At 66.4% G+C, this 56500-nt stretch carries 54 protein-coding genes and 1 tRNA gene (2 of these 55 only partly in view); 23 read left to right on the plus strand and 32 right to left on the minus strand.

Translation table 11 applies throughout. The features are described from left to right. The 9 genes from BLA15945_RS21160 to BLA15945_RS21200 form a co-directional block, all read left to right on the plus strand. Positions 1–6, plus strand: partial view of a TlpA family protein disulfide reductase gene (locus BLA15945_RS21160; RefSeq protein ID WP_059236246.1) — the end only. 546 nt of this gene lie to the left of the window's left edge; only the last 6 of its 552 coding nucleotides appear in the window; its start codon lies beyond the left edge, outside the window; the stop codon is at positions 4–6. 194 nt (positions 7–200) lie between these two features. Continuing rightward, the gene (gene aroQ / locus BLA15945_RS21165) at positions 201–653 is read left to right on the plus strand and encodes a type II 3-dehydroquinate dehydratase (protein ID WP_011350880.1); all 453 of its coding nucleotides are present in this window, start codon (positions 201–203) and stop codon (positions 651–653) included. Positions 654–719: 66 nt separating this feature from the next. Further along, complete coding sequence (gene accB / locus BLA15945_RS21170) at positions 720–1193, plus strand: acetyl-CoA carboxylase biotin carboxyl carrier protein (protein WP_046544894.1); 474 nt, start codon at positions 720–722, stop codon at positions 1191–1193. Between the two features lie 85 nt (positions 1194–1278). Continuing rightward, a complete protein-coding gene (gene accC / locus BLA15945_RS21175; protein WP_059236250.1) occupies positions 1279–2646 on the plus strand; it encodes an acetyl-CoA carboxylase biotin carboxylase subunit in 1368 nt (455 codons plus the stop codon). 2 nt (positions 2647–2648) lie between these two features. Further along, positions 2649–3551, plus strand: a complete 903-nt coding sequence (gene prmA, locus BLA15945_RS21180; RefSeq protein ID WP_059236252.1) for a 50S ribosomal protein L11 methyltransferase — start codon at positions 2649–2651, stop codon at positions 3549–3551. A 45-nt stretch (positions 3552–3596) separates the two neighbouring features. After that, on the plus strand, positions 3597–4961 hold the full coding sequence (locus BLA15945_RS21185; protein ID WP_174993290.1) for a zinc-ribbon and DUF3426 domain-containing protein: 1365 nt from the start codon (positions 3597–3599) through the stop codon (positions 4959–4961). A 74-nt stretch (positions 4962–5035) separates the two neighbouring features. Further along, on the plus strand, positions 5036–5539 hold the full coding sequence (tpx, locus tag BLA15945_RS21190; protein ID WP_174993291.1) for a thiol peroxidase: 504 nt from the start codon (positions 5036–5038) through the stop codon (positions 5537–5539). A gap of 85 nt (positions 5540–5624) precedes the next feature. Beyond that, on the plus strand, positions 5625–6563 hold the full coding sequence (locus BLA15945_RS21195) for a carbohydrate kinase family protein (RefSeq protein ID WP_059236259.1): 939 nt from the start codon (positions 5625–5627) through the stop codon (positions 6561–6563). Positions 6564–6582: 19 nt separating this feature from the next. Then, complete coding sequence (locus BLA15945_RS21200; protein ID WP_006476977.1) at positions 6583–7056, plus strand: outer membrane lipoprotein; 474 nt, start codon at positions 6583–6585, stop codon at positions 7054–7056. 219 nt (positions 7057–7275) lie between these two features. Here BLA15945_RS21200 and BLA15945_RS21205 read toward each other — a convergent pair whose 3' ends face one another. The 7 genes from BLA15945_RS21205 to BLA15945_RS21235 all read right to left on the minus strand — a co-directional run bounded on the left by BLA15945_RS21205 (position 7276) and on the right by BLA15945_RS21235 (position 15245). Then, positions 7276–7962 carry a histone H1-like DNA-binding protein gene (locus BLA15945_RS21205; protein ID WP_059236261.1) on the minus strand — a complete coding sequence of 229 codons (687 nt, stop codon included), beginning with the start codon at positions 7960–7962 and terminating at the stop codon, positions 7276–7278. 28 nt (positions 7963–7990) lie between these two features. Continuing rightward, positions 7991–8317: a hypothetical protein gene (locus BLA15945_RS21210; protein ID WP_081051883.1), complete on the minus strand. Its 327-nt coding sequence runs from the start codon at positions 8315–8317 to the stop codon at positions 7991–7993. An 83-nt stretch (positions 8318–8400) separates the two neighbouring features. Beyond that, positions 8401–9612: a ribonucleotide-diphosphate reductase subunit beta gene (locus BLA15945_RS21215; RefSeq protein ID WP_059236263.1), complete on the minus strand. Its 1212-nt coding sequence runs from the start codon at positions 9610–9612 to the stop codon at positions 8401–8403. Positions 9613–9977: 365 nt separating this feature from the next. Next, positions 9978–12971, minus strand: coding sequence for a ribonucleoside-diphosphate reductase subunit alpha (locus BLA15945_RS21220; protein ID WP_059236265.1), 2994 nt, complete (start codon positions 12969–12971; stop codon positions 9978–9980). 462 nt (positions 12972–13433) lie between these two features. Then, positions 13434–14024 (minus strand): 1,6-anhydro-N-acetylmuramyl-L-alanine amidase AmpD, encoded by a 591-nt coding sequence (gene ampD, locus BLA15945_RS21225; protein WP_174993292.1) that lies wholly within the window; start codon positions 14022–14024, stop codon positions 13434–13436. Beyond that, positions 14021–14338, minus strand: a complete 318-nt coding sequence (locus BLA15945_RS21230) for a PP0621 family protein (RefSeq protein WP_059236269.1) — start codon at positions 14336–14338, stop codon at positions 14021–14023. Before BLA15945_RS21230 ends, ampD begins: the two co-directional genes overlap by 4 nt. A gap of 13 nt (positions 14339–14351) precedes the next feature. Continuing rightward, entirely contained in the window at positions 14352–15245 is an 894-nt protein-coding gene (locus tag BLA15945_RS21235; protein ID WP_059236271.1) for a cytochrome C assembly family protein, read from the minus strand. A gap of 89 nt (positions 15246–15334) precedes the next feature. Between BLA15945_RS21235 and ffh the strand changes: the two genes are divergently transcribed. After that, entirely contained in the window at positions 15335–16702 is a 1368-nt protein-coding gene (gene ffh / locus BLA15945_RS21240) for a signal recognition particle protein (protein ID WP_034186376.1), read from the plus strand. 94 nt (positions 16703–16796) lie between these two features. Continuing rightward, positions 16797–17348, plus strand: coding sequence for a hypoxanthine-guanine phosphoribosyltransferase (locus BLA15945_RS21245; RefSeq protein WP_059236272.1), 552 nt, complete (start codon positions 16797–16799; stop codon positions 17346–17348). Between the two features lie 81 nt (positions 17349–17429). On the opposite strand, the gene BLA15945_RS21250 is transcribed toward BLA15945_RS21245, so the two are convergent. Both BLA15945_RS21250 and BLA15945_RS21255 read right to left on the minus strand, forming a co-directional pair. Then, on the minus strand, positions 17430–18032 hold the full coding sequence (locus BLA15945_RS21250; RefSeq protein ID WP_059236275.1) for a MarC family protein: 603 nt from the start codon (positions 18030–18032) through the stop codon (positions 17430–17432). Positions 18033–18053: 21 nt separating this feature from the next. Then, complete coding sequence (locus tag BLA15945_RS21255; RefSeq protein WP_174993293.1) at positions 18054–19790, minus strand: proline--tRNA ligase; 1737 nt, start codon at positions 19788–19790, stop codon at positions 18054–18056. Positions 19791–20008: 218 nt separating this feature from the next. On the opposite strand from BLA15945_RS21255, the gene BLA15945_RS21260 reads away from it, so the two are divergent. Beyond that, positions 20009–20656: an RNA pyrophosphohydrolase gene (locus tag BLA15945_RS21260; protein WP_059236279.1), complete on the plus strand. Its 648-nt coding sequence runs from the start codon at positions 20009–20011 to the stop codon at positions 20654–20656. A gap of 13 nt (positions 20657–20669) precedes the next feature. After that, positions 20670–21278 carry a CNP1-like family protein gene (locus tag BLA15945_RS21265; RefSeq protein WP_059236281.1) on the plus strand — a complete coding sequence of 203 codons (609 nt, stop codon included), beginning with the start codon at positions 20670–20672 and terminating at the stop codon, positions 21276–21278. A gap of 106 nt (positions 21279–21384) precedes the next feature. Here BLA15945_RS21265 and proB read toward each other — a convergent pair whose 3' ends face one another. The 4 genes from proB to rplU all read right to left on the minus strand — a co-directional run bounded on the left by proB (position 21385) and on the right by rplU (position 24493). Then, positions 21385–22503, minus strand: a complete 1119-nt coding sequence (gene proB / locus BLA15945_RS21270) for a glutamate 5-kinase (protein WP_059236283.1) — start codon at positions 22501–22503, stop codon at positions 21385–21387. Between the two features lie 90 nt (positions 22504–22593). After that, a complete protein-coding gene (obgE, locus tag BLA15945_RS21275; RefSeq protein WP_174993294.1) occupies positions 22594–23706 on the minus strand; it encodes a GTPase ObgE in 1113 nt (370 codons plus the stop codon). 187 nt (positions 23707–23893) lie between these two features. After that, positions 23894–24157 carry a 50S ribosomal protein L27 gene (rpmA, locus tag BLA15945_RS21280; protein WP_006476999.1) on the minus strand — a complete coding sequence of 88 codons (264 nt, stop codon included), beginning with the start codon at positions 24155–24157 and terminating at the stop codon, positions 23894–23896. 24 nt (positions 24158–24181) lie between these two features. Further along, positions 24182–24493 (minus strand): 50S ribosomal protein L21, encoded by a 312-nt coding sequence (rplU, locus tag BLA15945_RS21285; RefSeq protein WP_006025184.1) that lies wholly within the window; start codon positions 24491–24493, stop codon positions 24182–24184. Positions 24494–24702: 209 nt separating this feature from the next. Between rplU and BLA15945_RS21290 the strand changes: the two genes are divergently transcribed. The 9 genes from BLA15945_RS21290 (at position 24703) to BLA15945_RS21330 (ending at position 32617) form a co-directional block, all read left to right on the plus strand. Continuing rightward, positions 24703–25698 carry a polyprenyl synthetase family protein gene (locus BLA15945_RS21290; protein WP_059236288.1) on the plus strand — a complete coding sequence of 332 codons (996 nt, stop codon included), beginning with the start codon at positions 24703–24705 and terminating at the stop codon, positions 25696–25698. A gap of 180 nt (positions 25699–25878) precedes the next feature. Then, positions 25879–25955, plus strand: a tRNA-Pro gene (locus BLA15945_RS21295). A 143-nt stretch (positions 25956–26098) separates the two neighbouring features. Next, positions 26099–27391, plus strand: a complete 1293-nt coding sequence (locus BLA15945_RS21300; protein ID WP_059236290.1) for an HlyC/CorC family transporter — start codon at positions 26099–26101, stop codon at positions 27389–27391. Between the two features lie 82 nt (positions 27392–27473). Further along, positions 27474–28751: a GspE/PulE family protein gene (locus tag BLA15945_RS21305; RefSeq protein ID WP_174993295.1), complete on the plus strand. Its 1278-nt coding sequence runs from the start codon at positions 27474–27476 to the stop codon at positions 28749–28751. A 2-nt stretch (positions 28752–28753) separates the two neighbouring features. After that, positions 28754–29959, plus strand: a complete 1206-nt coding sequence (locus BLA15945_RS21310; protein ID WP_059236294.1) for a type II secretion system F family protein — start codon at positions 28754–28756, stop codon at positions 29957–29959. A 45-nt stretch (positions 29960–30004) separates the two neighbouring features. Then, positions 30005–30916, plus strand: a complete 912-nt coding sequence (locus BLA15945_RS21315; RefSeq protein ID WP_059236297.1) for a prepilin peptidase — start codon at positions 30005–30007, stop codon at positions 30914–30916. 1 nt (position 30917) lies between these two features. After that, positions 30918–31526 (plus strand): dephospho-CoA kinase, encoded by a 609-nt coding sequence (gene coaE / locus BLA15945_RS21320; RefSeq protein ID WP_059236299.1) that lies wholly within the window; start codon positions 30918–30920, stop codon positions 31524–31526. Positions 31527–31635: 109 nt separating this feature from the next. Beyond that, on the plus strand, positions 31636–32391 hold the full coding sequence (gene zapD, locus BLA15945_RS21325) for a cell division protein ZapD (RefSeq protein ID WP_027783465.1): 756 nt from the start codon (positions 31636–31638) through the stop codon (positions 32389–32391). Between the two features lie 25 nt (positions 32392–32416). Then, a complete protein-coding gene (locus BLA15945_RS21330; protein ID WP_059236301.1) occupies positions 32417–32617 on the plus strand; it encodes a DNA gyrase inhibitor YacG in 201 nt (66 codons plus the stop codon). A gap of 67 nt (positions 32618–32684) precedes the next feature. On the opposite strand, the gene BLA15945_RS21335 is transcribed toward BLA15945_RS21330, so the two are convergent. From BLA15945_RS21335 to secA, 4 genes are all read right to left on the minus strand, one after another. Further along, positions 32685–33128, minus strand: coding sequence for an NUDIX domain-containing protein (locus tag BLA15945_RS21335; protein ID WP_059236304.1), 444 nt, complete (start codon positions 33126–33128; stop codon positions 32685–32687). Continuing rightward, entirely contained in the window at positions 33125–33994 is an 870-nt protein-coding gene (locus tag BLA15945_RS21340; protein WP_059236306.1) for an ATP-binding protein, read from the minus strand. Before BLA15945_RS21340 ends, BLA15945_RS21335 begins: the two co-directional genes overlap by 4 nt. Positions 33995–34013: 19 nt before the next feature. Then, positions 34014–35255 carry a bifunctional glutamate N-acetyltransferase/amino-acid acetyltransferase ArgJ gene (argJ, locus tag BLA15945_RS21345; protein ID WP_174993296.1) on the minus strand — a complete coding sequence of 414 codons (1242 nt, stop codon included), beginning with the start codon at positions 35253–35255 and terminating at the stop codon, positions 34014–34016. A gap of 144 nt (positions 35256–35399) precedes the next feature. Beyond that, positions 35400–38201: a preprotein translocase subunit SecA gene (gene secA / locus BLA15945_RS21350; RefSeq protein ID WP_059236308.1), complete on the minus strand. Its 2802-nt coding sequence runs from the start codon at positions 38199–38201 to the stop codon at positions 35400–35402. Positions 38202–38457: 256 nt separating this feature from the next. On the opposite strand from secA, the gene BLA15945_RS21355 reads away from it, so the two are divergent. Next, positions 38458–38934, plus strand: a complete 477-nt coding sequence (locus BLA15945_RS21355; RefSeq protein ID WP_059236310.1) for a DUF721 domain-containing protein — start codon at positions 38458–38460, stop codon at positions 38932–38934. An 82-nt stretch (positions 38935–39016) separates the two neighbouring features. Here the strand turns inward: BLA15945_RS21355 and lpxC are convergent, their stop codons facing one another. The 15 genes from lpxC to ftsL all read right to left on the minus strand — a co-directional run. Beyond that, entirely contained in the window at positions 39017–39934 is a 918-nt protein-coding gene (lpxC, locus tag BLA15945_RS21360) for a UDP-3-O-acyl-N-acetylglucosamine deacetylase (protein WP_006487145.1), read from the minus strand. Positions 39935–40174: 240 nt separating this feature from the next. Further along, the gene (locus tag BLA15945_RS21365; RefSeq protein WP_059236314.1) at positions 40175–40681 is read right to left on the minus strand and encodes a peroxiredoxin; all 507 of its coding nucleotides are present in this window, start codon (positions 40679–40681) and stop codon (positions 40175–40177) included. Positions 40682–40869: 188 nt separating this feature from the next. Next, positions 40870–42066 (minus strand): cell division protein FtsZ, encoded by a 1197-nt coding sequence (gene ftsZ, locus BLA15945_RS21370; RefSeq protein ID WP_021159911.1) that lies wholly within the window; start codon positions 42064–42066, stop codon positions 40870–40872. 112 nt (positions 42067–42178) lie between these two features. After that, positions 42179–43411 carry a cell division protein FtsA gene (gene ftsA / locus BLA15945_RS21375; protein ID WP_006487138.1) on the minus strand — a complete coding sequence of 411 codons (1233 nt, stop codon included), beginning with the start codon at positions 43409–43411 and terminating at the stop codon, positions 42179–42181. A gap of 26 nt (positions 43412–43437) precedes the next feature. Continuing rightward, positions 43438–44190, minus strand: a complete 753-nt coding sequence (locus BLA15945_RS21380; protein WP_006477014.1) for a cell division protein FtsQ/DivIB — start codon at positions 44188–44190, stop codon at positions 43438–43440. Between the two features lie 19 nt (positions 44191–44209). Then, a complete protein-coding gene (locus tag BLA15945_RS21385; RefSeq protein WP_059236317.1) occupies positions 44210–45151 on the minus strand; it encodes a D-alanine--D-alanine ligase in 942 nt (313 codons plus the stop codon). Between the two features lies 1 nt (position 45152). Next, positions 45153–46550, minus strand: coding sequence for a UDP-N-acetylmuramate--L-alanine ligase (gene murC / locus BLA15945_RS21390; RefSeq protein WP_174993297.1), 1398 nt, complete (start codon positions 46548–46550; stop codon positions 45153–45155). After that, positions 46547–47650 carry an undecaprenyldiphospho-muramoylpentapeptide beta-N-acetylglucosaminyltransferase gene (murG, locus tag BLA15945_RS21395; protein WP_174993298.1) on the minus strand — a complete coding sequence of 368 codons (1104 nt, stop codon included), beginning with the start codon at positions 47648–47650 and terminating at the stop codon, positions 46547–46549. The genes murC and murG overlap by 4 nt, the downstream gene beginning before the upstream one ends. Further along, complete coding sequence (gene ftsW, locus BLA15945_RS21400) at positions 47647–48930, minus strand: putative lipid II flippase FtsW (RefSeq protein WP_059236324.1); 1284 nt, start codon at positions 48928–48930, stop codon at positions 47647–47649. Before ftsW ends, murG begins: the two co-directional genes overlap by 4 nt. Next, the gene (gene murD / locus BLA15945_RS21405; protein ID WP_174993299.1) at positions 48927–50438 is read right to left on the minus strand and encodes a UDP-N-acetylmuramoyl-L-alanine--D-glutamate ligase; all 1512 of its coding nucleotides are present in this window, start codon (positions 50436–50438) and stop codon (positions 48927–48929) included. Before murD ends, ftsW begins: the two co-directional genes overlap by 4 nt. Positions 50439–50466: 28 nt before the next feature. Then, positions 50467–51636 (minus strand): phospho-N-acetylmuramoyl-pentapeptide-transferase, encoded by a 1170-nt coding sequence (gene mraY / locus BLA15945_RS21410; RefSeq protein ID WP_006477019.1) that lies wholly within the window; start codon positions 51634–51636, stop codon positions 50467–50469. Between the two features lie 16 nt (positions 51637–51652). Then, the gene (locus tag BLA15945_RS21415) at positions 51653–53059 is read right to left on the minus strand and encodes a UDP-N-acetylmuramoyl-tripeptide--D-alanyl-D-alanine ligase (RefSeq protein WP_174993300.1); all 1407 of its coding nucleotides are present in this window, start codon (positions 53057–53059) and stop codon (positions 51653–51655) included. Next, positions 53056–54594 (minus strand): UDP-N-acetylmuramoyl-L-alanyl-D-glutamate--2,6-diaminopimelate ligase, encoded by a 1539-nt coding sequence (locus BLA15945_RS21420; RefSeq protein ID WP_174993301.1) that lies wholly within the window; start codon positions 54592–54594, stop codon positions 53056–53058. The genes BLA15945_RS21415 and BLA15945_RS21420 overlap by 4 nt, the downstream gene beginning before the upstream one ends. Next, positions 54591–56438, minus strand: coding sequence for a peptidoglycan D,D-transpeptidase FtsI family protein (locus tag BLA15945_RS21425; RefSeq protein ID WP_059236334.1), 1848 nt, complete (start codon positions 56436–56438; stop codon positions 54591–54593). Before BLA15945_RS21425 ends, BLA15945_RS21420 begins: the two co-directional genes overlap by 4 nt. Then, positions 56435–56500, minus strand: partial view of a cell division protein FtsL gene (gene ftsL, locus BLA15945_RS21430; protein ID WP_059236336.1) — the final stretch only. The gene runs 276 nt beyond the window's last position; the window shows 66 of its 342 coding nt (coding positions 277–342); its start codon lies off the right edge, out of view; the stop codon is at positions 56435–56437. The genes BLA15945_RS21425 and ftsL overlap by 4 nt, the downstream gene beginning before the upstream one ends.

The following is a 56500-nucleotide window of genomic DNA, read 5'->3' on the forward strand; positions in this document are numbered from 1 at the left end:
CTGTAACCGGCCCGAACGGCGGCCCGCACGTTGGCGGCGATTTGCGGGTCGATCACCGCAATTTCGCGTGAATTCGCCGATACTTTGCCGGCGCGCCGGTAATTCTTGCAGATTCGCCGCCGCTGGCCGTTCGGCAAAACTAGACAAATTTCTCTAAATAGCGCTAAAGTTCGCGCAATTCCGCAGAAATAGAAGCGACCATGACACGATTGCTGGTGCTGCACGGCCCCAACCTGAACCTTCTCGGCACCCGGGAACCGGAGGTGTACGGCCGCGTCACGCTCGCGCAGATCGATCAGGCGCTTGCCGCGCGCGCCCGGGAAGCCGGCGCCGAACTGTCGTCGTTCCAGAGCAACCATGAAGGCGCACTGGTCGACCGCATCCAGGCGGCGCGGGAGGAACAGACCGATTTCATCCTGATCAATCCGGCCGCATATACGCACACGAGCGTTGCGATCCGGGACGCGATCGCCGGCGTTGGCATCCCGTTCGTCGAGGTTCACTTGTCGAACGTGCATCGCCGCGAAGCGTTCAGGCACCACTCCTACTTTTCCGACCAGGCCGAAGGCGTGATCTGCGGGCTCGGCTGGAAAGGTTATCTGTACGCGCTCGAGTACGCGCTGGACAAGCTGCAAGGCACGTCGCGCGGCTGATTTCGCGATCTAGATTCAGCGCCGGCCCCTAACCGGCGCTTTCACGTATTGAAAGGGGAATTCCCGATGGATCTTCGTAAGCTGAAAACTCTGATCGACCTCGTTTCCGAATCCGGCATCTCCGAGCTGGAAGTGACGGAAGGCGAAGGCAAGGTGCGCATCGTCAAGAACGCACCGCCGGTCTACGTGCAGCCGACGGCTGGGTATGCCCCGCAAGTCAGCGCGCCCGCTCCGTCGGCCGCGCTGCCGACCGAAGGCGCTGCCGCGCCGGCCGCGGGCGGCGCTGCCGCACCGGCCGTCCCGCAGGGCCACGTCGTGACGTCGCCGATGGTCGGCACGTTCTATCGCGCGCCGTCGCCGGGCGCGGACCCGTTCGTCCAGGTGGGCGACACGGTCAAGGAAGGCCAGACGATCTGCATCATCGAAGCGATGAAGCTGCTCAACGAGATCGAGTCGGACAAGGCCGGCGTGATCAAGGAAATCCTCGTCGAGAACGGCCAGGCCGTCGAATACGGCCAGCCGCTTTTCGTGATCGGCTAAGCCCGCCGCGCGGCCCTGTCGGCCGCGCGCCGCCGATGCTCGCCAGGCGCCGTTCGCGCGCCCCTCGAAGAGACGAATACTCGCTATGTTTGAAAAAATTCTCATTGCCAACCGCGGTGAAATCGCGCTGCGCATCCAGCGCGCGTGCCGCGAACTCGGCGTCAAGACGGTGGTCGTCTACTCGGAAGCCGACAAGGAAGCCAAGTACGTGCGCCTCGCAGACGAAGCCGTCTGTATCGGCCCGGCCCCGTCGAACCTGAGCTACCTGAACATGCCGGCGCTGATCAGCGCCGCGGAAGTCACCGATGCCGAGGCGATCCACCCCGGCTACGGCTTCCTGTCGGAGAACGCCGATTTCGCGGAACGCGTCGAGCAGTCCGGCTTCACGTTCATCGGCCCGCGCCCGGAAACGATCCGGATGATGGGCGACAAGGTCACCGCGAAGCAGACGATGATCAAGACCGGCGTGCCGTGCGTGCCGGGTTCGGAAGGCGCGTTGCCGGACGATCCGAAGGAGATCGTCAAGATTGCGCGCGCGATCGGCTATCCGGTCATCATCAAGGCGGCGGGCGGCGGTGGCGGGCGCGGGATGCGCGTCGTGCACACCGAGGCTGCGCTCGTCAACGCGGTCAACATGACCCGCGAGGAAGCCGGCCGTGCGTTCGGCAACCCGCAGGTGTACATGGAGAAGTTCCTCGAGAACCCGCGTCACATCGAAATCCAGGTGCTGTCGGACGCGTACAAGAACGCGATCTGGCTGGGCGAGCGCGACTGCTCGATGCAGCGCCGCCACCAGAAGGTGATCGAGGAAGCGCCGGCGCCCGGCATTCCGCGCCGCCTGATCGACCGCATCGGCGACCGCTGCGCCGACGCGTGCAAGAAGATGGGCTACCTCGGTGCGGGCACGTTCGAATTCCTGTACGAGAACAACGAGTTCTACTTCATCGAGATGAACACGCGCGTGCAGGTCGAGCATCCGGTATCGGAGCTGATCACGGGCGTCGACATCGTGCAGGAACAGATCCGCATCGCGGCCGGCGAGAAGCTCACGCTGCGCCAGCGCGACATCCAGTTCCGCGGACATGCGATCGAATGCCGGATCAACGCGGAAGATCCGTTCAAGTTCACGCCGTCGCCGGGCCGGATCACGTCGTGGCATACGCCGGGCGGCCCCGGCGTGCGCGTCGATTCGCACGCCTACAATGGCTATTTCGTGCCGCCGAACTATGATTCGATGATCGGCAAGCTGATCACCTACGGCGCGACGCGCGAGCAGGCGATCCGCCGGATGCGCATCGCACTGTCGGAAATGGTCGTCGAAGGCATCCAGACCAACATCCCGCTGCACCGCGAGCTGATGATCGACTCGAAGTTCGTCGAAGGCGGCACCAGCATCCATTACCTCGAAAACCGGCTCGCGCAGAAGCAGCAGGTCGCACCGGAAGAAGCGTAAGCATGAGCTATCGCGAACTCGTCGTCGAGCTGGCCCGCGAGCATGCGGAGGCCCTGTCCGACGCGCTGCTCGATCTCGGCGCGCTGTCGGTGTCCGTCGAGGACGCCGACGCCGACACGCCCGACGAACAGCCGCTCTTCGGCGAGCCGGGCCTCGTGCCCGACCGTACCGCGTGGCAGCACTCGCGTGTGGTCGCGCTGCTGTCGGCCGACCATGAGCCGGCCGTGCTGCTCGCGGCCGCCGCGAACGAGATCGGTATCGCCGACACGCCGAAGTTCGTCGTCCGCGAAGTCGAGGAACAGGACTGGGTGCGGCTCACGCAGTCGCAGTTCGAGCCGATCCCGATCGGCGAGCGGATCTGGGTCGTGCCGTCGTGGCACGATGCGCCCGATCCCGGCGCGCTCGTCCTCGAACTGGATCCGGGCCTCGCATTCGGCACCGGCAGCCACCCCACGACGCGTCTGTGCATGGAGTGGCTCGAACAGTCGGTGAAGCCCGGCCAGTCGGTGCTCGACTACGGCTGCGGCTCCGGCATTCTCGCGATCCTCGCGAAGAAATGCGGGGCGAACCCCGTGATCGGCATCGACATCGATCCGCAGGCGGTGGAATCGGCGCGGCAGAACAGCGAGCGCAACCGTGCGGAAGTCACGTACGGGCTGCCCGATGCATGCCCGGACGGCGAATTCGACATCGTCGTCGCGAACATCCTGTCGAACCCGCTGAAGCTGATGGCGTCGATGCTCGCGTCGAAGGTCAAACCGGGCGGGCGCATCGCGCTGTCGGGCGTGCTCGCGCGCCAGGCGGACGAAGTCGCGGCCGTCTACGCGCGCTACGTCGACATCTCGGTCTGGCGCGAACACGAAGGTTGGGTATGCCTCGCCGGAACCCGGCGGGAAAGCCATTAGAATAGCGCTGTCCTTCACTCTGGCCAGCAGGCCGCCCGGCTCGACATGCTTCTTGCGACGCGCTGCCCTCATTGCGAAACCGTCTTCCGGCTGCAGCAGGAACAGCTCTCGCTGCATCAGGGGCTCGTGCGCTGCGGGCATTGCCACGAAGTCTTCAATGCAGCCGAGTCGCTCGTTCCCGAGCACGCGCAGCAGCCCGAACCGGCCCTGACCGGGACGGCTGCCGCGACGGACGGCCACGACGCACACCATCAGGCACCGCCAGCGCGGCTGTTCGCCGCCGACGCACCGGCCGGGTCGCCGTCCGACTCCGATTACAAGCCGGAAGGCTGGGACATGTGGGCGCCGTGGCTCGACGCCGGCGTCGATCCGTCGCTGCAGCACAGCGTCGAGACCGTGCGCACCGAGCCGCTGGTACCGCTCGCGCTCCCGTCAGTGGAAGCCGGCGTCGTTCACCTGTCCGGTACGCCCGCGTCGTTCGCGTCCTCCCCGGCCGAGCTGGAGCCGTCGGCTGCCGTCGCGCATGCGGACGAACCGCCTGCGCCGCCAACGCAGCACGAAGCACACGAATCACTCGAAACCGAAGAAGCATCGCCCGCGCCGGTCGAGCGCGACCCGCGCGAGCCCCGCTTCGTCGCCCACATTCCGTCGGAATCGGAAGCAACGCCCGATGCCGCCGAACCCGTCGGCCGCGCGCACTTCGCCGTGCCGGACGACGAAAGCGCACCGCGCGAACCGCGTTTCGCTTTCACGCCGGCACCGGCCGTCGCCGAAGCTGAAAGCGGATCCGAACCCGATGCCTTCGTCCGGCACGACAAGACGCCGGCCGCGGCAGCAACCGAACCGGCCGCACCGTTCCCTGCCGCCCTGACCGACGACGACCGCCCGCACTTCGCCGTCACGCGCGAGACGCGCGCGCCGCAGCCGCGCGGGATGCTCGACGGCTTTTTCGGCGGCCTCGTCGTCGCCGTGCTGGCCGTGCTGCTGGTCGCGCAACTCGCGTGGTGGCAACGCGAAGCGCTGATGATCGGCTGGCCCGTCACGCAAGGCTGGTTCCGGCAGGCCTGCGCGCCGCTCGGCTGCACGGTCGCGCCGCCGCGCGCGATCGACGGGCTGCGGCTCGACGCAACCGACCTGCGCCAGCTCGACGGCCCGCGCGAGCTCGAACTGAAGGTCCCGCTGACGAACCGCTACCGCGTCCCGCTCGCGTACCCGTCGCTCGAACTCACGCTGCTCGACGATACCAATCACGTCACCGTGCGCCGCGTGCTCGCGCCGCGCGACTACGTGCGCCCGGGCACGCCGATCGACGCCGGGCTGCCGCCCGGCACGACGCAGACGATGGTCGTCCGCCTCGAAACGAACGGCACGCCCGCCTCGAATTTCCGCGTCCAGATCTTCTATCCGTGACGCGCCGCGGCGCGCGCATGCGCGCCCGTCTCAACCCGCGCGCCTCCATTGGCGCGCTATTTCGGAGCACGAACATGAGCAAAGTTACGCTGGGTGGCAACCCGATCGATCTCGCCGGCACGTTCCCGGCCGTCGGCGCCCAAGCCGCCGATTTCAAGCTGGTCGGCAAGGACCTCGCCGACCTGTCGCTCGCCAGCTTCGCCGGCAAGCGCAAGGTGCTGAACATCGTGCCGAGCCTCGACACGCCGACCTGCGCGACGTCGACCCGCAAGTTCAACGAAGCCGCGTCGGCGCTCGACAACACGGTCGTGGTCGTCGTGTCCGCCGACCTGCCGTTCGCCGCCACGCGCTTCTGCACGACCGAAGGCCTCGAGAACGTCGTGACGGCTTCGACGTTCCGCGCTGGCCGCGCGTTCGCGAACGCGTACGGCGTCGACGTGACGAGCGGCCCGCTGAACGGCCTGACCGCACGTGCAGTCGTCGTGCTCGACGCGCAGGACAAGGTGATCCACGCGGAACTCGTCGGCGAAATCAAGGACGAGCCGAACTACGATGCAGCGCTCGCCGCACTGAAGTAAGCTTTCTACCGCTTTCCCCTGCCGCGCCGCGCCCTTCGCGCGGCGTTGTCGCGCAGGGCCCCTCATTTCTACAGGAACGCACACCTTGGCTACGCTGATTTGCGGCTCGATCGCCTACGACTCCATCATGACCTTCGAAGGGCGGTTCCGCGAGCACATCCTGCCCGACCAGGTGCACCTCATCAACCTGAGCTTCCTCGTGCCGACGATGCGCCGCGAATTCGGCGGCTGCGCGGGCAACATCGCGTACGCGCTGCACCTGCTCGGCGGCGATGCGCGCATGATGGGGACGATGGGCGCGCTCGACGCGCAGCCGTATCTCGACCGGCTCGACCAGCTCGGCCTGCGCCGCGACCACGTTCGTGTACTGCCCGATACGTACACCGCGCAGGCGATGATCACGACCGATCTCGACAACAACCAGATCGCGGCGTTCCACCCGGGCGCGATGATGCAGTCGCACCTGAACCACGCGGGCGACGCACCGGACATCAAGCTGGCGATCGTCGGCCCGGACGGCTTCGACGGGATGGTGCAGCACGTGGAAGAGCTCGCCAAGGCCGGTGTGCCGTTCGTGTTCGACCCGGGCCAGGGTCTGCCGCTGTTCGACGGTGCGACGCTGCGCCGCAGCATTGAACTTGCGACCTATGTGGCGGTCAACGACTACGAGGCCAAGCTGGTGAGCGACAAGACGGGATGGTCCGAAGATGAAATCGCCAGCCGGGTCGACGCCCTCGTCATCACGCGTGGCGAGCACGGCGCGACCATCCGCCACAAGCAGGGCACGGAACAGATTCCGGTCGTACCGGCCGAGCGCATCTCCGATCCGACCGGCTGTGGCGATGCCTTCCGCGGCGGCCTGCTGTACGGCATCGAGCATGGCCTCGACTGGGCGACCACGGGGCGCCTCGCGAGCCTGATGGGCTCGATCAAGATCGCCCACCAGGGGCCTCAGACTTACGTACTGACGCGCGCCGAAATCGACGCACGCTTCGAGACTGCATTCGGTTACAGTCTCAAATGAATATTGTGGGAGAGCAAAGATGTTGACGAAAAAAACCCTCACGCTCGCGGCCATGCTGACGGCCACGCTGACGCTCGCCGGCTGCTTCACGGCACCCGGCTCGGCCGATGTCTATAGCGTCGGCCAGGCGCAGCGCGAACAGACGGTCCGCATGGGCACGGTCGAAAGCGTCCGTGCGGTGCGTATCCAGTCCGACGGCGGCGGCAGCGCGATCGGCACGCTCGGCGGCGGCGCACTCGGCGCTGTCGCAGGCAGCGCAATCGGCGGCGGCAAGGGCTCGATCCTGACGGCGATCGCCGGCGGCCTCGTCGGCGCGGTCGCGGGTAACGCGGTCGGCGAAAACCTCAGCACGGCGAACGGTGTCGAAATCACCGTGCGTCTCGACAACGGCGACCTGCGCTCGATCACGCAGGCAGCCAGCGGTGAAGCGTTCCGCGCCGGCGAGCGTGTGCGGCTGCTGTCGAGCGGCGGCGTCACGCGCGTCACGCACTAACCGGTATCCTCAGCACGCGGCGCAAGCCGCGGTCGAACGCATGTGCGAAGCTGCACATGCGTTTTTTTTCGTCCGTACTCGCGTCGTCGCGTTCGGCTTCGAGGGCGAATACGGACGAAAAAAATCCCGCCACCTGAGCCAGATGGCGGGACTGATTGAGTAGCGCTACTCAACCCACGGACACCACGTGAGTGTCCGGGTGGTGCTGGTCAGCCGCGATTACGGACGGCTGCCGGTCGGGAACGGCCATGCCGCTGCCGGGTTGAGCGCGGTCTTCACGCCCGATGCCGGCGCAACCGATGCGGTCGACGCGGTCGTTGCCGGCGCAGCCTTCTTCACGACGGCCTTCTTCGGAGCAGCAGCCTTCTTCGGTGCAGCGGCCTTCTTCGCCGGAGCAGCAGCCGCCTTCGCAGGGGCAGCCTTCTTCGCAGGGGCGGCCTTCTTAGCAGGCGCAGCCTTCTTCGCAGCGGCCTTCTTGGCAGGCGCAGCCTTCTTCGCTGCAGCCTTCTTGGCAGGCGCGGCCTTCTTCGCTGCAGCCTTCTTCGCCGGTGCTGCCTTCTTCGCAGCAACCTTCTTCACGGCGACTTTCTTCGCTGCAACCTTCTTCGCCGCGGCCTTCTTAGCCGGTGCTGCCTTCTTCGCAGCAACCTTCTTCACGGCGACTTTCTTCGCTGCGACCTTCTTGGCTGCAACCTTCTTCACCGCGACCTTCTTCGCAGCAACCTTCTTTGCAGCAGCCTTCTTCGCCGGTGCTGCCTTCTTCGCAGCAACCTTCTTCACGGCGACCTTCTTCGCTGCGACCTTCTTCACTGCAGCGGCCTTCTTCGCCGGAGCAGCAGCCTTCTTCGCAACGGTCTTCTTGGCAGCAACCTTCTTAGCAGCCGGTTTCTTCTTGGCAAGTGCCATGTTGTTCTCCTTCAGGTTCAGATGAGAGTCAGTTCAAACTACACCCTTCGTCAAAACCCGCTTCCCGCGGACGCTGTTCAGGACGTGCGCTTCGAAGCGGGCTATTCATCGGCGTACGCGGATACCACGCGCTTACGCTAATGAATACGGTATGGCGCGCGTGACCACTCGGCCTCGCGCGCCAAATCAAGTCGGTAGCCGGCGCACCTCGCGCCGCTACCCCTAATCGCTTGATCAAGCGGACTACCACACGGCCGTCCGCTTTATCCGGAGGGAAGTTTGCCCATCCCACTGAAGGGTTCGCAAAGTGCCTGTCGTATCGTTGGGCCGTTAAGGCACCGGGCATGCTTTGCATCAGGCGTTCTTGCTCCTAAACCTTGGGCCGGGGCCGAGAGGCCACCGGCTGCTCACATCATGTGACGGATTCGCTGCTGCGGGTTATTCCCAGGACAGCGCGCCCCCCGTCTGATACTCGATCACACGCGTCTCGAAGAAGTTGCGTTCCTTCTTCAGGTCGATCATCTCGCTCATCCACGGGAACGGGTTTTCCTCGTTCGGGTACAGCGGATCGAGGCCGATCTGCTGGCAACGGCGGTTGCTGATGAAGCGCAGATAGCTCTTGAACATCGACGCGTTCAAACCCAGCACGCCGCGCGGCATCGTGTCTTCGGCGTAGCGGTATTCGAGTTCGACAGCCTGCTTGAACAGCTCGCGGATCTCGGCGCGGAATTCCGCGGTCCAGAGATGCGGATTCTCGAGCTTGATCTGGTTGATCAGGTCGATGCCGAAGTTGCAGTGCATCGACTCGTCGCGCAGGATGTACTGATATTGCTCTGCAGCACCCGTCATCTTGTTCTGGCGGCCGAGTGCGAGGATCTGCGTGAACCCGACATAGAAGAACAGGCCTTCCATGATGCAGGCGAACACGATCAGCGACTTCAGCAGCTTCTGATCCGCGTCGAGCGTGCCGGTCTTGAAGGCCGGATCCGTCAGCGTGTGGATGAACGGGATCAGGAATTCGTCCTTCGCGCGGATCGACGAGACCTCGTGATACGCGTTGAAGATCTCGCCTTCATCGAGACCGAGCGATTCGACAATGTATTGGTACGCGTGCGTGTGGATCGCTTCCTCGAACGCCTGGCGCAGCAGGAACTGCCGGCACTCGGGCGCCGTGATGTGGCGGTACGTGCCGAGCACGATGTTGTTCGCCGCGAGCGAATCGGCCGTCACGAAGAAGCCGAGGTTGCGCTTCACGATGCGGCGCTCGTCCTCGGTCAGACCGTTCGGGTCCTTCCACAGTGCGATGTCGCGGGACATGTTGATTTCCTGCGGCATCCAGTGGTTCGCGCAACCGGCCAGATACTTTTCCCACGCCCACTTGTACTTGAACGGCACCAGCTGATTCACGTCAGTCTGGCCGTTGATGATGCGCTTGTCGGCGACATTGACCCGCGCTTCCGAACCGCCGGCGGGAACAGCCGATGCTTGCGGCGGCACCGCAAGATCGCCTTCGAAAATGTCACGGACCTGATGGGCGGCAGGCGCAGCAGCCTGCATTCCGACAGCCATCCCGGCGGAGGTGCGCATCGCGTTTTGCTGCGCTCCGCTCGCGGGGGTTACGGCAGTCTTCTCGTCATCCCAGTTGAGCATAAATTCTCACCATCAATTTAGAACGGTTTGTACCATCTTTTCCTGAGCGATAAAAGGGTTCGCTCACGAAAAATCCTTTTTTCGATTCGCGTTGCGACCTCGATACAACACTTTGAGCAACGCATCGTCGTTCATGCAGCGCGCGATGTGAGTCGCGCTTGTATCGCGAGGTGCGCTCGACGCATCGAACGCTGATCGAAACGCGACGCCGTCGGGGATGTTTCGATCGCTTGTCACTGCCTGCAACGCAGGTGTCGCGTTACAGATTCCTTATCATTTTTTTAGTTGAGAGCGGCGCACACTTCAACCTCGATCGGTTGTCGTGTGCGCCGCCCGTGCCTGCTTCTCAGGTCAGGCGCACTGCGTTACTGGCACGCTTCGCACTCGTCGAAGCCCGGATCGCCCGGACGCATCGTGCACACCGGACCGTCTGCCTCGACCGGCGCGAGTGCCGGTGCTGCGTCGACTGCGCCCGACGACGATGCTGCGCCGCCCGCCGCGCCGAAGCCGCCGGCTGCGCCTTGCGCGCCGCCGCCGCTCGAACCGCCCGTCGGCACTGCGTTCAGCGCACCGTGTGCGACCGTCGACTTCTCGACGTGCGTCGCCGCCATCGTGCGGAGGTAGTAGGTCGTCTTCAGGCCGCGCAGCCATGCGAGCTTGTAGACCTCGTCGAGCTTCTTGCCCGACGCGCCGCCCATGTAGATGTTCAGCGACTGCGCCTGGTCGATCCACTTCTGGCGGCGCGATGCCGCTTCGACCAGCCACGTCGGGTCGACTTCGAACGCGGTCGCGTAGATCGCGCGCAGGTCGGCCGGGATGCGGTCGATGCGCGACAGCATGCCGTCGAAGTACTTCAGGTCGGAGACCATCACCTCGTCCCACAGGCCGCGTTCCTTCAGGTCGCGAACCAGGAACTCGTTCACCACCGTGAATTCGCCCGACAGGTTCGACTTCACGTACAGGTTCTGGAAGGTCGGTTCGATACAGGCCGACACGCCGATGATGTTCGAGATCGTCGCCGTCGGCGCGATCGCGACGCAGTTCGAGTTGCGCATGCCGTGCGCGGCGATCCGCGAACGCAGCGTCGTCCAGTCGAGCGACTCGGACGTGTCGACCTCGACGTAGCCGCCGCGCGCTTCAGCCAGCAGCTTCAGCGTGTCCTGCGGGAGGATGCCGCGATCCCACAGCGAGCCGCGGTAGCTCGAGTAGCGGCCGCGCTCTTCGGCCAGCTCGGTCGACGCGTAGTACGCGTAGTAGCAGACGGCTTCCATCGAACGGTCGGCGAACTCGACCGCCGCTTCCGACGCGTACGGCGTGCGCAGCAGGTGCAGGCAGTCCTGGAAGCCCATGATGCCCATGCCGACCGGGCGGTGCTTCAGGTTCGAGTTACGCGCCTTCGCCACCGCGTAGTAGTTGATGTCGATCACGTTGTCGAGCATGCGCATCGCGACGCTGATCGTGCGCTTCAGCTTGTCGTGGTCGAGCGCGTAGCTGCCGTCGGCCTGCTTCACCAGGTGGGCGACGAGGTTCACCGAGCCGAGGTTGCACACCGCGATTTCGGTGTCGCTCGTGTTCAGCGTGATTTCCGTGCACAGGTTCGACGAGTGGACGACGCCGACGTGCTGCTGCGGCGAGCGGACGTTGCACGGATCCTTGAACGTGATCCACGGGTGGCCCGTCTCGAACAGCATGCCGAGCATCTTGCGCCAGAGCTGCGCCGCCGGGATCTTCTTGAACAGCTTGATCTCGCCGCGCGCGACCTTGTCTTCGTAAGCCGTGTAAGCCGCCTCGAACTCCGTGCCGAACTTGTCGTGCAGGTCCGGGCAGGTCGACGGCGAGAACAGCGTCCAGTCGGCGCCTTCCATCACGCGCTTCATGAACAGGTCGGGAATCCAGTTCGCCGTGTTCATGTCGTGCGTACGGCGGCGGTCGTCACCGGTGTTCTTGCGCAGCTCGAGGAACTCCTCGATGTCGAGGTGCCACGATTCGAGGTACGCGCAGACCGCGCCCTTGCGCTTGCCGCCCTGGTTCACCGCGACGGCCGTGTCGTTCACGACCTTCAGGAACGGGACCACGCCTTGCGACTTGCCGTTCGTGCCCTTGATATGCGAGCCGAGTGCACGCACGCGCGTCCAGTCGTTGCCGAGACCGCCGGCGAACTTCGACAGCAGCGCGTTTTCCTTCAGCGCTTCATAGATGCCGTCGAGATCGTCCGCGACCGTCGTCAGGTAGCACGACGACAGCTGCGAGCGGTGCGTGCCCGAGTTGAACAGCGTCGGCGTCGAGCTCATGAAGTCGAAGCTCGACAGCACGTTGTAGAACTCGATCGCGCGCGTTTCGCGGTCGATCTCGTTCAGCGACAGGCCCATCGCGACGCGCATGAAGAATGCCTGCGGCATTTCGATGCGGGTGCCTTCGACGTGCAGGAAGTAGCGGTCGTACAGCGTCTGCAGGCCGAGGTAGCCGAACTGCAGGTCACGGTTCGCGTCGAGCGCTTCACCGAGGCGCTTCAGGTCGAACTGCAGCAGCTTGTCGTCGAGCAGGCCGGCGTCGACGCCGCGCTTCAGGAACTGCGGGAAGTATTCCGTGTAGCGGGCCGACATCTCGGCCTGCACGACTTCCTCGCCGAGGATCTCGCGACGGATCGTGTGCAGCAGGATGCGGGCCGTGACCTGGCTGTATGCCGGATCCTTTTCGATCATCGTGCGCGCTGCGAGGATCGCCGAGTCGTAGACCTGGCTCATCGGCACGCCGTCGTACAGGTTCTTCACCGTCTCCGCGACGATCGGGTCAGGGTTAACCGCAGCGCCGAGGCCGTCGCACGACGACACGATCAGCGCGCGCAGCGCGTTCAGATCGAGCGGGCGCGTCACGCCGTTGTCGACGACATTGATGCCGGTGCTCGACTCGGCGCCCGCTGCCGCTGCGTCCTCGCCCGCATTCTGGCGCTCGAGGTGACGCTTCTCGCGATACAGCACGTACGCACGCGCGACGTTGTGCTCGCCGCCGCGCATCAGCGCGAGTTCGACCTGGTCCTGGATGTCTTCGATATGGAACGTACCGCCGTTCGGGCGGCTGCGCACGAGCGCGCGGACGACGTTGTGCGTCAGCTGTTCGACCTGCTCGCGTACGCGCGCCGATGCCGCGCCCTGCCCGCCGTTGACGGCCAGGAAAGCCTTGGTCACCGCGATCGCGATCTTCGAGGGTTCGAACGACACGACGCTGCCGTTGCGGCGGATCACCTTGTAGTCGGCGAACGTGGCCTGCGGCGCGAGCGCCTTCGCGCCCTGTTCGGTCCCGCCGAGCGGACGGCTCGAGGCGCTCTCGTACTGGGACGTCGCGTTGTCGGTGGTTTGCATGTGCAAAGCTCCTGGTGTTGGATGGTGCGGAGAGAACCGCGGATTAAAACGAACGCTGCGCAATGCGGTGCGCGAGCGGTAAGAGGCGAGCGATGCGCCGGGGAAGCCGGTTCGGTCGATGCGCGACAACCTGGCCGGTCGTGTGCTTCGTCATGTATCCCCTGCCCCGTCGATGTTCGCTGCGCTGGTCGCGACGCCCGGACCGCCCGGCCTGACGCGCCGCCCTGAGAACCCTGTCCGCCGGCGTTGCCCGCCGGCCGGTGCCGCTCGGGTTTCCCCTGCGACACACACTATATCTAGTGCAGAACCGCTCAACTGGCACCAAGTATAGTGGACATTCGGAGGACGTCCAAACGGATAATTTGCACTGAAGGTATTGACATCACCCCCGCCCCGCGCAGGCTCAGACGTGACAAGGCATTGGTCGGAAAAAATTTTTTTCCCGGCTCAAAAACCCCGCGATCAGTGCTGACGGAAAGGAAAGTATTCGCCGGAAAAACCGGCATCGCTCGCGAAGCGTTGCCAATCGAAGTGCGGGCCCGGGTCGGTCTTGCGGCCCGGCGCGACGTCCGAGTGCCCCGCGAATGCGTCGACCGGATAGCGCGCCGCGAGCGCGCGGGAGAGCGCAGCCAGGACCGCGTATTGCGCATCGTCGAACGGCACGTCGTCGGCACCTTCGAGTTCGATGCCGATCGAGAAGTCGTTGCAGCGCGTCCGGCCGAAGAACTCGGACGAGCCCGCGTGCCACGCGCGCTCGTCGCACGACACGAACTGCACGAGCTCGCCGCCGCGGCGGATCAGGAAGTGCGCGGACACGCGCACGCCGCGCAGGTGGCTCTGGTAATAGGGGTGCGCATCGCAGTCGAGGCGGTTCAGGAACAGCGACTCGATCGCGTCGCCACCGAATTCACCGGGCGGCAGGCTGATGTTGTGGACGACCACGAGCGTCGGCACCGCACCCGCGGGCCGCATCTCGAAGTTCGGCGACGGCGCATGGCGCGCTTCGCGCACCCAGCCGTTTGCGTCGACCGACAACACCCGCGCGTCGCTCATCGCGCGTCGCGACCGCTTGCACGTGCGGCGTGGCGCTGCGCGTGCTCGGCGCTGCAGAAGTATTCGCCGCCTGCGGCGACCGCATCGCCCTTCGGCGCATGCACGCCGCATTCGGCGCAGCGCACCATCGGCTCGGGCAGCGATCGCATGTCGCCGTTCGGCCGCGCAGCCCCGGGGCCGCCGGCACCGGGCGCGCCGTCGTGACCGGCGCCGCGGCCGGTGCGCGCCTGCGCGTGCTCCTGCGCCTGGCGCAGCTTGCGTGCGAGCCACGAACCCGCGAAGAAGAGAAGAATCAGGAGAAGAATCTGTCGCATCGGAAACCTGCGTTCAAACCACGGAACGGTGCAGCAGCACCTCGAAAACGAACCGGCTGCCGACATACGCGAGCAGCAGCGCGGCGAACGACACGAGCACCCAGCGCGCGGCGCCGCGGCCACGCCAGCCCGACGTCTTGCGGGCGACCAGCAGGCCGCCGAACATCAGCCACGACAGGATCGCGAACACGGTCTTGTGGTCGAGCCGCAGCGCGCGCGCGTCGACCTGCTCGCTGAACAGGATGCCCGACGCGAGCGTCAGCGTGAGCAGCACGAAGCCGGCGCCGATCAGGCGGAACAGCAGCTTCTCGAGCGTGAGCAGCGGCGGCAGCGTTTCGAGCCAGCTCGCGATCCAGCCCGTCGAGCCGTCGCGCCCGCCGCTCCTCAGCGACTGCAGCCGCCGCTCGACCATCAGCATCAGGACCGCATGCAGCGCGGCGATCGCAAACAGCCCGTACGCGATGTTCGCGATCAGGAAGTGCAGCTTGAACAGCGGTGCTGCGGCATAAGGAAGCACCCGCACGCCGCCGAACACGAGCGGCAGCAGCGACGCGCCGCACGCGAGCGGCAGGACCAGCAGGCGCAGGCTGTCGAGCGGGAAGAAGAAGCTCTCGATCCAGTAGATGCCGGCACCGAGCCAGAACATCGCGGACAGCGCGAACGCGAAGCCGAACACCATCGAGTCGTTCGGAAAGATCGTCATGTGGAGCAGTACGCCGTGCGCGACGAGCGCGGCGAACAGCAGCGCGCGGCCGGCCCCGCTCATCCCGGACGCGGCGGACGCGGGAACCGGCACGGCCGGCACGCTCGCGACGAGCGGCGTCGCGCCCTGGCGATGCGTGCGCCAGCCTGCGACGGCGAGGCCGCCGTACAGGAATGCGGTGAGGGCATACAGTACAATATCCATGTTCGAAGTTTACACTAGGCCCCCTTCCCGCGACGGCTCCCTTTGTTCGGTTCCGCCGCGTCTTCGGGCCCCACTGTCCAACGCTCCCCATGCTCGACAATCTCACTCAACGGATGGCGCGCGTCGTCAAGACGCTGCGCGGCGAGGCCCGGCTTACCGAGGCGAACACCCAGGAGATGCTCCGCGAGGTGCGTCTCGCGCTGCTGGAGGCCGACGTCTCGCTGCCGGTCGTCCGCGAATTCATCGCCAAGGTCAAGGAAAAGGCGCTCGGCGAAGAAGTGATCAGCAGCCTGTCGCCGGGCCAGGCGCTCGTCGGCGTGGTCCAGAAGGAACTGACCGCCGTGATCGGCGGCGACTACGAAGGCAAGGCCGCCGAGCTGAACCTGGCAGTCACGCCGCCTGCCGTGATCCTGATGGCCGGCCTGCAGGGCGCGGGCAAGACCACGACCGCCGGCAAGCTCGCGAAGCTGCTGCGCGAGAAGTACAAGAAGAAGGTGCTGACGGTGTCGTGCGACGTGTATCGCCCGGCCGCCATCATGCAGCTGAAAACGGTGAGCGAACAGGTTGGCGCCGACTTCTTCCCGTCCACGCCGGACCAGAAACCCGTCGACATCGCGATCGCGGCCGTCGACTGGGCGAAGCGCCACTACCATGACGTGCTGATCGTCGACACGGCCGGCCGCCTCGGTATCGACGAGGCGATGATGCAGGAAATCGCCGCGCTGCACGGCACGCTGAAGCCGGCGGAAACGCTGTTCGTCGTCGACGCGATGCTCGGCCAGGACGCGGTCAACACCGCGAAGGCGTTCAACGACACGCTGCCGCTCACCGGCGTCGTGCTGACCAAGCTCGACGGCGACTCGCGCGGCGGCGCCGCGCTGTCGGTGCGCCACATCACGGGCAAGCCGATCAAGTTCGTCGGCGTCGCCGAGAAGCTCGACGGCCTGGAAGTGTTCCACCCGGACCGGATGGCGAACCGGATCCTCGGCATGGGCGACATTCTCGCGCTCGTCGAGGAGGCGCAGCGCGGCGTCGACGTTCAAGCTGCGCAGAAGCTCGCGGACAAGGTCAAGAAAGGCGGCGACTTCGACCTGAACGATTTCCGCGCGCAGATCTCGCAGATGAAGAACATGGGCGGCCTGTCGTCGCTGATGGACAAGCTGCCCGCGCAATTCCAGCAGGCGGCCGCCGGCGCCGACATGGGCCAGGCCGAGAAGCAGATCCGCCGGATGGAAGGCATCATCAGCTCGATGACGCCGGCCGAGCGTGCGAAACCCGAAATCATCAAGGCGACGCGCAAGCGCCGCATTGCAGCCGGCGCGGGCGTGCCGGTGCAGGAAGTCAACCGGATGCTGAACCAGTACGACCAGATGCGTACGATGATGAAGAAGCTGAAGGGCGGCAACATGCAGAAGATGATGCGCGGCCTGAAGGGCATGATGCCCGGCATGCGCTGATTCCGCCCGTCGGCCGGCGCGCGGGTTTTTGCTGTAGCGCGCGCCTGCCGTTCTGCTTCATTCTTATTTGTATACCGACTGCCCGCCAGAACACATGAACCGCGAAGAAGCCCTCCACATTTTCAACCACTCCGAAGAGATCGTGTCGGCCGATGCCGTCAACGCGTCGATCTCCAAGATGGCCGACGCGATCCGCGCCGAGATCGGCGACGCGTTTCCGCTCGTTCTCTCGGTGATGGGCGGCGCCGCGGTGTTTACCGGGATGCTGCTGCCGCATCTCGATTTCCCGCTCGAATTCGACTACATCCACCTGACCCGCTACCGCAACACGACGCAGGGCAGCCCGGAAATGCACTGGCGCGTCGCGCCGCGCGAATCGGTGAAGGATCGCATCGTGCTCGTGCTCGACGACATCCTCGACGAAGGCGAGACGATGGCCGCGATCCGCGACCGCATCCTCGACATGGGCGCGCAACGCTTCATGTCGGCCGTGCTGTGCGAGAAGACGCTCGCGAAGGCGAAGCCGCTGCACCCCGACTTCTGCGGCTTCTCGGTGCCCGACCGCTACGTGTTCGGCTGCGGGATGGACGCAAAGGGCTACTGGCGCAACCTGCCGACGATCCGCGCGCTGACCACCCACGTCTGATCGCCGCCCTGCCCGCTATATAAGAAAAGCGGCGCTCCGGTTTCCCGGAGCGCCGCTTTTTTTGTGCGTACGCCGCCCGCCCTATAACTGGTGCACGAACGCGCGAATGCCGGCCAGCAGCATCTCGACCGAGATCGCGACGAGCACGAGGCCCATCAGCCGCTCGAACGCGGCGACCGTCCGCTCGCCGAGCCACTGCTGGATCCGTTCGGCCAGCACCAGCGTGATCGCGCAGACGATCATCGTGACCGTCAGCGCCCCAACCCACTCGAGCATCTTGCCGGGCGCCTGCGACGTCAGCAGCATCACCGTCGCCAGCGCGGACGGCCCGGCGAGCGCCGGAATCGCGAGCGGCACGATGAACGGCTCGCCGCCCGCGCGCGGATCGCTGCCGAGTGCGCCATCCGGGTGCGGGAAGATCATCCGCAGCGCGATCAGGAACAGCACGATCCCGCCGCCGAGCCGCAGCGACAGGTCGGTGAGGTTCATCATCCGCAGGAAGCGGTCGCCGACCACCATGAAGAACAGCAGGATCACGAACGCGATCCCCACTTCACGCAGGATCAGCTTCACGCGCCGCTCGCGCGGCACATCCCGCATCGCCGAAATGAACAGCGGGATGTTGCCGAGCGGATCGGTGATCAGCACCAGGAGCACGGTGGCCGACAGGAACGTGTATTCCATCGTGTCCCCCGGTCGCCGTGCTTAGCGTGCGAGCGCGGCGCGGATCTTCTCCGCGACCGTCGCCGCGGCCGCTTCGGCCGGCAGCAGCGTCGCTTCGGCGTCGCGGCGGCCCTGGTACTCGATCTTGCCTTCCTTCAGGCCGCGCTCGCCGATCACGAGGCGGTGCGGCACGCCGATCAGCTCCCAGTCGGCGAACATCACGCCCGGGCGCTCGCCGCGATCGTCGAGGATCACGTCGATGCCGGCCGCGACGAGTTCCGCGTACAGCTTGTCGGCGGTCTCGCGCACCATCTCGCTGCGGTCATAGCCCATCGGGCACAGCACGACTTCGAACGGCGCGATCGACTCCGGCCAGATGATGCCCTTGTCGTCGAAGTTCTGTTCGATCGCCGCGCCGAGAATGCGCGTGACGCCGACGCCGTAGCAGCCCATCAGCATCGGCTGCGGCTTGCCCGACTCGTCGAGGAACGTCGCACCCATCGCTTCCGAGTACTTGGTGCCGAGCTGGAACACGTGGCCGACTTCGATGCCGCGGCAGATGTCGATCACACCCTTGCCGTCCGGCGACGCGTCGCCCTTCTTCACGTTGCGCACGTCGGCGACGTCCGGTTCCGGCAGGTCGCGGCCCCAGTTCACGCCGGCGATGTGATAGTCGACCTCGTTCGCACCGACGACGAAATCGCTCATGTTCGCGACCGTGCGGTCCGCGATCACCTTCACGGGCTTCTTCGTGCCGACCGGGCCGAGGTAGCCCGGCGGCGTGCCGAACCACTCGACGATTTCCTGCTCGGTCGCGAAGCGGTGGTTCTTCAGGCCCGGCAGCTTCGATACCTTGATCTCGTTCAGGTCGTGGTCGCCGCGCAGCATCACCAGCCAGATGGTCGGCTCGGCGCCTTCGTTGTCGGTCGCGAGCACGATCGACTTGATCGTGCGCTCGAGCGGGATCGCCAGCAGTTCGGCGACGGCCTCGCACTTCGCCTTGCCGGGCGTCGCGACCTTTTCCATCGCTTCGGCCGGCGCCGCGCGCTCGGGCGTCAGCGGCAGCGCTTCAGCCGCCTCGATGTTCGCTGCGAACTCGGAGGTCGGGCAGTAGGCGATCGCGTCCTCGCCGGTATCGGCGATCACGTGGAACTCGTGCGAGAAGTTGCCGCCGATCGAGCCGCTGTCGGCCGCGACCGCACGGAATTCGAGGCCGAGGCGCGTGAAGATGCGCACGTACGCGTCGTACATCTTGCGATACGACTCGTTCAGGCCGGCCGCGTCCTTGTCGAACGAATACGCGTCCTTCATGATGAATTCGCGGCCACGCATCACGCCGAAGCGCGGACGGATCTCGTCGCGGAACTTCGTCTGGATCTGGTAGAAGTTCACCGGCATCTGCCGGTAGCTCTTGATCTGGTTGCGCGCGATGTCGGTGATGACTTCCTCGTGCGTCGGCCCGATCACGAAGTCGTTGTCCTTGCGGTCCTTGAAGCGCAGCAGCTCGGGGCCGTACTGTTCCCAGCGGCCCGATTCCTGCCACAGCTCGGCCGGCTGCACGGCTGGCATCAGCAGCTCGATGGCGCCCGCCCGGTTCATTTCCTCGCGCACGATCGCCTCGACCTTGCGAATCGAACGCAGGCCGACCGGCAGGTAGTTATAGATGCCGCCGGCGACGCGACGGATCATGCCGGCGCGGACCATCAGCTTGTGGCTGACGATCTCTGCGTCGGCGGGAGCTTCTTTCAGGGTGCCGATAAAGAAACGGGAAGCTTTCATGCGGACGGTTCCAAAAACGGCGCCCCCAGGCGGGGCGCCCGAAAAAGTTTCAAGGTGAAAAAGCTGCGCGCGACGAACGACGATGGCGCAGATGACGTAGCAGACTAATCAGGGACAATTCAGCCGGTGTACCCCGCGCGGATTCGCTCCGTCACGGTGCGCAGCGCCCGTTATCTGTTTATAATCAAAGCAATTTTAAAGGATTCGAAGGTGGTTGTATGCTGGATCGTGAAGGCTTTCGCCCGAACGTCGGCATCATCCTCTTGAACGCGCGCAACGAGGTGTTTTGGGGCAAGCGGCTCCGCGAGCATTCCTGGCAGTTTCCTCAAGGTGGGATCAAGTATGGCGAGACCCCCATGCAGGCGATGTACCGGGAGTTGCACGAGGAAACGGGCCTGCATCCGGAACACGTCAAGATAATCGGCCGCACTCGCGACTGGTTGCGTTACGAGGTGCCTGACAAGTTCATTAAACGCGAAGTACGCGGTCATTACCGCGGCCAGAAGCAGATCTGGTTCCTGCTGCGGATGGTTGGACGCGATTGCGACATTTGCTTGCGCGCGACCGACCACCCGGAGTTCGATGCGTGGCGCTGGAACGAGTACTGGGTGCCGCTCGATGCGGTGATCGAGTTCAAGCGGGATGTCTATCAGTTGGCGCTGACGGAACTGTCGCGCTTCCTGCGCCGCCCGGCGCAGCGAGCCGAGAAGCCGCGCGGGCCGCGAATGTCGCGCTATCCGCGCGTCATTGGCGTACAGGCCCAGCAGACGCTGACGATTGTCGACACATCGGTAGTCTGTTCGGAGATCGAAGTGGAAGCGGGCACGCTCGACGAGATGCCGCCCCACGTGATCGTCGGCAAATGACGAGTCGGACTGCATGACCGGGCGCGACCTTGGTGTCGCGCCCTTTTTTTACGAGGAATGCATATTGAAAGCGATTGCTCTCGCGCTCGCATCGATCGCCGCGATGGCTGCCCTGGCCGGCTGCGCGAATTCGAAAGCGCCGTCCAACAAGGATGACAGCGAATTCGTGTACCTGCTCGACCGCCAGGGGACCTGGAAGGAAAACACGGTCGACACGCTGCCGCCGCTGCCGCAAACAGGCGACCTGCTGCCGTTCAACGTCTCGCAGAACACACCGCTCAAGTTCTTCGTCGATGCGAAGTCGCTCGACGTCGGCACCGACGGCGTCGTGCGCTACGCAGTCGTCATCACGAGCCCGGCCGGCGCGCGCAACGTGAACTACGAAGGCATTCGCTGCGACACGTACGAATGGCGCCAGTACGCCGGCCTGGACTCCGATCACAACGGCTGGGACCGCACGGTCGAGAACGACTGGCGACGCATCGAGAACGGCGAGCTGAACGCCTATCACTCGGCGCTCTATCAGGACTACTTCTGCGCGAACAAGATGCCGCAGGGCTCGACCCGGCAGATCCTGGAAAACATCCGGTTCCATCGCACCGCGATGACGCAGTTGCGCTGACGGTGCGCGATGCGGGTCGCCCGCATCGTCCCGCCGCATGAAAAGAGCCCGCATCACGCGGGCTTTTTTATTGGACTGCCGGGACTGCCGATACCGTGGCCGGCGATCACACCAGCACGAGGTTGTCGCGATGAATCAGTTCGGGCTCCAGCATGTAGCCGAGCACGGTCTCGATCTCGCCACTCGGCTTGCGGTGAATCAGCTTCGTTTCCGCGCTGCTGTAGTTCGTGAGCCCGCGCGCCACTTCGCGCCCGTCAGGCCCGACGCACGCGATCACCTCGCCGCGCGCGAACGCGCCCTGCACGTCGATCACGCCGATCGGCAGCAGGCTCTTGCCGCCATCCGTCAGCTTTTCGACCGCGCCGGCGTCGATCACGACATGGCCGCGCACCTGCAGATGATCGGCCATCCATTGTTTGCGCGCCGCCATCCGCGCAGTGCGCGCGATCAGCTGCGTGCCGATCGCCTCGCCAGCCGCCAGGCGCACGAGCACGTCGGATTCGCGGCCGCTCGCGATCACGGTATTCGCGCCGCTATGTGCCGCACGCTTCGCCGCGAGGATCTTCGTCAGCATCCCGCCGCGGCCGAGGCTCGAACCGGCACCGCCGGCCATCGCCTCGAGTTCGGGCGCGCCCGCATTGGCCTCGGCGACGAGCGTCGCGTTCGGATCCTTGCGCGGATCGGCCGTGAACAGCCCCGACTGGTCGGTCAGGATGATCAGCGCATCGCCTTCGATCAGGTTCGCGACGAGCGCGCCGAGCGTGTCGTTGTCGCCGAACTTGATTTCGTCGGTGACGACGGTGTCGTTCTCGTTGATGATCGGCACGACGCCGAGCCGCAGCAGCGTGAGCAGCGTCGACCGCGCATTCAGGTAGCGCTCGCGATCGGCCAGGTCGGCATGCGTGAGCAGGATCTGCGCGGTGCGGATGTCATGCTCGGTGAAGCGGCTCTCGTAGACTTGCGCGAGCCCCATCTGGCCGACCGCCGCAGCGGCCTGCAACTCGTCGATTTCCCGCGGCCGCTTGCTCCAGCCGAGCCGCTGCATCCCCTCGGCAATCGCGCCCGAACTGACGAGCACGACTTCCTTGCCCTGCGCACGCAACGCGGCGATCTGGGCTGCCCAGCGGCCGATTGCAGCATGATCGAGCCCCTTGCCGTCGTTGGTCACGAGGCTGGAACCCACCTTCACCACCAATCGCTTCGAATCCGCGATGATCGAACGCATCCTGCACTGTCTCCTGTATCTGATGCCTGCCCGGCCGGGCGCGATTGAACGTCGACGCCGGGCGGCACGCCCGGCGCATGACGGCACCGCTCAGGCGTCGTCGCCCGGCACCGCATCGCCCTTCGCCGGCGGCGCATCGCGGAATCGCACGTCGGCCGCGAGATCTTCCGCCTCCGCCGCACGGTGCGCGTCCGAATGTTCGGACAGGTAATCGTAGATCGCGTAGCACAGCGCTTCGCAGCCCTGGCCCGTCAACGCCGAAATCTCGAACACGGGGCCGTTCCAGCCGAAACGGTCGAGGAAATCGGCAACGCGTGCCTCGCGCTCGTCTTCCGGCACCATGTCGAGCTTGTTGAGCACGAGCCAGCGCGGCTTCTCGTACAGCGCTTCGTCGTACTTGCGCAGCTCACCGACGATCGCGGTTGCTTCCGCGACCGGATCGACGGTTTCGTCGAACGGCGCGAGATCGACCAGATGCAGCAGCACGCCGGTGCGCTGCAGGTGGCGCAGGAACTGATGCCCGAGGCCCGCGCCTTCGGCCGCGCCCTCGATCAGCCCCGGAATGTCGGCGATCACGAAGCTCTTGCTCGGGCCCACGCGCACCACGCCGAGGTTCGGCGCGAGCGTGGTGAACGGGTAGTCGGCGATCTTCGGCCGCGCATTCGACACCGACGAGATGAACGTCGACTTGCCTGCGTTCGGCATGCCGAGCAGGCCAACGTCGGCGAGCACCTTCAGCTCGAGCTTCAGCATGCGCCGCTCGCCCGGCTTGCCGTCCGTCTTCTGGCGCGGCGCACGGTTCGTGCTCGACTTGAAATGCAGGTTGCCGAGGCCGCCGGAGCCGCCCTGCGCGAGCATCACCTGCTGGTCGTGCTCGGTCAGGTCGGCGATCAGCTCGCCGGTATCCATGTCGTTGATGATCGTGCCGACCGGCATGCGCAGCGTGACGTCGTCGCCGCCCTTGCCGTAGCAATCCGAGCCGCGGCCGTTCTCGCCGTTGCGCGCCAGATGCTTCTTCGCGTATCGGTAGTCGATCAGCGTGTTGATGTTGCGGTCGGCGATCGCGTAGACGCTGCCGCCCCGGCCGCCGTCGCCGCCGTCCGGCCCGCCGAACGGGACGAACTTCTCGCGGCGCATCGACGCGCTGCCATCACCCCCGTCTCCGGCGATGACTTCGATTCGTGCTTCGTCAATGAACTTCATTCGTCACTCCGCCCAGTATTTCCGCTATTGTGCCGCGCGCCGGCACGCTTGAACAATCTGCCATTCGGCCGATCGTACGCCGGTTGCGCGAGGGTCGCCGGCACGCACCTGCGCCCGGCGACCAAATAAAAAAAGGCCCCGCGAAGACTGCGGGGCCTTTCGGCTACGAAGCCCGTGGGTGCCTGACTTAGGCAGCCGCCGGGACGACGATGACCAGATGCTTCTTGTCCGCGCCCTTGGTCGCGAACTTGACGTGACCGTCAACCAGCGCGAACAGGGTGTGATCCTTGCCCATGCCGACGTTCTCGCCTGCGTGCATGCGCGTACCGCGCTGACGCACGATGATGCCGCCGGCATTGATTGCCTGGCCGCCGTACACTTTCACGCCGAGACGTTTCGACTCGGAGTCGCGGCCGTTCCGGGAAGAGCCGCCTGCCTTTTTGTGTGCCATCTGATTGCTCCTTTACCGAGGCGCTTACGCGTTGATCGCGTCGATGCGCAGCTCAGTGTAGTTCTGGCGGTGGCCGCCGTGCTTTTGGTAGTGCTTCCGGCGACGCATCTTGAAGATGGTGACCTTGGCATGACGACCGTGCGACACAACGGTGGCCTTGACGGAAGCCCCACTGACCAGCGGCGTACCGAACTTAATCGATTCGCCTTCGCCCACTGCGAGAACCTGGTCGAGCGTGATTTCAGCGTCAATGTCAGCCGGTATCTGTTCTACTTTGAGTTTTTCGCCAACGGCAACTTTGTACTGCTTGCCGCCGGTTTTTATGACCGCGTACATTGAGAACCTCACTCTGGATCCAAATTTTCCGCACACCACGCGCGGAAAACACGTGATTATACATGGGGTTAGCACTGAAGTCAAAACCGATCGACGATTGCCGCGCGCGGGCCTCGGCCGAACGGCCAAAATCGCGCTGCGGCGCGTCTGACAGACCGGGATTTCGCGGATTCGACTTATAATCCGCGGCATCACCCAATTCCATCATCATGTCGTCGTCCACCGCCTCCCCCACCCTCAGCGCCGCCCACCTGCTCGCTCCGATCACCAGCGACATGGAGCAGGTGAATCGCGTTATCCGGCAAAGCCTCGCGTCCGACGTCCTGCTGATCAACCAGATCGCCGAGTACATCATCGGCGCGGGCGGCAAGCGGCTGCGTCCGGCGTTGCTGCTGCTCGTCGCCGGCGCGCTCGGTGAAACGTCGCACCAGCGGCACGTGCTGGCCGCCGTCGTCGAGTTCATCCACACGGCCACGCTGCTGCATGACGACGTCGTCGACGAATCCGAGCTGCGCCGCGGCCGCCAGACCGCCAATGCGCTGTTCGGCAACGCGGCGAGCGTGCTGGTAGGCGATTACCTCTACTCGCGCTCGTTCGAGATGATGGTCGGCGTCGGCAAGATGCGCGTGATGGAGATCCTGTCCGAAGCAACGACGATCATTTCCGAAGGCGAGGTGCTGCAGCTCCTCAACATGCACGACGCGGACGTCGACGAAACGCGCTACATGCAGGTGATCCGCTACAAGACGGCCAAGCTGTTCGAGGCGTCGGCCCGCCTGGGCGCGGTACTCGCGGGCGCCGATGCGCCGACCGAGGCCGCCGCCGCCGAATACGGCCGCCGGATCGGCACCGCATTCCAGATCATGGACGACTGGCTCGACTATGCGGGCACCGTCGAGGCCATGGGCAAGAACGCCGGCGACGACCTGCGCGAAGGCAAGCCGACGCTGCCGCTCATCTATCTGATCGAACGCGGCACGCCCGAACAGGCGGCGCTCGCCCGCGAGGCGATCGAACAGGGCGGCACCGATCGCTTCGACACGATCTTCGAAGCGATCACGCGCTCGGGCGCGCTCGATCACACGCTCGAATGCGCACGCCAGGAAGCGCAGGCCGCTGCGGCTGCAATCGCGGCATTCCCCGATTCGATCTACAAGGAGAGCCTGCTCGCGCTGTGCTCGTATTCGACGTCGCGGCAGTCGTAAGTGCATGTCGTGTGTCGCCGCCAAGACTGCGACGACGCACGTTCGACACGGGAAAATCACCTGTCTCGAAAATTTTCTTCTCCAAGGTCTTCCCTTTCTGAAGAAACGTCGTTATAGTTATGTTCTTGCTCGACGACGCAGCGGTCTTGAAGAAGACTGCGAAATCGGAAGAGTCCAAATCGGGGTGTAGCTTAGCCTGGTAGAGCGCTACGTTCGGGACGTAGAGGCCGGAGGTTCGAATCCTCTCACCCCGACCAGATTTGTAAAAAACCGTGCACCATGTGCACGGTTTTTTTTTTGCCCGGCCGCCGCAGGCCCCGCGTGTCGCGCACGACACATCGCGGTCGCCGGCCTCTGCTATATTCCCTCCATTCCTGTCCTTCACTGCCCATTCCGACGCGTGGACCAAATTCCCTTATGGGCGCAAATCGGCGCCGTCTTCCTGCTTCTCCTCTGTTCCAGCTTCTTTTCGATTTCCGAGACCGCGATGATGGCGCTCAACCGCCATCGGCTGAAGCATCTCGCCGGCCAGGGCGCGCTCGGCGCGAAAACCACGCAAGGCCTGCTCACGCGCACTGACCTGCTGCTCAGCGTGATCCTGATCGGCAACAACCTGTTCAACACGATCATCCCGGTCCTGACGACGTCGCTGGCGCTCCATACGTTCGGCCGCAACAACCTCGCGCTGTCGATCGCGACCGGCATCGTCGCGTTCCTGATCATCGTGTTCGCGGAAATCGCGCCGAAGATCGTCGGCGCGACCTTCCCCGAACGCATCGCGTTGCCCGCGAGCCTCGTGATCGCACCGCTGATGCGCGTGTTCAAGCCGGTCGTCTGGTTCGTCAACGCGCTCGCGAACGGCGTGTTGTGGGTGCTGCGCATCAACACGAAGAAGGGCCGCGACCAGCGGATGTCCGCCGACGAGCTGCGGGCCATCGTGCTGGAATCGAGCAGCTTCATGCCGACCAAGCACCGCAGCATCCTGCTCAACCTGTTCGACCTTGAGAACATCACGGTCGACGACGTGATGGTGCCGCGCCGCCAGATCGAGTCGCTCAACTTCTACGCGCCGCTCGACGACGTCCTGCACCAGCTCGAAACCTGCTATCACAACCGGCTCGTCGTCTACGAAGGCGACATCGACAAGGTGCTCGGCGTGCTGCACGTGCGCAAGACGCTCACCGCGCTGCACAACCAGGAGTTCGACCGCGAGACGCTGCGTACGCTGCTCGCCGAGCCGTACTACGTGCCGTCGGGCACGCCGGTGGTCCAGCAGCTCCAGTTTTTCCAGGAAACGCGGCAGCGCACCGCGCTCGTCGTCAACGAGTACGGCGAGCTCGAAGGGCTCGTTACGCCGGAAGACATCATCGAGGAACTGATCGGCGAATTCACGACGTCGATGCCGCGCAGCGAACGTGCGGGCGGCTGGGACGAGAACGGCGAATGTATCGTCTCGGCCAGCATGCCGCTGCGTGAGCTGAACCGCTGGCTGCATCTGAAGCTGCCGACGGACGGGCCGAAAACGCTGAACGGACTCGTGCTCGAAATCCTCGAGGAAATTCCGGAAGACGACGTGTGCCTGAAGATCGGCGACGTGACGCTCGAAGTGATGCGCAGCGACGATCAGGCCGTGCGCACCGTCAAGCTCTTCAAGCCGCGCGGCACGCGCACCGCACGCACCACGACGCGCTAGCCGAACGGCCGACTGCCGGCGCCGCCCGCGACGCGTGATCATCTGCCGGTCACGTCAACAGGCGGCCCGCGTGCCGGCTCACATGCATTTCCCTCCCTCCGGGGCGCCGCTGCGCACGCAGTCGTCACCCACCCGCTCCGACGCGCCGCCTGCCGCCGCGCCCCACGCACTCGATGCGGCTCAACTCGACGACGCACCGGCCGTGCGGCTGTTGACGGACACGCTGCACGCGGCGCGCGTGCGTGACGCGTCCGACATCCACGTCGAGCCGTTCGAAGCCGGCTGGCGCATCCGCCTGCGCATCGACGGCGTGCTGCACGAACACGCGCGGCCGCCGCTGCACCTGCGCGACGCGCTCGTCACGCGAATCAAGGTGCTCGCGCGCATGGACATCGCCGAGCGGCGGCTCCCGCAGGACGGCAGGCTGCGCATCGCGATCGACGGCGGCACGCGCGGTGACTACCGCGTCAGTTCGCTGCCCACGCTGTTCGGCGAAAAGCTCGTGCTGCGACACCTCGAAACGCTGCCGCCCGATCTCACGCTCGCCCGCCTCGGCTTCGACGCGCAGCAGGCGGCCGCGATGGAGGCCGCGATCCGCGCACCGCACGGCCTCGTGCTCGTCACGGGCCCGACCGGAAGCGGCAAGACGCTGTCGCTCTACTGCGCGCTGCAGATGCTCGATCGCGACGCGCACAACGTCTGCACGGTCGAGGATCCCGCCGAGATCCAGCTCGACGGGATCAACCAGGTCGGGGTCGCCGACAAGGCCGGGCTCACGTTCGCGACGGCGCTGCGTGCGCTGTTGCGGCAGGATCCGGACATCATCATGGTCGGCGAGATTCGCGATGCGGAGACAGCCGACGTCGCGATCAAGGCCGCTCAGACCGGCCATCTCGTACTGTCGACGCTGCATACGAACGACGCGCCGGCCGCCGTCGCGCGACTGCTCGACATCGGCGTCGCACCGTACAACCTCGCGGCCGCATTGCACCTCGTCACCGCGCAGCGTCTCGTCCGGCGCCTGTGCGTCACCTGCCGCGCGCACTCGGATGCACCGGCGCGCACGCTGCGGGAAGCCGGCTGCGACCCGGCGGCCCTGGCAGCCGGGTGGCGGCCGTTCGTCGCGCGCGGCTGTTCCGCCTGTCACGGGATCGGCTATCGCGGCCGCATCGGGCTGCATCAGACGATGCCGGTATCGCGCGCGCTGGCGGAGCGCATCGTCGCGCGGGCAAGCGTCGGCGAGCTCGCGCGATGCGTGGCGGCCGAGGGCGTGCGCAACCTGCGCGACGCCGCATTCGCGCGCGTCCTGGACGGTACGACGAGCATCGCGGAAGCCATCTCCGCCACGCCCGCCGCGTGAACATGCCCATGCCGCCGCGCGAAACCCGCTTCGCCTGGCGCGGCCGCCGTCGCGATGGCGCGCCGTGCCGCGGGACAGTCGTCGCGTTCGACGCCTCGGCCGCGCGCGCCGCGCTCGCGCGCGACGGCACCGCGGTGCTGTCGCTCGACGTCCGCGGGCCGGCCCGGCCGCCGGCAGCCGGCGCCCGGGACATCACACGCTTCACGCGCCAGCTCGCAAGCCTGCTGCAGGCCGGGCTGCCGCTCGCACCGTCACTCGAAATGCTCGCGCGCACCCGTACGCGCGACGGCGTGCCGCGCATTGCCGCCGGCCTCGCCCGCGAGATCGTCGGCGGCTGCCGCTTCGCGGACGCGCTCGCACGCTATCCGGCGCAGTTCGGCACGCTGTATCGCCAGTTGATCGAGGTCGGCGAGGCGTCAGGTTCACTCGGCATCGTGCTGACACGGGTCGCGGAGCACCGCGAGCGCGCCGACGCACAGTGGCGCAAGCTGCGCGCCGCCCTCGCGTATCCGGCTGCCGTCATCCTGTTCGCACTGGCGATCTCGGCGGCATTGATGGTGTGGGTCGTGCCGACGTTCCGGCAGATCTTCGACGGCTTCGGCGCCGCCCTGCCGGCGCCGACCCGCGTGCTGCTTGCCCTGTCCTCCGCGCTGTCGGCGTGGGGCGGCATGCTCGCGGGAGCGGCCGCCGCAACGGGGCTCGCCGTGCAACACGCGCTTCGACGGTCGGCACCGCTGCGCCATGCGGCCGCACGACACCTGCTGCATGCGCCGCTCGCGGGCAGCGCGATCGAGCAGTACGCGGCCGCACGCTGGTGCCGCTCGCTTGCGACACTGCTCGGCGCCGGCGTGCCGCTCGCCGATGCGTTCGCCACGCTCGAGCGCACGGCCGGTCATCCGGTGTTCGCGCACGCCACCGCGCAGATCGCAGCACGCGTGCTGCGCGGCGTGCGTCTCGCCGATGCGATGCGCTCGGCCGGCTGCTTTCCGGATGACGTCGTCCAACCGATCGCCGTCGCCGAGGAAACCGGCACGCTCGACACGATGCTTGCCGACATCGCCGCCCTGTGTGAACGACAGCTCGACGCGCGGCTCGATACGCTCGCCGCGCTCGGCGAACCGCTGATCGTGATCGTCCTGGGCGCACTCGTCGGCGGCCTCGTGATCGCGATGTACCTGCCCATCCTTCAGCTCGGCAACGTGGTGTAGCATCGCAACCGATTCTGTCGCCTTTTAGTCCGAACCGTGAGCCTCATGACGCCAGCGCCCCTGTCCGCCGTTCCCGATTCGCCCGAGAGCACGCTGCTCGCGCTGGCAATGCTGCCGCTCGCGGTGCAGTACGCGTTCGCGGTCGTCATCGGCCTGTGCGTCGGCAGCTTCCTGAACGTGGTCGTGCACCGGCTGCCCGTGATGATGCAGCGCGCGTGGCACGCCGACATCGCCGAAGCGACGGGCAACGCTGCTGCCGCGCCCGACGACGGCTATCCGCCGCGCTACGATCTGTGGCGCCCGCGCAGCGCCTGTCCGCATTGCGGCCACGTGTTGCGCGCATGGGAAAACATCCCGCTCGTCAGCTATCTGGTGTTGCGCGGGCGCTGCCGGCGCTGCGGCCACGCGATCGGCATCCGCTATCCGCTCGTCGAGATCGCCTGCGCGCTGCTCGCCGCCGGCTCGCTCGCGGCATTCGGCCCGACCGTCGCCGCGCTCGCCGCGTTTGCGTTGTGCGCGGCACTGCTCGCGATGAGCGCGATCGATATCCGCACCGGCTACCTGCCCGACTCGATGACGCTGCCGCTCCTGTGGGCCGGGCTCGTGCTGAACCTCGGCGGCACGTTCACGTCGCTGCGCTCGGCCGTGATCGGTGCGATGGCGGGCTACTTGTTCCTGTGGTCGATCTACTGGCTGTTCAAGTGGCTGCGCGGCATCGAGGGCATCGGCTTCGGCGACCTGAAACTGCTTGCCGCGCTCGGCGCGTGGATGGGCTGGGCCGCGCTGCCGCAAGTCGTGCTGTTCGCCGCGGTGAGCGGCGCGCTCGTCGGGCTCGTCGCGACCTGGCGCGGCCGCATGCGCTTCGAGGAGCCGATTCCGTTCGGCCCGTTCCTCGCGGCCGGCGGCGTCGCGACACTGTTTTTCGGCACCCCTTTCTATTCGGCGCTCGGAGGCTGACATGTTCGCAGTAGGACTCACGGGCGGCATCGGCAGCGGCAAGACGACCGTCGCCGACCTGTTCGGCGCCCGCGGCGCGTCGCTCGTCGATACCGACCTGATCGCCCACCGCATCACCGCCCCCGGCGGCCTCGCGATGCCGGCAGTCGAACAGGCGTTCGGCCGCGACTTCGTTGCCGCCGACGGCTCGCTCGATCGCGCGAAGATGCGCGCGCTGATCTTCAGCGACGACGCTGCACGCCGGCGGCTCGAAGCAATCACGCACCCGCTGATCCGGGCGGAAACCGATCGCGAGGCCCGCGAGGCGCGGGGTCCGTACGTGATGTTCGTCGTGCCGCTGCTCGTCGAGTCAGGCAACTGGAAGGCGCGCAGCAATCGCGTGCTCGTCGTCGATTGCCCGGTCGAAACGCAGATCGCACGCGTGATGCGGCGCAACGGCTTCACGCGCGAGCAGGTCGAAGCGATCATCGCGCGACAGGCGACGCGCGAAGCGCGCCTCGCGGCGGCCGACGACGTGATCGTCAACGACGCAGTCACGCCCGGCGCGCTCGCCGCGCAGGTCGATGCACTGCACCAACGCTATGTCGGATTCGCGGCCGCCGCACACTGAGACTCGCGCCCGATCGTGATGGTGTACGAAATTGGCGCGTTGCTAGGGTAGAGAGTGGGCATTAGAATGTCCTGCATTGTTTCAATCCCTACCCAAGAGGCGAGCGCGCTTGATTCTTTACGAGTATCCGTTCAACGAGCGAATTCGCACGCTGTTGCGCCTCGAAGATCTCTTCGAGCGCTTTGCGTTCTTTTTGGCTCAGGAGGACCCGCGTGAACACCACGTCGCGCTGACGACGCTGTTCGAAATCGCCGAGGTAACGGGCCGCGCGGACCTGAAATCGGATCTGATGAAGGAGCTCGAACGTCAACGCCAGACGCTCGCCCCCTTTCGCGGCAATCCGGGCATCGAGCAGAACGCGCTCGAAGCCGTGCTCGGCGAAATCGAGCAGACGCTCGCGAATCTCGCGCAGATGCAGGGCAAGACCGGCCAGCACCTCGTCGACAACGAGTGGCTCGCCAGCATCCGCAGCCGTGCGGTGATTCCCGGCGGCACGTGCAAGTTCGACCTGCCGTCGTACTATGCGTGGCAACAATGGCCTGCGGAGCAGCGCCGTCAGGACATCGCGAAGTGGATCCTGCCGATGCTGCCGCTGCGCGACGCCGCGGCGATCGTGCTGCGGCTCGCGCGCGAATCGGGTCAGGCGTCGAAGGTCATGGCGATGCAGGGCAGCTACCAGCAGATGCTGTCGGGCCGCACCTACCAGCTGATGCAGGTACGCGTGCCGCCGGAGTTGCGCGTCATTCCCGAAGCGAGCGCCAACAAATACATGCTGTGGGTACGGTTCACCATGCAGGACGGCGATGTACGGCCGCGCGCGGTGGACATCGACGTGCCGTTCCATTTGACACTGTGCAATCTGTAACGGCCGCGTGCCGGATCGCTTTCGTATGACTACCGTTGTGAAATGCCCGTCGTGCGGCGCCGATGTGCGCTGGACGCCTGAAAATCAGTTCCGCCCGTTCTGTTCGGCCCGCTGCAAGCAGCTCGACCTCGGCGCATGGGCCGCGGAAAAGTACCGGATCGGGGGAGCCTCCGACGAAGGCCCTTCGTCGGAAGAAGACGGCACGGACGGCCGCCGCGACAGCTGAGCGGCGCGCAGCACCGCTCGCTGGCGATAAGCGATATGGCCCGCCTTTCCGGCAGGCCGTCACGGCGTCAGTTCGACGCCGCTTCCTTCTCGAGCAACTCCAGCACCGGCAGCGCCGCCGGCAACAGCGGCGCGACGTCGACCGGCAGTTGCTGCCACACGAACGCCTGCCCTTCCTTGCTGTGCGGCTCGCCCGTCCAGCCCGTCACCTTGCAGAAATAGAGCCGCACGTACGCATGCGGATAGTCGTGCTCGAGCGTGTGCCAGCGATGGCTGGCCGTGACTTCGATGCCGAGCTCCTCGTGCAGCTCGCGCGCCAGCGCATCCTCGACGCTTTCGCCGGCCTCCAGCTTGCCGCCCGGGAATTCCCAGTAACCTTCATACGGCTTGCCCTTCAGGCGTTGCGCGAGCAGATACCGGCCGTCCGGCTGCACCATCACGCCGACCGCGACTTCCGTCACCTTGCGGCCGTCCGGCGCGTGCACGGCGCCTTGTGCGAGATCCGCGCTCATGCCTGCTCCTTGCGGCCCGACCAGTCACGCGCGAACTGCCACGCCACGCGGCCCGACCGCGAACCGCGCTCGAGCGCCCACACGAGCGCGTCGCCGCGCGCGGTCTCGATCTCCGCGTCCGGGCAACCGAAGTGACGCAGCCAGTGCCCGACGATGTCGAGGTAGTCGTCCTGCTTGAACGGATAGAAGCTGACCCACAGGCCGAAACGCTCCGACAGCGAAATTTTCTCCTCGACGACTTCGCCGGGGTGAATCTCGCCGTCCGGAAGATGCTTGTACGACTCGTTGTCGCTCATGTACTCCGGCAGCAGATGGCGGCGATTCGACGTCGCGTAGATCAGCACGTTATCCGACTGCGCGGCGATCGAACCGTCGAGCGCGACCTTCAGCGCCTTGTAGCCCGATTCGCCGTCCTCGAACGACAGGTCGTCGCAAAACACGATGAACCGCTCCGGACGCTGCGAGATCAGGTCGACGATGTCGCCGAGATCGTGCAGGTCGTCCTTGTCGACTTCGATCAGGCGCAGCCCGTCGTTCGCATAGGCGTTCAGGCACGCCTTGATCAGCGACGACTTGCCGGTGCCGCGCGCGCCGGTCAGCAGCACGTTGTTCGCCGGCTTGCACTGCACGAACTGCCGCGTGTTCTGGTCGATCAGCCCTTTCTGGCGATCGATGTTGTGCAGGTCGCCGAGCGTGATCGACGACACGGCCGGCACCGGCTGCAGATAGCCGCGCCCCTGGCGCTTGCGCCAGCGGAACGCGTGGGCGGCGTTCCAGTCGATGGCCGCCGGTGCGGGCGGCAGCATCCCCTCGAGACGGCCGAGCAGCGCTTCGGCGCGCGTCAGAAACTGTTCAAGCTTGTCCATGTCGTTCGAGCGCCCCCGATCAGGAGCGGTAGTCCGCGTTGATGCTCACGTAATCGTGCGACAGGTCGCACGTCCAGACGGTCGCCTGCGCGTCGCCGCGGCCGAGCAGCACGCGGATCGTGATCTCGCTCTGCTTCATCACGCGCTGGCCGTCCTCTTCCTGGTAGGCCGGGTTGCGGCCGCCCGCCTTCGCGACAAGCACGTCGTCGAGATAGAGGTCGATCTTGCCGACGTCGAGATCCGCGACGCCCGCATAGCCGATCGCCGCGAGAATCCGGCCGAGGTTGGGGTCGGATGCGTAGAAGGCCGTCTTCACGAGCGGCGAATGACCGATCGCATAGGCGATCTGGCGGCATTCCGCGACGCTCTTGCCGCCCTCGACCTGCACCGTCATGAATTTCGTCGCGCCTTCGCCGTCACGCACGATCAGTTGCGACAGCACCTGTGCGACTTCCGTCACCGCGTCGCGCAGCGCCGCATAGGCCGGCGAATCGGTCGACGTGATGGCCGGCAGCGTGCTTTTGCCCGACGCGATCAGGATGAACGAATCGTTCGTCGACGTATCGCCGTCGATCGTGATGCAGTTGAACGAGCGATCGGCGACTTCCTTCACGAGCGTGTCGAGCACCGGCTGCGCGACGTTCGCATCGAATGTGAGGAAGCCGAGCATCGTCGCCATGTTCGGCTTGATCATGCCCGCGCCCTTGCTGATGCCCGTCAGCGTGACCGTGTGACCGTCGATCGTCACCTGGCGCGACGTGGCCTTCGGCAGCGTGTCGGTCGTCATGATCGCCTGCGCGGCGTCGAACCAGTTCGCGGCCTTGCGGTTCGCGAGCGCGGCAGGCAGGCCGGCCTTCAGGCGGTCGATCGGCAGCGGCTCGAGAATCACGCCGGTCGAGAACGGCAGCACCTGCGCCGGCTCGATGCCCGCGAGGCGCGCGAGTTCCGTGCAGGTTTCACGTGCGTTCACGAGGCCCGGCTCGCCGGTGCCGGCGTTCGCGTTGCCCGTATTCACGACGAGCGCGCGAATGCCCGCGCCGCCCGCACGCACCTTCGCCAGATGCTCGCGGCAGACCGTGACCGGCGCGGCGCAGAAACGGTTTTCGGTGAACACGCCCGCGACCGTCGCGCCTTCGTCGACGGAAATGACCAGCACGTCCTTGCGATTCGGCTTGCGGATGTTCGCTTCCGCCCAGCCGAGCGTGACGCCGGCGACGGGATGCAGTTGGGCGGGATCGATCGACGGAAAATTGACAGCCATGGGGCACACCTGCCGGATGGAAAATGCCGGCATGCGCCGGCATCGATTGGAAGAACCGACGGCCGCACGCGCGGGCCGCCGCAACTCACGTCACTGACTTGAAACTGCGAACGAAGCGGCACGCGCGATGCGCGCCGCCGTCGATCATGACAGCTTCCCGTGACATTGCTTGTACTTCTTGCCGCTGCCGCACGGGCACGGGTCGTTGCGGCCGACCTTCGGCATCTCGCCGCCGGGGCCGCTGTGGGTCATCGCGCTGCCGACCATGTCGGCTGTCGCCGTGGCGGCCGCGGCAACCGCGACGTTCGCCACCGGCGCACCGGATTCCGCGTAGTCGGCGTGCTGGTACTCGACGTTCTCGAGATGACCGGCGCCGCGCTCCTCGATCTGCTCGGCCGCTTCCTCGAGCTGCTCGGGCGACTGGATCTGCACGTTCATCACGACGCGCGTGACTTCCTGCTTGATCGCCTCGAGCATCGCGGCGAACAGTTCGAACGCCTCGCGCTTGTATTCCTGCTTCGGATTCTTCTGCGCGTAGCCGCGCAGGTGGATGCCCTGGCGCAGGTGGTCGAGCGCCGCGAGGTGTTCGCGCCACAGGCGGTCGACCGTCTGCAGCATCACCGAGCGCTCGAACGCGCTGAACGATTCGCGGCCGACCATCGCGACCTTGCCTTCGTACTGCTCGTCGGCAGCGGTCATCACGGCGTCGAGAATTTCCTCGGCCGTGATCGACGACGACTCGTTCACCATTTCCTGGATCGCGAGGTCCAGCTGCCAGTCGTTGCGCAGCGCTTCCTCGAGCTCGGGCACGTCCCACTGCTCTTCGATGCTGCCTTCCGGCACGAACTGGCGGACGACTTCGGTCACCACGCCATGACGCATCGCGGTGATCGTCTCGGTGATGTCGTGCGCTTCGAGCAGCTCGTTACGCTGCTGGTAGATCACCTTGCGCTGGTCGTTCGACACGTCGTCGTATTCGAGCAGCTGCTTGCGGATGTCGAAGTTACGCGCTTCGACCTTGCGCTGCGCCGATTCGATCGAGCGCGTGACGATGCCCGCCTCGATCGCCTCGCCTTCCGGCATCTTCAGGCGATCCATGATCGAGCGCACGCGGTCGCCCGCGAAGATGCGCAGCAGCGGATCGTCGAGCGACAGGTAGAAGCGCGACGAGCCCGGATCGCCCTGGCGGCCCGCACGGCCGCGCAGCTGGTTGTCGATCCGGCGCGATTCGTGGCGCTCGGTGCCGATGATGTGCAGGCCGCCCGCGGCCTTCACCTGCTCGTGCAGCGTTTCCCACTCGTCGTGCAGCTGCTGGATGCGGCGCGCCTTTTCGTCGGCCGGAATCGCATCGTCGGCCTCGATGAACGCAGCCTGCTTCTCTGCGTTGCCGCCGAGCACGATGTCGGTACCGCGACCGGCCATGTTGGTCGCGATCGTCACGCGGTTCGGACGGCCGGCTTCCGCGACGATCGCCGCTTCGCGCTCGTGCTGCTTCGCGTTCAGCACTTCGTGCGGCAGCCCCGCTTGCTTCAGCAGGTGCGACAGCAGTTCGGAGTTCTCGATCGACGTCGTGCCGACCAGTACCGGCTGGCCACGCTCGTAGCAGTCGCGGATGTCGCGGATCACCGCGTCGTAGCGCTCCTTGGCCGTCTTGTAGATCTGATCCTGCTTGTCGATCCGCTTCGGCGGACGGTTGGTCGGGATCACGACCGTTTCGAGACCGTAGATCTCGTTGAATTCGTACGCTTCGGTGTCTGCGGTACCGGTCATGCCGGCCAGCTTCGCGTACATCCGGAAGTAGTTCTGGAACGTGATCGAGGCGAGCGTCTGGTTCTCGCTCTGGATCTTCACGTGCTCCTTCGCCTCGACCGCCTGGTGCAGGCCGTCGGACCAGCGGCGGCCGGCCATCAGGCGGCCCGTGAATTCGTCGACGATGACCACTTCGCCGTTCTGCACGACGTAATGCTGATCCTTGTGGAACAGCGTGTGTGCGCGCAGCGCCGCGTACACGTGGTGCATCAGCGTGATGTTCTGCGGTGCGTACAGGCTCTCGCCCTCGCCGATCAGGCCCCACTCGGCGAGCAGGCGCTCGGCCTTCTCGTGGCCCGATTCCGTCAGGAACACCTGGCGTGCCTTCTCGTCGAGCGTGTAGTCGCCCGGCTTCTCGACGCCCGTGCCGTCGGCCTTCTCTTCGCCGATCTGGCGCTCGAGCAGCGGCGGCAATGCGTTCATCCGCACGTACAGCTCGGTGTGATCCTCGGCCTGACCCGAGATGATCAGCGGCGTACGCGCCTCGTCGATCAGGATCGAGTCCACTTCGTCGACGACTGCAAAATTCAGTGCCCGCTGCACGCGCGCATCGGTCTCGTAGACCATGTTGTCGCGCAGGTAGTCGAAGCCGAACTCGTTGTTCGTGCCGTACGTGATGTCCGCGGCATACGCCTGCTGCTTCTGGTCGTGCTCCATGCCGGACAGGTTGATGCCGACCGACAGACCGAGGAAGTTGTAGAGGCGCGCCATCCATTCGGCGTCGCGCTGCGCGAGGTAGTCGTTGACGGTCACGACGTGCACGCCGCGGCCGGCCAGCGCATTCAGGTACACGGGCAGCGTCGCGACGAGCGTCTTGCCCTCGCCGGTGCGCATTTCCGCGATCTTGCCGTAGTGGAGCACCATGCCGCCGATCATCTGCACGTCGAAGTGCCGCATCTTCAGCACGCGACGGCTCGCCTCGCGACAGACCGCGAACGCCTCGGGCAACAGCTTGTCGAGCGACTCGCCGGCCGCGACCCGTTGGCGGAATTCGTCCGTCTTGCCGCGCAACTGGTCGTCCGTCAGCTTCTCGATCTGCGTTTCGAGCGCATTGATCGTCGTGACGGTCTTTTGGTATTGCTTGACGAGCCGCTGGTTGCGGCTGCCAAAAATTTTCTGGAGAAAACCGGTTGTCATCGGATCGGATCCTGCGTCGCAGCACCGGCGCCCGGCGCGTGTTGCGCGCCCCGGCGCCCGAGCCTCGGCGGCTTAGCGAATTAGTGGACTCAAACGTCGAATTTTAGCACGCGGGGAAGCATGCGCCCGTGTCTCCGCGGGACGGGCGCTGCACGCCGACGGCCGGGCTGGCGGGGCGAAAGCCGCCCGGGCACGGGCCGGCGCGGGTACAATCGGCAGCAACGTCCGCGCGCGTGCGCGCCCGAAGAATGCCTCGATGAACCGATTTTCCAAGCGTTTCGGCCCGCTCGCCGTCTATCGCCCGCAACCCGTGTCCGAAGTGCTCGGTCGCACCGACGCGTTCGCGGCGCTGCGCGCCGGCGTCGAGCAGATCGCGTCGCTGCAGCGCGACCTGGGCGAGTTCCTGCCCGACTACCTGGCCAATCACATCGAGCCGGGCTTCATCAAGGACGGCACCCTGACCCTCTTTGCCGCGCACAATGCGCTGGCCGCCCGGCTGCGGCAGGTCGAGCCGCGCCTGCTCGGCGATCTCCAGAAGCGCGGCTGGCCCGTGACCACGCTGCGCGTGCGCGTGCGTCCGAAGGACGCGCCGGAGCCGCCGCACGTGAAGCAGGCGCGGATGACCTCGGTCGGCGCCGCCGCACTGCGCGACCTCGCCGAACACCTCGAACCGTCACCGCTGCAGGACGCGCTCGCGCGGATGGCGGCCCGGCACGGCGCGAAGTCGCGCTGACCGGCACGCGCCCCCGGCGGCGGCCAGTCAACAAAAAAGCGGCCCGAAGGCCGCTTTTTTCATCGCTTGCGCTGAACGCCGGTCACGCGAAGGCCGTCTGCGCGTCGAACGCGAAGCCCTTCGGCGCCGCCTGCGGATCGTCGAACGTCACGATCTCGTACGCGTCTTCATGCGCGAGCAGTTCGCGCAGCAACGCGTTGTTCAGGCCGTGGCCCGACTTGTACGCGGTGTACGACGCCAGCAGCGGATGACCGATCACGTACAGGTCGCCGATCGCGTCGAGCATCTTGTGCTTCACGAATTCGTCGTCGTAGCGCAGCCCGTCGTTGTTCAGGATGCGGTACTCGTCGAGCACGATCGCGTTGTCCATGCTGCCGCCGCGTGCCAGGCCGATCTCGCGCAACATCTCGGCTTCGTGCGCAAAGCCGAACGTACGCGCACGCGCGATCTCGCGCACGTACGACGTGGTCGCGAAATCGACTTCGAGCTCCTGGCCCGTCTTGTCGACGGCCGGGTGGCGGAAGTCGATCGAGAACTTCAGCTTGAAGCCGAAATACGGATCGAGACGCGCGAACTTGTCGCCATCGCGGATTTCGACCGGCTTCTTCACCTTGATGAAGCGCTTCGGCGCGTTCTGCTCCTCGATGCCGGCGGACTGGATCAGGAACACGAACGTAGCCGCGCTGCCGTCCATGATCGGGATTTCCTCGGCCGTCACGTCGACATACAGGTTGTCGATGCCGAGACCCGCGCACGCCGACATCAGGTGCTCGACGGTCGACACGCGCACGCCATCCTTCTGCAGCACCGATGCAAGCCGCGTGTCACCGATCGACATCGCCGATGCGGGAATGTCGACGGGCGTGGGCAGGTCGACGCGTGAAAAGACGATGCCCGTGCCGGGCGCGGCGGGACGGAGCGTCAACTCGATCTTGCGGCCCGAGTGGACACCGATACCCACGGTCTTCACGATGGATTTGATGGTGCGCTGCTTCAACATGGTGTTCTTCGTCTTGATTGAAGATATCAATCAGGAGTTATATTCGATAGACGGGATTATAGCGTAATTCCCTATTCAACGCTGTTTGAAACTGCGTATCAATCTGTTTCGACAGTTTACCCACGCCGATACGGGACGGGCCGATGCCCGGAACGGAGGCGTTTCCGGTCATCAGCCCGTGTTACAACTGCCCTGAGGCCGGTGAGCAACGTTGCCGGAAGGCAACGGCGCACCGCACGATCAGGACGTCAACGTCGCGAGAACACTCGCCGCATCGCTCACTTCGAATTTGCCCGGCGCCTCGACGGCCAGCGTCTTGACCACACCGCCGTCAATCACCATCGCGTAGCGCAGGGAACGAATTCCCATGCCACGCGCGGACAAATCCTGCGTCAGCCCCAGCGCATGAGTGAAAGCCGCGCTGCCGTCCGCCATCATGCGCACCTTGCCCGCGGTGTGCAGATCACGTCCCCATGCGCCCATCACGAATGCGTCGTTGACGGACACGCACCAGATCTCGTCGATCCCCGCCGCGCGCAACGGCTCGGCGTGTTCGACGTAGCCCGGCACATGCTGCGCCGAGCAGGTCGGCGTGAAAGCGCCCGGCAATCCGAAGATCACCACACGCTTTCCCGCAACCTGGTCGCGCACGCTGTAGGCATTTGGCCCCAGCGTGCACCCTTCGCGCGCGTCGTCGATGAACTCGAACAGTTGCGCGTCGGGCAGCGCGTCGCCCACTTGAATCATGGCTGGTCCCTCATAGCGATACGGTTTTTCAGCGTGTCGCGGACAGCACGGCCCATCCCGCTCCGCCTAAGCGAAGAGGGCACGTTTCCCGGCCCGGCGTCGCAGCCGACGCGGCCTGTCGTGGTCCGTAGCATCCGTCACGCCGGCGATACCGCGGCAGTGTCGCCGCGGCTTCGCCTGTGTTTGCGTCAGTCAGCCTGCTTGCGCAGGAAAGCCGGGATGTCGTACGTGTCGACACCCTTCTCCTGCAGCGCCTGCACGTGCGATGCCGCGGTTTCGCGCGAATTGCGCCACACTGCCGGCGTATCCAGCGCGCCGTAGTCTGCCGTGCTGACGTGATGGGCCGGTGCATAGCCGTGCGACACCGCGCTGACCGGCTGGTTGTCCGTACCCGTGCGCAGCAGCGTCATCGGTGCCGATTGCTGCTTCTTCGCCGCACGGCCCAGACCCGTTGCCACGACCGTCACGCGCAGTGCATCGCCCATTGCGTCGTCGTACACCGCACCGAAAATCACCGTCGCATCTTCCGCCGCGTAGCTCTTGATCGTGTTCATCACTTCGCGCGTTTCCGACAGGCGCAGCGAACGGCTCGACGTGATGTTGACCAGCACGCCGCGCGCGCCCGACAGATCGACGCCTTCGAGCAGCGGGCTCGCCACGGCCTGTTCCGCCGCGAGGCGCGCGCGATCGACGCCGGCGACCGTCGCCGTGCCCATCATCGCCTTGCCCTGCTCGCCCATCACCGTCTTCACGTCTTCGAAGTCGACGTTCACGAGGCCATCGACGTTGATGATTTCCGCGATGCCTGCAACCGCGTTGTTCAACACGTCGTCTGCGCACTGGAAGCACTTGTCCATCTCGGCGTCGTCGCCCATCACGTCGAACAGCTTGTCGTTCAGAACGACGATCAGCGAGTCGACGTGATCCTCCAGTTGCTGCGAACCTGCTTCAGCGACGCGCATGCGCTTGCCGCCTTCGAACTCGAACGGCTTGCTGACGACACCCACCGTCAGAATGCCCATCTCCTTCGCGATCTGCGCGACCACCGGTGCCGCGCCCGTGCCCGTGCCGCCACCCATGCCGGCGGTGATGAACACCATGTGCGCGCCGCGCAGTGCGTCGGCGATGCGCTCACGCGCTTCTTCCGCTGCCGCACGCCCCATTTCCGGCTTCGCACCGGCGCCGAGGCCCGTGTTGCCAAGCTGGATCACCGACGATGCACGCGAACGCGACAGCGCTTGAGCGTCCGTGTTCATCACGATGAAGTCGACGCCCTGCACGCCGCGGTTGATCATGTGCTGGACGGCATTGCCGCCAGCGCCGCCAACGCCGACCACCTTGATGATGGTGCCGTTGGTTTCGGTTTCCAGCATTTCGAATTCCATTGTTGCCTCCGTCAAGAGAATGACTACTACTCGGCCGTTATTCGGCAGGAGATCGGGCAACCCCCTGTCGCGCGCCAGCCGCCGGCACCGGCGCGAATTTCGATTCGTTACGTCAGAAGTTGCTCAGGAACCATTCCTTCATCCGCGAGAACACCTGCCCCGCGTTGCCGGACTGCACGGCGACCTTGCGGCCGCGCATGCGCTGGGCACTGCCTTCGACGAGCAGCCCCATCGCCGTCGAGTAGCGCGGATTGCGCACGACGTCGGAGAGGCCGCCTGCATATTCCGGCGCGCCGATGCGCACCGGTTTCAGGAAAATGTCTTCGCCGAGCTCGACCATGCCGGGCATCATCGACGCACCGCCGGTAATGACCACGCCGGAGCTCAACAGTTCTTCGTAACCCGATTCGCGCACGACCTGCTGCACGAGCGAGAACAGCTCCTCGACGCGCGGCTCGATCACGGCTGCGAGCGCCTGGCGCGACAGCGTGCGCGGGCCGCGTTCGCCGAGGCCCGGTACTTCGACCATTTCGTCCGGATCGGCGAGCGCCTGCTTCGCGATCCCGTAACCGACCTTGATGTCTTCCGCATCCGGCGTCGGCGTGCGCAGCGCCATCGCGATGTCGCTCGTGATCTGGTCGCCGGCGATCGGAATCACCGCGGTGTGGCGGATCGCGCCTTCGGCGAAGATCGCGATGTCCGTCGTGCCGCCGCCGATGTCGACCAGCACCACGCCGAGATCCTTTTCGTCTTCCGTCAGCACGGCCAGCGACGACGCGAGCGGCTGCAGGATCAGGTCGTTCACTTCCAGCCCGCAGCGGCGCACGCACTTGACGATGTTCTGCGCGGCGCTCACCGCGCCCGTCACGATGTGGACCTTCACTTCGAGGCGGATACCGCTCATCCCGATCGGCTCGCGCACGTCTTCCTGGCCGTCGATGATGAATTCCTGCGTGAGGATGTGCAGCACCTGCTGGTCGGTCGGGATGTTGATCGCCTTCGCGGTCTCGATCACGCGCGCGACGTCCGTCTGCGTGACTTCCTTGTCCTTGATCGCGACCATCCCGCTCGAGTTGAAGCTGCGGATGTGGCTGCCGGCGATCCCCGTGAACACGTTGGTGATCTTGCAGTCGGCCATCAGCTCGGCTTCCTCGAGCGCGCGCTGGATCGACTGCACGGTGGCCTCGATGTTGACCACCACACCTTTCTTCAGACCCTTCGACTCGCTCTGGCCGAGACCGATCACCTCGTAGTGACCCTCGCCCTTCAGCTCGGCGACGATGGCCACCACCTTCGACGTGCCGATGTCGAGGGAAACCAGCAGATCCTTGTAGTCTTTGCTCATAAAGTGCTCTTGCGTGTGATCTCTCGTTACTTCTTGCGCTTGTCGGTATCGGTCAGGAACCGCATGCCTGCCGCACGAATCGCGAATCCGTTCGGATAACGCAGGTCCGCGTACTCGATGTCGTTGCCCCAACGCTCCGTGACGGCCGGCCACGCGGCGACCAGGCGCTGGCTCCGGTCATGCAATGTGTCGCTGTTGCGTTCCTTGCCCAGCTCGACCTGCATGCCGTTCGACAGCTTCACCGTCCACGCGTACCGCGCCGACAGCGTCACTTCTTCCGGCGCCGCCTTTAGCGGCGCAAACCATTTCCCGAAGTCGCGATACCGCGTGACGACTTCCTTCGCACTGCCTTCCGGGCCGTCGAACGCCGGCAGCTCCTGCTCCAGCTCGCCCTGGTTCGCGGTGAACAGCTCGCCATCGACGCTCACCAACTGGTCGCTGCCCCAGGTCCCGAGCGGTTTGTACTCCTCCAGCGTGACAGCCAGCGCATTCGGCCACACCCGGCGCACGCTCGCATGGCGCACCCACGGCATCTGCTCGAACGCGGCGCGCGCCGTATCGAGATCGACCGTGAAGAAATTGCCCTTCAGCCGGCCGACCACGCCCGCGCGCACCGTCGGCGAGTTGATGTGCTCGGTGTCGCCGTCGATCCGGATTTCCCGCAGCGCGAACGTCGGGCGCTGGATCAGCCAGTAGCAACCGGCCGCCGCCAACACGAGCAGCAGCAGCGCGTACAACGCGCTGGCGGCAAGGTTGAGTTGGCGAACGTTGTTCCACATACGTCGTTCCGTTCCTGCGTCAGTCGTTGAGCGTGAGCGACAGCACCTTCACGACCAGCTCCGAATAGCTGATGCCGACCGCGCGCGCGGCCTTCGGCGGCAGCGAGTGATCGGTCATCCCGGGGGCCGTGTTCACTTCCAGGAAATACGCATTGCCGGCCGCGTCGAGCATGAAATCCGCCCGGCCCCAGTCGGTGCAGCCGAGCACGTCGAACGCGCGGCGCGCGATGCGCTTCAGTTCCGCTTCCTGTTCGGCCGGCAGGCCGCACGGAATCAGGTACTGCGTGTCGTCGGCGACGTACTTCGCGTGGTAGTCGTAGAACTCGCCCGCCGGCACGATCTTGATCAGCGGCAGGTCGAGATCGCCGGCGATGCACGCGGTGTATTCGCCGCCGCCTTCGATGCTCTTCTCGACGATCACGATCTTGTCGTGCGTCGCGGCTTCCTCGAGCGCGGCCGGCAGCGCGTCGGCCGTCTTCACCTTCAGCACCGCGACGCTCGAGCCTTCGCTCGCCGGCTTCACGAACAGCGGCAGGCCGAGCTTCGCGACGATGTCGGTCGCGCGTGCGGCCAGGTCGTCGCCGCGCATCACCGTCTCGAACGGCGGCGTCGGCACGCCCGTCTGCTGCCACACGAGCTTCGTGCGGAACTTGTCGAGGCCGAGCGCGGACCCGAGCACGCCGCTGCCCGTGTAGCGAATGCCGTAGAAATCGAGCGCGCCCTGGATCTGGCCGTTCTCGCCGTAGCCGCCGTGCAGCGCGTTGAACGCGCGCACGAAGCCTTCGTCCTTCAGTGCCGACAGCGGCCGCTCGGCCGGGTCGAACGGATGTGCATCGACGCCCGCGTCACGCAGGCCCTGCAGCACGAGGCGGCCCGAGGTGAGCGACACCTCGCGCTCGGCGGATTCGCCGCCGAACAACACCGCCACCTTGCCGAAACGTTTCGGATCGATCCCGCTCATGTCATGCCTTCTGTTGAATGTGTTGCACGAGCTTCGCCGGCACGCCGCCGATCGAGCCCGCACCCATCGTGATCACCACGTCGCCGTTCTGCGCGACCTTCGCCAATGCAGCCGGCACGTCGTCGACCGTTGCGACGAACACCGGGTCAACCTTGCCCACCGCGCGCAGCGCACGCGACAGCGCGTCGCCGCTCGCCGTCGGGATCGCAGCCTCGCCGGCCGCGTAGACTTCCGTCAGCACCAGCGCATCGACCGTCGACAGCACGTTGACGAAATCGTCGAAACAGTCGCGCGTGCGCGTGTAGCGGTGCGGCTGGAACGCCAGCACGAGGCGGCGGCCCGGGAACGCGCCGCGCGCGGCCGCGATCGTCGCGGCCATCTCGACCGGGTGATGGCCGTAGTCGTCGATCAGCGTGTACTGGCCGCCGTCCGCGGTCGGCACCTCGCCGTAGCGCTGGAAGCGCCGGCCGACGCCGTTGAATTCCGCGAGCGCCTGCTGGATCGCGTCGTCCGCCACGCCGAGATCGGTCGCAATCGCGATCGCCGCGAGCGCGTTCTGCACGTTGTGCAGGCCCGGCAGGTTCAGCACGATCGCGAGCGGCGCACGCCCTTCGCGGACTACCGTGAAGTGCATCCGGCCGTCGCGCGCATCGATGTCTTCCGCACGCACCTGCGCGTCCGGCGACAGGCCGTAGCGCACGACCGGCTTCGAGATGAACGGGATGATCTGCCGCACGTTCGGATCGTCGACGCACACGACCGCGCTGCCGTAGAACGGCAGGCGCTGCGTGAATTCGATGAACGCCTGCTTGAGCCGCGCGAAATCGTGGCCGTAGGTGTCCATGTGGTCGGCATCGATGTTCGTGATGACTTCGATCACCGGATACAGGTTCAGGAACGACGCGTCCGACTCGTCGGCCTCGGCGACGATGAAGTCGCCCGTGCCGAGTCGCGCATTCGCGCCGGCGCTGATCAGCCGGCCGCCGATCACGAAGGTCGGATCGAGGCCCCCCGCCGCGAGCACGCTCGCGACGAGGCTCGTCGTCGTGGTCTTGCCATGCGTGCCGGCGATCGCGATCCCCTGCTTCAGGCGCATCAGTTCCGCGAGCATCACCGCGCGCTGCACGATCGGCACGCGCTGGTGGCGCGCGGCGAGCACTTCCGGGTTGTCCGAACGCACGGCCGTCGACACGACGACCGCGTTCGCGCCCGCGATGTTCGCCGCGTCGTGGCCGATCGCGATCCGTGCGCCGAGCGCCTCGAGACGATCGGTCACCGCATTGCGCGACAGGTCCGAGCCGCTGACCTCGTAGCCAAGATTGACGAGCACTTCGGCGATGCCGCTCATGCCCGCGCCGCCGATCCCGACGAAATGAATGTGTTTGACGATGTGTTTCATTGCAGTGTTTCCAGGTTCGCGCCGGCCGCTTTCGCGCACACGCGCGCGACTTCGTCGGTGGCCTCGGGCTTCGCCAGCGAGCGCGAACGTTCCGCCATGTCCGCGAGCGACGCCCGCGACTGGCCGCGCAACCAGTCGGCAAGCAGTTCCGCCGACAGGTCGCGTTGTTGCACCAGCACGGCCGCGCCCGCATCGGCGAGGAACGCGGCGTTGGTCGTCTGGTGATCGTCGACCGCGTACGGGAACGGCACGAACAGCGCCGCCACGCCCACCGCCGCGATCTCCGACACCGTCATCGCACCCGACCGGCAGATCACCAGATCCGCCGCCGCATACGCGGCCGCCATGTCGTCGATGAACGGCACGAGCCGCACGTCTTCGCCGGCCGCGAAACCGGCCGCTTCGTAATTCGACTTCAATGCTTCGATGTGCTTCACGCCGGCCTGGTGCACGACGCGCGGGCGCTCGCCCGGCGACAGCAGCGCCAGCGCGCGCGGCACGACTTCGTTCAGCGCGGCGGCACCGAGGCTGCCGCCGACGACCAGCACGTTCAACGGGCCGCTGCGCGACGCATAGCGTGCTTTGGGCGGCTCCGTGTGCGCAAGTTCCGCGCGAATCGGGTTACCCGTCCATTCCGCGTGCGGCAGCGCGCCGGGGAACGCGACGAGCACGCGCTTCGCGAGTTTCGCGAGCACCTTGTTCGTCAGGCCCGCGATCGAATTCTGTTCATGCAGCACGAGCGGACGCCCCGACAGCGCGGTCATCACGCCCGCCGGGAACGTGATGTAGCCGCCCATCCCGAGCACGACGTCCGGCCGCACGCGGCGCAGCGCGCCGAGGCTCTGCCAGCATGCGCGCAGCAGGTTGACCGGCAGCGTCAGCTTGGTCTTCAGGCCCTTGCCGCGCAGCCCGCCGAACCGCACGTATTCCATCGGAATGCCGTGCTTCGGCACGAGCGTCGCTTCCATCCCGGCCGGATTGCCGAGCCATACGACGCGCCAGCCCGCCGCTTCCATCCGGTGCGCGACCGCGAGCCCCGGGAACACGTGGCCCCCGGTGCCGCCTGCCATCACCATCAGCGTGCGTTGCGACGCGGTCATACCTTCCCTCCGCGCATCAGCACCCGGTTTTCGTAGTCGACCCGCAGCAGCACCGCGAGCGAGACGCAGTTCAGCAGGATGCCCGAGCCGCCGTAGCTCACGAGCGGCAGCGTCAGGCCCTTGGTCGGCAGCAGCCCGAGGTTCACGCCCATGTTGATGAACGTCTGCGCGCCGAACCAGATGCCGATGCCCTTCGCCATCAGGCCCGCGAACGTGCGGTCGAGCGCGAGCGCCTGGCGGCCGATCTCGAACGCGCGGCGCACGATCCAGTAGAACAGCAGGATCACGACCAGCACGCCGACGAAACCGAGTTCCTCGCCGATCACCGCGAGGATGAAGTCGGTATGCGCTTCCGGCAGGTAGTTCAGCTTCTCGACGCTGCCGCCGAGACCGACGCCGAACCACTCGCCGCGGCCGAATGCGATCAGCGAGTGCGTGAGCTGGTATGCCTTGCCCTGCGCGTAGCGCTCGTCCCACGGGTCGAGATACGCGAAGATCCGCTCGCGACGCCACGGCGACAGCCACACGAGCATCGTGAACGTGCCGACCGCCGTCGCGACGAGACCGCCGAACAGCTTGCCGTTCACGCCGCCGAGGAACAGCACGCCCATCGCGATCGCGGCGACCACCATGAACGCACCCATGTCCGGCTCGAGCAGCAGCAGCGCGCCGACCAGACCGACCGCGAACGCCATCGGCAGGAAGCCCTTCGCGAAGCTCTGCATGTATTCCTGCTTGCGCACCGTGTAGTTCGCCGCGTAGATCGTCACCGCGAGCTTCATGATTTCCGACGGCTGCATGTTCGTGATGCCGAGCGGAATCCAGCGGCGCGCACCGTTCACGCCCTTGCCGACGTGCGGGATCAGCACGATCACGAGGCCGACGAGCGCGATCAGGAAGAGATGCGGCGCGTACTTGTCCCACGTCGACACCGGCACGCGGAACGCGATCACCGCCGCGACGAACGCGACGGCGAGCGAGATGCAGTGGCGCATCAGGAACGCGTAATCGTGATACGACGCGTATTTCGGCGAATCGGGCATCGCGATCGACGCCGAATACACCATCACGACGCCGAGCCCGAGCAGCGCGATCGCGACCCACAACAGCGAGTAGTCGAAGTCGAGCATCCGCGAACGGCTCGGGCGCACGCCGTTGACGACGCTCGCGAGGCCGCCCGTCGCGGCGCGCGTGGCCGACGCGACGCGACCGCCCGCGGCATTGCCGCCGGTGTCGCGCCGGTCGTTGAAACGGGAGACGAGGCGATCGGACCAGCTCATGGCGTCGCTCCTTTGTCGATGGCGATTTCGTCGACCGCCGCGCGGAACACATCCGCGCGATGGGCGTAGTTCCTGAACATGTCGAGGCTCGCGCACGCGGGCGACAGCAGCACCGCGTCGCCCGGCTCCGCGAGACCGGCCGCCGCGTGCACTGCGCCTTCGAGCGTCGCGTGGTCGGCGAGCGGCACGCCCGTTTCGGCAAGCGTGTCGCGGATCGCCGGCGCGTCGCGGCCGATCAGCATCACTGCACGGCACCAGCGCGCGACCGGCGCGACCAGCGGCGCGAAATCCTGCCCCTTGCCGTCGCCGCCCGCGATCAGCACGATCTTCTGGGCGAGCCCGTCGAGCGCGGCTACCGTCGCGCCGACGTTGGTGCCCTTGCTGTCGTCGACGTAGTCGACGTCGTCGATCGTCGCGATCACTTCGACGCGATGCGCTTCGCCGCGGTATTCGCGCAGCGCGTGCAGCAGCGGTGCGGCCGGCAGGTCGATCGCGCGTGCGAGCGCGAACGCGGCCAGCGCGTTCGCCGCGTTGTGCAGCCCGCGAATCCGCAGCGCGTCGGCCGGCATCAGGCGCTTCTGCGCGATGTCGGGCGTATGCGCGGCGTCGCGCTTGCGCCGGCGGGTCGTCGTCACTTCATCGGGCGCGTCGCGATCGACGGCTTCCACCAGCCATGCGATGCCGTTGTCGCGCGACAGCCCGTAGTCGCCGTCCTGCACCGGTTCGTTCAGGCCGAACGTGACCGTGCGCGGCGCATCGGCCGCGCCGGCCGCCGGTGCAAACTTCATCACGGCCGAATCGTCGCGGTTCAGCACACGCGTCGTCGTCGCACCGAAGATCCGGCCCTTTGCCTGCGCGTACGCGTCGAAGCTGCCGTGCCAGTCGAGGTGGTCCTGCGTGATGTTGAGGATCGCGGCCGCGTCGGGCGCAAACGTGCGCGCGGTCTCGAGCTGGAAGCTCGACAGTTCGAGCACCCAGACGTCGGGCAGCGCGGTTTCGTCGATCGCGTTCGCGAGCCGGTCGAGCATCGCCGGGCTGATGTTGCCGGCGACCGCGACCTTCTTGCCCGAGCGCTGGCACAGCAGGCCCGTGAGGCTCGTCGTCGTGGTCTTGCCGTTGGTGCCGGTGATCGCGAGCACCTTCGGCTGGTAGCCGCTCGTGCCGAGCGCGCGCAGCGCCTGCGCGAAGAATTCCAGTTCGCCCCACACCGCGATCCCGCGCTCGTGCGTGGCCGCGACCAGCGCCGCGAGCGCCGGTTCGAGCGGCGACAGGCCGGGGCTCAGGCCGACGAGTTCGACACCGCCGTCGAGCAGCGCGGGCGTGAACGCCCCGCCGACGAATTCCGCATCGATGCCTTCGGCCTGCAGTGCGGCAAGGTTCGGCGGCGCCTCGCGGGTATCGGCAATACGCAGCCGGCACCCGTGCCTCGCGCACCATCGCGCGATCGCGAGACCCGATTCACCGAGCCCCAGTACGAGCACCATCGGCCGTTGCCGATCTCCAAACATCTCGCCAGACATCCTTGTTACCTTTCCTTTACCGCAGCTTGAGGGTGGTCAGACCGAACAGGCACAGCATCAGCGTGATGATCCAGAAACGCACGACCACCTGCGTTTCTTTCCAGCCGGACAATTCGAAATGGTGATGCAGCGGCGCCATCTTCAGCAGGCGCCGCCCTTCGCCGTAACGCTTCTTCGTGTACTTGAACCACGAAACCTGCAGCATCACCGACAGCGTTTCCGCGACGAAGATGCCGCCCATGATGAACAGCACGATTTCCTGGCGCACGATCACCGCGACCGTGCCGAGCGCGCCGCCGAGCGCCAGCGCGCCGACGTCGCCCATGAACACCTGCGCGGGGTGCGTGTTGTACCAGAGGAACGCGAGCCCTGCCCCGCCCATCGCGGAACAGAAGATCAGCAGTTCGCCCGCGCCCGGGATGTGCGGAAACAGCAGGTATTTTGAATAGACCGCGCTGCCCATCACGTACGCAAACACACCGAGCGACGCGCCGACCAGCACGACCGGCATGATCACGAGGCCGTCGAGGCCGTCCGTCAGGTTCACCGCGTTGCTCGCGCCGACGATCACGAAATAGGTCAGCACGATGAAGCCCCAGACGCCGAGCGGGTAGCTGATCGACTTCAGGAACGGCAGCATCAGGTCGGCGCGTGCCGGCAACCCCATCGACAGCCCGCTCCTCACCCACGCCATGAACAGGTCGAACACGCGCACGTTGTTCGCCTCGGACACGCTGAAGGCCAGGTAGACGGCCGCGAACAGCCCGATCACCGACTGCCAGAAATACTTCTCGCGCGACGACATCCCGCGCGGGTCCTTGTGGACGACCTTGCGGTAATCGTCGACCCAGCCGATCACGCCGAAGCCGAACGTGACGAGCATCACGATCCAGATGAAACGGTTCGTCAGATCGCCCCACAGCAGCGTCGCGACCGCGATGCCGATCAGGATCAGCACGCCGCCCATCGTCGGCGTGCCGGACTTGACGAGGTGGGTCTGCGGGCCGTCCTTGCGCACGGCCTGCCCGACCTTCATCTGCGTCAGCTTGCGGATCACCCACGGTCCGCACACGAGCCCGATCCCGAGCGCGGTGATGGTGGCCATCACCGCCCGGAACGTGAGGTACGTGAACAAGCGCAAAAAGCTTGCGTCTCCTTGCAGCCATTGCGCCAGCGCCAGCAGCATGCTTCCTTCCTTCTACTCAGTGTGCCGCGGGCGCCATGCCCGCCGCGGGTTGGTTCGTCAGCGCGTCGACCACGCGCTCCATCTTCATGTACCGCGAGCCCTTGACGAGCACCGTCGCCTGCGCGCCGTAGCCGGCCGCGAGCAGCGCCGGCACGAGCGCACCGACGTCGTCGAAGTGACGGGCGGTTGCGCCGTACGCCGTGCACGCGTCGCGCGATGCGTCGCCGAGCGCGAACAGCGCGTCGATTCCGCGATCGCGCGCATAGGCGCCGATCTCGCGATGGAAAGCCGGCCCTTCGTCACCGACTTCACCCATGTCGCCGATCACCAGCACGCGCGGCGCCGGATGTGCAGCGAGCACGTCGATCGCGGCCCGCATCGAATCGGGATTCGCGTTGTACGTATCGTCGACGACCGTCGCGCCCGCGAGGCCGCCGGCAATCGCCTGCTTCACCTGCAGCCGGCCCTTGACCGGTTCGAACGATTCGAGACCCTGCCTGATCGCCGGCAGCGCGACGCCGGCGCCGAGCGCCGCGGCCGTCGCGGCCAGCGCGTTGCGTGCGTTGTGCTCGCCGAGCGCGCGCAGCCGCACCGTGACGGCGCCCGCCGGCGTGTCGATCGCGAGTTCGCCGCCGTGCAGGCGGCCGATGACCTGCGCGTCGTTCTGCCGGTCGGCGTCGTGCAGCGCGAAATCGAGGATCCGGTTGCCGGTCGCCGCGACGCGCCAGATGCCCGCGTACGCATCGTCGGCCGGGAACACCGCGACGCCGTCAGGCGGCAGCGCATGAATCACGGCCGCGTGTTCGAGCGCGACGGCTTCGACCGTCGCCATGAATTCCTGGTGCTCGCGCTGCGCGTTGTTCACGAGCGCGACCGTCGGCGCCGTGAGGCGCGCGAGGACTTCGGTCTCGCCCGGGTGGTTCATCCCGATCTCGATCACCGCGAGACGATGCTGGGCCGACAGGCGCAGCAGCGTCAGCGGCAGGCCGACATCGTTGTTCAGGTTGCCGGCCGTCGCGAGCCGCGCATCGGCACCGACCGCCGCCGCGAAGATCGACGCGATCATTTCCTTGACGGTCGTCTTGCCGTTGCTGCCCGTCACCGCGACGAGCGGCAGCGGAAATCGCATGCGCCAGCCGTGTGCGAGCGCGCCGAGCGCGGCACGCGTTTCGCCGCCCACGATCATCGGCATCGCGACACCCGCCGGCACGTGCGAGACGAGCGCCGCGGCAGCGCCGCGCGCGGCGACGTCGCCAAGGAAGTCGTGCGCGTCGAAGCGCTCGCCTTTCAGTGCGACGAACAGGTCGCCCGGGCCGGCCGTGCGGCTGTCCGTCGACACGCGGTCGAACGTGACGCCCGCGTCGCCGTGGACGGTGGCGCCGGGAATCAGGCGGGCGGCTTCGCCGAGACCGAGCATCGTCATTCGCCGCCTCCCTTGCCGTGCGTTGCGCGCGCTGCCAGCGCGAGCCGCGCGTGATCCTGGTCGGAGAACGTACGCTTCTTGCCCATGATTTCCTGCGTGGCCTCGTGGCCCTTGCCGGCCAGCACGACGACATCCTCGCGTGCGGCGCCGCGCACGGCCTGCAGGATCGCGCTCGCGCGATCCTCGATGCGGCGTGCGTGACCGGGCGCGGTCATGCCCGCGACGATCTGGTCGATGATGCGCTGCGGATCCTCGCTGCGCGGGTTGTCGCTGGTGACGACGGTTTCATCGGCGAGCCGTTCCGCGATCGCGCCCATCAGCGGGCGCTTCGTCGCATCGCGATCGCCGCCGCAGCCGAACATGCAGACGAGCCGGCCGCCGCGCGCCGTGGCGATCGGGCGCAGCGCGTCGAGCGTCTTTTCGAGCGCGTCGGGCGTGTGTGCGTAGTCGATCACGACGAGCGGCTCGTCGTTCTGCAGCCGGCCGCCGAGCCGCTGCATCCGGCCGTTGACGGACTCGAGCCGCTGGATCTCGGCGAGCGCCGCATCGAACGGCACGTCGGCCGCGAGCAGCGAGCCGAGCACGGCAAGCAGGTTGCTGACGTTGAACGTGCCGAGCGTACCGACTTCGACGTCCGCGTCGCCCCACGACGAACGCAGGCGAAACGCCGTGCCGGTCGCGGTGGCGCGCACGTCGAGCGCAGTCAGCTCACGATCGGCCTCGGGCGCCGATGCGTCGCCGATTCCGTACGCGATCGTGCGCACGCGGCCGGCCAGCTTTTCGAGCAGGCGCCGGCCGGCTGCATCGTCGCGGTTGATCACCGCCGCGCGCAGGCCGCGCCACGCGAACAGCTTCGCCTTGGCGGCTTCGTACGCATCGAACGTGCCGTGATAATCCAGGTGATCCTGCGTGAGGTTCGTAAACACCGCGATATCGAAGGCCGTGCCGTTCACGCGGCCCTGATGCAGCGCGTGCGACGACACTTCCATCGCCACGGCCTTCGCGCCCGCGTCGCGCAACTGCGCAAGGCTGCGCTGAAGCTGCGACGCGTCGGGCGTCGTGAAACCGGTCGGCACGAGATGGCCCGGCATGCCGGTGCCGAGCGTGCCGATCAGCGCGCACGGCTGGTGCAGCGCCGTCAGCGCGGCGGCGATCCATTGCGTGCACGACGTCTTGCCGTTCGTGCCGGTGACGCCGACCGCGAGCAGGCTGTCGCTCGGATCGCCGTACCAGCCGCTGGCGATCTCGCCGGCGAGCTGGTCGAGCGCCGGCACCGCGAACGCGACGGGCGCGGCCGGCGCGGCGGCCAGCCCTTCCGGCTGATACAGCACGGCGGCCGCACCTTGTGCGATGGCGTCGCCGATGAAAGCACGGTTGTCTGCCCCGTCGACCGCATACGCGACGAACACGTCGCCCGCCTTGAGGCTGCGCGTGTCGGCATGCAGGTGCGCCGCGGGGGACACATGCTGACGCAGCCACGCAAGCGCGGCTGCGATCTGCTGATGCGCCGGATGGGAACTGCGGGCGGCGCTCATCGAACAACTCCTGGTGAATTACGCGTCGTGCTGGACACGATCATATGCTTCGCACCGCTCCCCGCGGCCAGCTTTTGCGGCCCGGTTGCGGTCGGCGCTGCCGGCGAATCGTCAGACACGACGAGTTGCTTGATCGGCATGTTCGGCGGCACGTTCAGTGCCCGCATCGTGTCGCCGGCGATCGCCGAGAATACGGGGCCGGACACCTGGCCGCCGAAGTGGCTGCCGGCGGTCGGCTCGTCGACCGACACCGCAACGACGATGCGCGGATTCGGCATCGGCGCCATCCCGACGAACGACGCGCGGTACTTGCGCGTATAGCCGTGACCTTCATGTTTGTACGCGGTACCGCTCTTGCCGCCGACGCGATAGCCCGGCACGGCCGCGTCCGGCGACGTGCCGCCCGGCGCGACCACCGTCTCGAGCATCGCGCGCACTTCGCGCGCGGTGGTCGGGTTGAACACCTGCGTACCCACGATCGGCTGATTGGGGTCGGTCTTGAAAATGGTCACGGGCATCAGTTCGCCGTCGTGCGCGATCGCCGTGTATGCACGCGCGAGCTGGAACAGCGACACCGACAGGCCGTAGCCGTACGACATCGTCGCCTGCTCGATGCGGCGCCAGCTCTTCCACGGACGCAGGCGGCCGGCCACCGCGCCCGGGAACCCGACCTTCGGCGCCTGGCCCAGGCCGATGCTCGTATACATATTCCACATTTCCTCGGGCCGCATCGTCATCGCGATCTTCGTCGCGCCGATGTTGCTCGACTTCTGGATCACGCCGCCGACCGTCAGCGTGCCGAAGCCCGCGTCGTCGGTGATCGGCGCGCCGTCGAGCACGAAGTGCCCGTTGCCCGTTTCGACGAGCGTGTTCGGCGTCACGCGATGCAGGTCGAGCGCGAGCGACACCGTGAACGGCTTCATGATCGAGCCCGGCTCGAACACGTCGGTCATGATCCGGTTGCGCAGCTGCTCGCCCGTCATGCGCGAGCGGTCGTTCGGGTTGTACGTCGGATAGTTGACGAGCGCGAGCACTTCGCCGGTACGCACGTCGACGACCATCGCCGCGCCGGCCTTCGCCTTGAACTTCTCGACGGCGGCCTTCAGGTTCGCGTACGCGATGTACTGGATCTTGCTGTCGATCGACAGGTCGACGTCGGTGCCGTTGTGCGGCGGGATCTGCTCGGCGACGTCCTCGACGATGTGCCCCATCCGGTCCTTGATCACGCGACGCACGCCCGACGTGCCGGACAGCATCTTCTGGTCGCCGAGTTCGACGCCTTCCTGCCCTTCGTCCTCGACGTTCGTGAAGCCGATCAGGTGAGCGGTGATCTCGCCTTCCGGATAGAAACGTTTGTATTCGTTGCGCTGGTAGATGCCGGGGATGTCGAGCGCTGCGACCTTGTCCGCGACGTCGAGCGGCACCTGGCGCTTCACGTACACGAACCCCTTGTCTTCCGACAGCTTCACGCGCAGTTCCTTCGGCGTCATGCCGAGGAGCTTGCCGAGCTGGTTGACCTTGTCGGCGTCGAGATCGTCCGGCACCGCGTCGGGAATCGCCCAGATCGCGCGCACGGGCAGGCTCGTCGCGAGCACGAGCCCGTTACGGTCGAGGATCTTGCCGCGCGTCGCGGGCAGTTCGAGCGTGCGCTGGTAGCGGCTCTCGCCCTGCTTCTGGTAGAACGCGTTGCCGGGCCCCTGGATCCAGAACGCCCGCGCGGCCAGCGCGACGAACGCCATGAACAGCAGGAACACGACAAACTTCGAGCGCCACATCGGCAGATGCACGCCCAGCACGGGACTCGACGAGAACTTCACGTTCTGGCGCTTCTGGGATGGCTTCATCGCGCGCCCCCCTTGCCCTTGCCTGCCGTGTCGGCCGAAGCCGGGATCGGCGCGTCGATCGC

Source organism: Burkholderia arboris, from assembly GCF_902499125.1.
Classification (GTDB): Bacteria; Pseudomonadota; Gammaproteobacteria; order Burkholderiales; family Burkholderiaceae; genus Burkholderia; species Burkholderia arboris.

Coding starts and splice junctions, on each gene's coding strand:
- aroQ (WP_011350880.1), top strand. CDS start 201: ATGACACGATTGCTGGTGCTGCACGGCCCCAACCTGAACCTTCTCGGC.
- accB (WP_046544894.1), top strand. CDS start 720: ATGGATCTTCGTAAGCTGAAAACTCTGATCGACCTCGTTTCCGAATCC.
- accC (WP_059236250.1), top strand. CDS start 1,279: ATGTTTGAAAAAATTCTCATTGCCAACCGCGGTGAAATCGCGCTGCGC.
- prmA (WP_059236252.1), top strand. CDS start 2,649: ATGAGCTATCGCGAACTCGTCGTCGAGCTGGCCCGCGAGCATGCGGAG.
- BLA15945_RS21185 (WP_174993290.1), top strand. CDS start 3,597: ATGCTTCTTGCGACGCGCTGCCCTCATTGCGAAACCGTCTTCCGGCTG.
- tpx (WP_174993291.1), top strand. CDS start 5,036: ATGAGCAAAGTTACGCTGGGTGGCAACCCGATCGATCTCGCCGGCACG.
- BLA15945_RS21200 (WP_006476977.1), top strand. CDS start 6,583: ATGTTGACGAAAAAAACCCTCACGCTCGCGGCCATGCTGACGGCCACG.
- BLA15945_RS21205 (WP_059236261.1), bottom strand. CDS start 7,962: ATGGCACTTGCCAAGAAGAAACCGGCTGCTAAGAAGGTTGCTGCCAAG.
- BLA15945_RS21210 (WP_081051883.1), bottom strand. CDS start 8,317: ATGCAAAGCATGCCCGGTGCCTTAACGGCCCAACGATACGACAGGCAC.
- BLA15945_RS21215 (WP_059236263.1), bottom strand. CDS start 9,612: ATGCTCAACTGGGATGACGAGAAGACTGCCGTAACCCCCGCGAGCGGA.
- BLA15945_RS21220 (WP_059236265.1), bottom strand. CDS start 12,971: ATGCAAACCACCGACAACGCGACGTCCCAGTACGAGAGCGCCTCGAGC.
- ampD (WP_174993292.1), bottom strand. CDS start 14,024: ATGAGCGACGCGCGGGTGTTGTCGGTCGACGCAAACGGCTGGGTGCGC.
- BLA15945_RS21230 (WP_059236269.1), bottom strand. CDS start 14,338: ATGCGACAGATTCTTCTCCTGATTCTTCTCTTCTTCGCGGGTTCGTGG.
- BLA15945_RS21235 (WP_059236271.1), bottom strand. CDS start 15,245: ATGGATATTGTACTGTATGCCCTCACCGCATTCCTGTACGGCGGCCTC.
- ffh (WP_034186376.1), top strand. CDS start 15,335: ATGCTCGACAATCTCACTCAACGGATGGCGCGCGTCGTCAAGACGCTG.
- BLA15945_RS21245 (WP_059236272.1), top strand. CDS start 16,797: ATGAACCGCGAAGAAGCCCTCCACATTTTCAACCACTCCGAAGAGATC.
- BLA15945_RS21250 (WP_059236275.1), bottom strand. CDS start 18,032: ATGGAATACACGTTCCTGTCGGCCACCGTGCTCCTGGTGCTGATCACC.
- BLA15945_RS21255 (WP_174993293.1), bottom strand. CDS start 19,790: ATGAAAGCTTCCCGTTTCTTTATCGGCACCCTGAAAGAAGCTCCCGCC.
- BLA15945_RS21260 (WP_059236279.1), top strand. CDS start 20,009: ATGCTGGATCGTGAAGGCTTTCGCCCGAACGTCGGCATCATCCTCTTG.
- BLA15945_RS21265 (WP_059236281.1), top strand. CDS start 20,670: ATGACCGGGCGCGACCTTGGTGTCGCGCCCTTTTTTTACGAGGAATGC.
- proB (WP_059236283.1), bottom strand. CDS start 22,503: ATGCGTTCGATCATCGCGGATTCGAAGCGATTGGTGGTGAAGGTGGGT.
- obgE (WP_174993294.1), bottom strand. CDS start 23,706: ATGAAGTTCATTGACGAAGCACGAATCGAAGTCATCGCCGGAGACGGG.
- rpmA (WP_006476999.1), bottom strand. CDS start 24,157: ATGGCACACAAAAAGGCAGGCGGCTCTTCCCGGAACGGCCGCGACTCC.
- rplU (WP_006025184.1), bottom strand. CDS start 24,493: ATGTACGCGGTCATAAAAACCGGCGGCAAGCAGTACAAAGTTGCCGTT.
- BLA15945_RS21290 (WP_059236288.1), top strand. CDS start 24,703: ATGTCGTCGTCCACCGCCTCCCCCACCCTCAGCGCCGCCCACCTGCTC.
- BLA15945_RS21305 (WP_174993295.1), top strand. CDS start 27,474: ATGCATTTCCCTCCCTCCGGGGCGCCGCTGCGCACGCAGTCGTCACCC.
- BLA15945_RS21310 (WP_059236294.1), top strand. CDS start 28,754: ATGCCCATGCCGCCGCGCGAAACCCGCTTCGCCTGGCGCGGCCGCCGT.
- BLA15945_RS21315 (WP_059236297.1), top strand. CDS start 30,005: ATGACGCCAGCGCCCCTGTCCGCCGTTCCCGATTCGCCCGAGAGCACG.
- coaE (WP_059236299.1), top strand. CDS start 30,918: ATGTTCGCAGTAGGACTCACGGGCGGCATCGGCAGCGGCAAGACGACC.
- BLA15945_RS21330 (WP_059236301.1), top strand. CDS start 32,417: ATGACTACCGTTGTGAAATGCCCGTCGTGCGGCGCCGATGTGCGCTGG.
- BLA15945_RS21335 (WP_059236304.1), bottom strand. CDS start 33,128: ATGAGCGCGGATCTCGCACAAGGCGCCGTGCACGCGCCGGACGGCCGC.
- BLA15945_RS21340 (WP_059236306.1), bottom strand. CDS start 33,994: ATGGACAAGCTTGAACAGTTTCTGACGCGCGCCGAAGCGCTGCTCGGC.
- argJ (WP_174993296.1), bottom strand. CDS start 35,255: ATGGCTGTCAATTTTCCGTCGATCGATCCCGCCCAACTGCATCCCGTC.
- secA (WP_059236308.1), bottom strand. CDS start 38,201: ATGACAACCGGTTTTCTCCAGAAAATTTTTGGCAGCCGCAACCAGCGG.
- BLA15945_RS21355 (WP_059236310.1), top strand. CDS start 38,458: ATGAACCGATTTTCCAAGCGTTTCGGCCCGCTCGCCGTCTATCGCCCG.
- lpxC (WP_006487145.1), bottom strand. CDS start 39,934: ATGTTGAAGCAGCGCACCATCAAATCCATCGTGAAGACCGTGGGTATC.
- BLA15945_RS21365 (WP_059236314.1), bottom strand. CDS start 40,681: ATGATTCAAGTGGGCGACGCGCTGCCCGACGCGCAACTGTTCGAGTTC.
- ftsZ (WP_021159911.1), bottom strand. CDS start 42,066: ATGGAATTCGAAATGCTGGAAACCGAAACCAACGGCACCATCATCAAG.
- ftsA (WP_006487138.1), bottom strand. CDS start 43,411: ATGAGCAAAGACTACAAGGATCTGCTGGTTTCCCTCGACATCGGCACG.
- BLA15945_RS21380 (WP_006477014.1), bottom strand. CDS start 44,190: ATGTGGAACAACGTTCGCCAACTCAACCTTGCCGCCAGCGCGTTGTAC.
- BLA15945_RS21385 (WP_059236317.1), bottom strand. CDS start 45,151: ATGAGCGGGATCGATCCGAAACGTTTCGGCAAGGTGGCGGTGTTGTTC.
- murC (WP_174993297.1), bottom strand. CDS start 46,550: ATGAAACACATCGTCAAACACATTCATTTCGTCGGGATCGGCGGCGCG.
- murG (WP_174993298.1), bottom strand. CDS start 47,650: ATGACCGCGTCGCAACGCACGCTGATGGTGATGGCAGGCGGCACCGGG.
- ftsW (WP_059236324.1), bottom strand. CDS start 48,930: ATGAGCTGGTCCGATCGCCTCGTCTCCCGTTTCAACGACCGGCGCGAC.
- murD (WP_174993299.1), bottom strand. CDS start 50,438: ATGTTTGGAGATCGGCAACGGCCGATGGTGCTCGTACTGGGGCTCGGT.
- mraY (WP_006477019.1), bottom strand. CDS start 51,636: ATGCTGCTGGCGCTGGCGCAATGGCTGCAAGGAGACGCAAGCTTTTTG.
- BLA15945_RS21415 (WP_174993300.1), bottom strand. CDS start 53,059: ATGACGATGCTCGGTCTCGGCGAAGCCGCCCGCCTGATTCCCGGCGCC.
- BLA15945_RS21420 (WP_174993301.1), bottom strand. CDS start 54,594: ATGAGCGCCGCCCGCAGTTCCCATCCGGCGCATCAGCAGATCGCAGCC.
- BLA15945_RS21425 (WP_059236334.1), bottom strand. CDS start 56,438: ATGAAGCCATCCCAGAAGCGCCAGAACGTGAAGTTCTCGTCGAGTCCC.